General features: G+C 59.2%; 50 protein-coding genes and 1 tRNA gene (2 of these 51 only partly in view). 24 read left to right on the forward strand and 27 right to left on the reverse strand.

Going from position 1 to position 56,836, the window contains the following annotated elements; all coding sequences use genetic code 11:
* Positions 1–811: the 3' portion of a M15 family metallopeptidase gene (locus tag HYE77_RS21190; RefSeq protein WP_134325551.1), read on the forward strand. Its footprint begins 47 nt before the window's first position; the window shows 811 of its 858 coding nt (coding positions 48–858); the start codon falls outside the window, past its left edge; its stop codon occupies positions 809–811.
* Positions 812–871: 60 nt separating this feature from the next.
* On the forward strand, positions 872–1,303 hold the full coding sequence (locus tag HYE77_RS21195; protein ID WP_003213207.1) for a thioesterase family protein: 432 nt from the start codon (positions 872–874) through the stop codon (positions 1,301–1,303).
* A 150-nt stretch (positions 1,304–1,453) separates the two neighbouring features.
* On the opposite strand, the gene HYE77_RS21200 is transcribed toward HYE77_RS21195, so the two are convergent.
* The 4 genes from HYE77_RS21200 to HYE77_RS21215 all read right to left on the reverse strand — a co-directional run bounded on the left by HYE77_RS21200 (position 1,454) and on the right by HYE77_RS21215 (position 6,335).
* Positions 1,454–1,936, reverse strand: a complete 483-nt coding sequence (locus HYE77_RS21200; RefSeq protein WP_008435777.1) for a glycine zipper domain-containing protein — start codon at positions 1,934–1,936, stop codon at positions 1,454–1,456.
* 231 nt (positions 1,937–2,167) lie between these two features.
* Entirely contained in the window at positions 2,168–4,516 is a 2,349-nt protein-coding gene (locus tag HYE77_RS21205) for an FdhF/YdeP family oxidoreductase (protein WP_003213210.1), read from the reverse strand.
* Entirely contained in the window at positions 4,513–5,352 is an 840-nt protein-coding gene (fdhD, locus tag HYE77_RS21210; protein WP_008435774.1) for a formate dehydrogenase accessory sulfurtransferase FdhD, read from the reverse strand. The genes HYE77_RS21205 and fdhD overlap by 4 nt, the downstream gene beginning before the upstream one ends.
* Before the next feature lie 95 nt (positions 5,353–5,447).
* Positions 5,448–6,335 carry a LysR family transcriptional regulator gene (locus tag HYE77_RS21215; RefSeq protein ID WP_003213213.1) on the reverse strand — a complete coding sequence of 296 codons (888 nt, stop codon included), beginning with the start codon at positions 6,333–6,335 and terminating at the stop codon, positions 5,448–5,450.
* Between the two features lie 130 nt (positions 6,336–6,465).
* Here HYE77_RS21215 and lysM point away from each other — a divergent pair, with 130 nt between their 5' ends.
* Entirely contained in the window at positions 6,466–6,906 is a 441-nt protein-coding gene (gene lysM, locus HYE77_RS21220) for a peptidoglycan-binding protein LysM (protein ID WP_177021899.1), read from the forward strand.
* Positions 6,907–7,026: 120 nt separating this feature from the next.
* On the opposite strand, the gene yrfG is transcribed toward lysM, so the two are convergent.
* The gene (yrfG, locus tag HYE77_RS21225; protein ID WP_003213217.1) at positions 7,027–7,689 is read right to left on the reverse strand and encodes a GMP/IMP nucleotidase; all 663 of its coding nucleotides are present in this window, start codon (positions 7,687–7,689) and stop codon (positions 7,027–7,029) included.
* A gap of 87 nt (positions 7,690–7,776) precedes the next feature.
* Between yrfG and nudE the strand changes: the two genes are divergently transcribed.
* Positions 7,777–8,343, forward strand: a complete 567-nt coding sequence (gene nudE / locus HYE77_RS21230) for an ADP compounds hydrolase NudE (RefSeq protein ID WP_003213218.1) — start codon at positions 7,777–7,779, stop codon at positions 8,341–8,343.
* On the forward strand, positions 8,340–9,176 hold the full coding sequence (gene cysQ, locus HYE77_RS21235; RefSeq protein WP_003213220.1) for a 3'(2'),5'-bisphosphate nucleotidase CysQ: 837 nt from the start codon (positions 8,340–8,342) through the stop codon (positions 9,174–9,176). The genes nudE and cysQ overlap by 4 nt, the downstream gene beginning before the upstream one ends.
* A gap of 113 nt (positions 9,177–9,289) precedes the next feature.
* On the opposite strand, the gene HYE77_RS21240 is transcribed toward cysQ, so the two are convergent.
* The 7 genes from HYE77_RS21240 to rfbB are packed head-to-tail and all read right to left on the reverse strand — an operon-like array spanning position 9,290 to position 16,362.
* Positions 9,290–9,745: a YiiD C-terminal domain-containing protein gene (locus tag HYE77_RS21240; RefSeq protein WP_087692720.1), complete on the reverse strand. Its 456-nt coding sequence runs from the start codon at positions 9,743–9,745 to the stop codon at positions 9,290–9,292.
* Positions 9,746–9,772: 27 nt separating this feature from the next.
* The gene (locus HYE77_RS21245; RefSeq protein ID WP_003213224.1) at positions 9,773–11,158 is read right to left on the reverse strand and encodes a sigma-54 dependent transcriptional regulator; all 1,386 of its coding nucleotides are present in this window, start codon (positions 11,156–11,158) and stop codon (positions 9,773–9,775) included.
* The gene (locus tag HYE77_RS21250; protein WP_023659335.1) at positions 11,155–12,963 is read right to left on the reverse strand and encodes an ATP-binding protein; all 1,809 of its coding nucleotides are present in this window, start codon (positions 12,961–12,963) and stop codon (positions 11,155–11,157) included. Before HYE77_RS21250 ends, HYE77_RS21245 begins: the two co-directional genes overlap by 4 nt.
* Before the next feature lie 36 nt (positions 12,964–12,999).
* Positions 13,000–13,869: a dTDP-4-dehydrorhamnose reductase gene (gene rfbD / locus HYE77_RS21255; RefSeq protein ID WP_177021025.1), complete on the reverse strand. Its 870-nt coding sequence runs from the start codon at positions 13,867–13,869 to the stop codon at positions 13,000–13,002.
* Positions 13,866–14,411, reverse strand: a complete 546-nt coding sequence (gene rfbC, locus HYE77_RS21260) for a dTDP-4-dehydrorhamnose 3,5-epimerase (RefSeq protein WP_008435750.1) — start codon at positions 14,409–14,411, stop codon at positions 13,866–13,868. The genes rfbD and rfbC overlap by 4 nt, the downstream gene beginning before the upstream one ends.
* The gene (gene rfbA, locus HYE77_RS21265; protein ID WP_087692716.1) at positions 14,408–15,283 is read right to left on the reverse strand and encodes a glucose-1-phosphate thymidylyltransferase RfbA; all 876 of its coding nucleotides are present in this window, start codon (positions 15,281–15,283) and stop codon (positions 14,408–14,410) included. The genes rfbC and rfbA overlap by 4 nt, the downstream gene beginning before the upstream one ends.
* Positions 15,280–16,362: a dTDP-glucose 4,6-dehydratase gene (gene rfbB, locus HYE77_RS21270; protein WP_177036529.1), complete on the reverse strand. Its 1,083-nt coding sequence runs from the start codon at positions 16,360–16,362 to the stop codon at positions 15,280–15,282. The genes rfbA and rfbB overlap by 4 nt, the downstream gene beginning before the upstream one ends.
* A 177-nt stretch (positions 16,363–16,539) precedes the next feature.
* Here rfbB and HYE77_RS21275 point away from each other — a divergent pair, with 177 nt between their 5' ends.
* The 4 genes from HYE77_RS21275 to HYE77_RS21290 all read left to right on the forward strand — a co-directional run bounded on the left by HYE77_RS21275 (position 16,540) and on the right by HYE77_RS21290 (position 22,022).
* Positions 16,540–19,449 (forward strand): aminotransferase, encoded by a 2,910-nt coding sequence (locus HYE77_RS21275; protein WP_177069278.1) that lies wholly within the window; start codon positions 16,540–16,542, stop codon positions 19,447–19,449.
* A 125-nt stretch (positions 19,450–19,574) separates the two neighbouring features.
* On the forward strand, positions 19,575–20,453 hold the full coding sequence (aguB, locus tag HYE77_RS21280; RefSeq protein ID WP_177069279.1) for an N-carbamoylputrescine amidase: 879 nt from the start codon (positions 19,575–19,577) through the stop codon (positions 20,451–20,453).
* 6 nt (positions 20,454–20,459) lie between these two features.
* Positions 20,460–21,566, forward strand: a complete 1,107-nt coding sequence (gene aguA / locus HYE77_RS21285) for an agmatine deiminase (protein WP_102604451.1) — start codon at positions 20,460–20,462, stop codon at positions 21,564–21,566.
* A gap of 243 nt (positions 21,567–21,809) precedes the next feature.
* Positions 21,810–22,022 carry a hypothetical protein gene (locus HYE77_RS21290; RefSeq protein ID WP_003213240.1) on the forward strand — a complete coding sequence of 71 codons (213 nt, stop codon included), beginning with the start codon at positions 21,810–21,812 and terminating at the stop codon, positions 22,020–22,022.
* A 169-nt stretch (positions 22,023–22,191) separates the two neighbouring features.
* Here the strand turns inward: HYE77_RS21290 and HYE77_RS21295 are convergent, their stop codons facing one another.
* Entirely contained in the window at positions 22,192–24,264 is a 2,073-nt protein-coding gene (locus HYE77_RS21295; RefSeq protein WP_177069280.1) for a TonB-dependent siderophore receptor, read from the reverse strand.
* A 225-nt stretch (positions 24,265–24,489) separates the two neighbouring features.
* Here HYE77_RS21295 and HYE77_RS21300 point away from each other — a divergent pair, with 225 nt between their 5' ends.
* Together HYE77_RS21300 and HYE77_RS21305 are read left to right on the forward strand one after the other, a co-directional pair.
* Positions 24,490–25,197: a DsbA family protein gene (locus HYE77_RS21300; RefSeq protein WP_102367902.1), complete on the forward strand. Its 708-nt coding sequence runs from the start codon at positions 24,490–24,492 to the stop codon at positions 25,195–25,197.
* A gap of 272 nt (positions 25,198–25,469) precedes the next feature.
* Positions 25,470–26,756, forward strand: coding sequence for an OprD family porin (locus tag HYE77_RS21305; protein ID WP_003218115.1), 1,287 nt, complete (start codon positions 25,470–25,472; stop codon positions 26,754–26,756).
* A gap of 72 nt (positions 26,757–26,828) precedes the next feature.
* On the opposite strand, the gene HYE77_RS21310 is transcribed toward HYE77_RS21305, so the two are convergent.
* Positions 26,829–27,602, reverse strand: a complete 774-nt coding sequence (locus HYE77_RS21310) for an alpha/beta fold hydrolase (RefSeq protein WP_177028481.1) — start codon at positions 27,600–27,602, stop codon at positions 26,829–26,831.
* Between the two features lie 259 nt (positions 27,603–27,861).
* Between HYE77_RS21310 and HYE77_RS21315 the strand changes: the two genes are divergently transcribed.
* From HYE77_RS21315 to HYE77_RS21325, 3 genes are read left to right on the forward strand one after another with little or no spacing between them, the layout of a single operon-like run.
* Positions 27,862–28,077, forward strand: a complete 216-nt coding sequence (locus HYE77_RS21315; protein ID WP_003218111.1) for a 4-oxalocrotonate tautomerase family protein — start codon at positions 27,862–27,864, stop codon at positions 28,075–28,077.
* Positions 28,074–28,724 carry a DsbA family oxidoreductase gene (locus HYE77_RS21320; RefSeq protein WP_177069281.1) on the forward strand — a complete coding sequence of 217 codons (651 nt, stop codon included), beginning with the start codon at positions 28,074–28,076 and terminating at the stop codon, positions 28,722–28,724. The genes HYE77_RS21315 and HYE77_RS21320 overlap by 4 nt, the downstream gene beginning before the upstream one ends.
* Before the next feature lie 31 nt (positions 28,725–28,755).
* The gene (locus HYE77_RS21325; protein ID WP_003218108.1) at positions 28,756–29,466 is read left to right on the forward strand and encodes an SDR family NAD(P)-dependent oxidoreductase; all 711 of its coding nucleotides are present in this window, start codon (positions 28,756–28,758) and stop codon (positions 29,464–29,466) included.
* 160 nt (positions 29,467–29,626) lie between these two features.
* On the opposite strand, the gene HYE77_RS21330 is transcribed toward HYE77_RS21325, so the two are convergent.
* Positions 29,627–29,908, reverse strand: coding sequence for a DUF3077 domain-containing protein (locus HYE77_RS21330; protein WP_102370209.1), 282 nt, complete (start codon positions 29,906–29,908; stop codon positions 29,627–29,629).
* Positions 29,909–30,449: 541 nt separating this feature from the next.
* Between HYE77_RS21330 and HYE77_RS21335 the strand changes: the two genes are divergently transcribed.
* Together HYE77_RS21335 and HYE77_RS21340 are read left to right on the forward strand one after the other, a co-directional pair.
* On the forward strand, positions 30,450–31,421 hold the full coding sequence (locus tag HYE77_RS21335; protein ID WP_177069308.1) for a hypothetical protein: 972 nt from the start codon (positions 30,450–30,452) through the stop codon (positions 31,419–31,421).
* A gap of 98 nt (positions 31,422–31,519) precedes the next feature.
* Complete coding sequence (locus tag HYE77_RS21340) at positions 31,520–32,350, forward strand: hypothetical protein (RefSeq protein ID WP_177069282.1); 831 nt, start codon at positions 31,520–31,522, stop codon at positions 32,348–32,350.
* Between the two features lie 50 nt (positions 32,351–32,400).
* On the opposite strand, the gene HYE77_RS21345 is transcribed toward HYE77_RS21340, so the two are convergent.
* From HYE77_RS21345 to HYE77_RS21360, 5 genes are all read right to left on the reverse strand, one after another.
* A complete protein-coding gene (locus tag HYE77_RS21345; RefSeq protein WP_177069283.1) occupies positions 32,401–33,327 on the reverse strand; it encodes a hypothetical protein in 927 nt (308 codons plus the stop codon).
* A 71-nt stretch (positions 33,328–33,398) separates the two neighbouring features.
* Positions 33,399–33,695, reverse strand: a complete 297-nt coding sequence (locus HYE77_RS32645) for a hypothetical protein (protein WP_242487124.1) — start codon at positions 33,693–33,695, stop codon at positions 33,399–33,401.
* Positions 33,696–33,706: 11 nt separating this feature from the next.
* A complete protein-coding gene (locus tag HYE77_RS21350) occupies positions 33,707–33,946 on the reverse strand; it encodes a hypothetical protein (RefSeq protein WP_256347425.1) in 240 nt (79 codons plus the stop codon).
* Positions 33,947–34,449: 503 nt separating this feature from the next.
* On the reverse strand, positions 34,450–34,806 hold the full coding sequence (locus HYE77_RS21355; protein ID WP_177069284.1) for a hypothetical protein: 357 nt from the start codon (positions 34,804–34,806) through the stop codon (positions 34,450–34,452).
* Positions 34,807–35,393: 587 nt separating this feature from the next.
* Positions 35,394–36,197, reverse strand: coding sequence for a hypothetical protein (locus HYE77_RS21360; protein ID WP_177069285.1), 804 nt, complete (start codon positions 36,195–36,197; stop codon positions 35,394–35,396).
* Positions 36,198–37,013: 816 nt separating this feature from the next.
* On the opposite strand from HYE77_RS21360, the gene HYE77_RS21365 reads away from it, so the two are divergent.
* Both HYE77_RS21365 and HYE77_RS21370 read left to right on the forward strand, forming a co-directional pair.
* Complete coding sequence (locus HYE77_RS21365; RefSeq protein WP_177069286.1) at positions 37,014–37,283, forward strand: hypothetical protein; 270 nt, start codon at positions 37,014–37,016, stop codon at positions 37,281–37,283.
* A gap of 37 nt (positions 37,284–37,320) precedes the next feature.
* On the forward strand, positions 37,321–38,202 hold the full coding sequence (locus tag HYE77_RS21370) for a hypothetical protein (RefSeq protein ID WP_177069287.1): 882 nt from the start codon (positions 37,321–37,323) through the stop codon (positions 38,200–38,202).
* 334 nt (positions 38,203–38,536) lie between these two features.
* Here the strand turns inward: HYE77_RS21370 and HYE77_RS21375 are convergent, their stop codons facing one another.
* From HYE77_RS21375 to HYE77_RS21405, 7 genes are all read right to left on the reverse strand, one after another.
* On the reverse strand, positions 38,537–38,950 hold the full coding sequence (locus HYE77_RS21375) for a hypothetical protein (RefSeq protein ID WP_177069288.1): 414 nt from the start codon (positions 38,948–38,950) through the stop codon (positions 38,537–38,539).
* Positions 38,951–39,463: 513 nt separating this feature from the next.
* On the reverse strand, positions 39,464–40,237 hold the full coding sequence (locus HYE77_RS21380) for a hypothetical protein (RefSeq protein ID WP_177069289.1): 774 nt from the start codon (positions 40,235–40,237) through the stop codon (positions 39,464–39,466).
* 331 nt (positions 40,238–40,568) lie between these two features.
* On the reverse strand, positions 40,569–40,844 hold the full coding sequence (locus tag HYE77_RS21385) for a hypothetical protein (RefSeq protein WP_177069290.1): 276 nt from the start codon (positions 40,842–40,844) through the stop codon (positions 40,569–40,571).
* Entirely contained in the window at positions 40,841–41,818 is a 978-nt protein-coding gene (locus HYE77_RS21390; RefSeq protein ID WP_177069291.1) for an integrase domain-containing protein, read from the reverse strand. The genes HYE77_RS21385 and HYE77_RS21390 overlap by 4 nt, the downstream gene beginning before the upstream one ends.
* A 901-nt stretch (positions 41,819–42,719) precedes the next feature.
* Positions 42,720–44,048 carry an integrase arm-type DNA-binding domain-containing protein gene (locus HYE77_RS21395; protein ID WP_177069292.1) on the reverse strand — a complete coding sequence of 443 codons (1,329 nt, stop codon included), beginning with the start codon at positions 44,046–44,048 and terminating at the stop codon, positions 42,720–42,722.
* 164 nt (positions 44,049–44,212) lie between these two features.
* A tRNA-Thr gene (locus HYE77_RS21400) sits at positions 44,213–44,288 on the reverse strand.
* A 462-nt stretch (positions 44,289–44,750) separates the two neighbouring features.
* Positions 44,751–44,981 carry a DUF2790 domain-containing protein gene (locus HYE77_RS21405; protein ID WP_003218078.1) on the reverse strand — a complete coding sequence of 77 codons (231 nt, stop codon included), beginning with the start codon at positions 44,979–44,981 and terminating at the stop codon, positions 44,751–44,753.
* Positions 44,982–45,671: 690 nt separating this feature from the next.
* Between HYE77_RS21405 and bcsQ the strand changes: the two genes are divergently transcribed.
* The 6 genes in view from bcsQ to HYE77_RS21435 are tightly spaced (at most 17 nt apart) and all read left to right on the forward strand, a layout consistent with a single transcriptional unit that may run on beyond the window.
* Complete coding sequence (gene bcsQ / locus HYE77_RS21410; RefSeq protein ID WP_177069293.1) at positions 45,672–46,655, forward strand: cellulose biosynthesis protein BcsQ; 984 nt, start codon at positions 45,672–45,674, stop codon at positions 46,653–46,655.
* Positions 46,652–48,871 (forward strand): UDP-forming cellulose synthase catalytic subunit, encoded by a 2,220-nt coding sequence (gene bcsA / locus HYE77_RS21415; RefSeq protein ID WP_003218076.1) that lies wholly within the window; start codon positions 46,652–46,654, stop codon positions 48,869–48,871. The genes bcsQ and bcsA overlap by 4 nt, the downstream gene beginning before the upstream one ends.
* The gene (gene bcsB / locus HYE77_RS21420) at positions 48,868–51,126 is read left to right on the forward strand and encodes a cellulose biosynthesis cyclic di-GMP-binding regulatory protein BcsB (protein ID WP_008435714.1); all 2,259 of its coding nucleotides are present in this window, start codon (positions 48,868–48,870) and stop codon (positions 51,124–51,126) included. The genes bcsA and bcsB overlap by 4 nt, the downstream gene beginning before the upstream one ends.
* Positions 51,123–52,319 (forward strand): cellulose synthase complex periplasmic endoglucanase BcsZ, encoded by a 1,197-nt coding sequence (bcsZ, locus tag HYE77_RS21425; RefSeq protein ID WP_177069294.1) that lies wholly within the window; start codon positions 51,123–51,125, stop codon positions 52,317–52,319. The genes bcsB and bcsZ overlap by 4 nt, the downstream gene beginning before the upstream one ends.
* Complete coding sequence (locus HYE77_RS21430) at positions 52,301–56,152, forward strand: cellulose biosynthesis protein BcsC (protein WP_177069295.1); 3,852 nt, start codon at positions 52,301–52,303, stop codon at positions 56,150–56,152. Before bcsZ ends, HYE77_RS21430 begins: the two co-directional genes overlap by 19 nt.
* A gap of 17 nt (positions 56,153–56,169) precedes the next feature.
* On the forward strand, positions 56,170–56,836 hold the 5' portion of the coding sequence (locus tag HYE77_RS21435) for an SGNH/GDSL hydrolase family protein (RefSeq protein ID WP_003218072.1). The gene runs 5 nt beyond the window's last position; only the first 667 of its 672 coding nucleotides appear in the window; it begins with the start codon at positions 56,170–56,172; its stop codon lies beyond the right edge, outside the window.

Below are 56,836 nucleotides of genomic sequence, written 5' to 3' on the forward strand. Positions count from 1 at the left end.
CGCCGGGTTGCTGGTCGCACAAGGCACGCTGGCCTCGGTCATCCCGTTGAGCGTGAATGACTGTCGGCAGATGCAGCTTCGCAACACTATCACCGCCGCCAATCCATTGCCCTGCGCACGCCTGGCGCGGGTGACGTTCAGCTATGTGGACTTTGGCGGAGTGCTGCATAACAACGGGCAGCTCGTGGTGCTGGATGCCATCGCACCCCATGTGGAGGAGATCTTCAGGCAGTTGCTGCAACGTCGGTTCCCGGTGCATCAGGCGGTCAGGCTGGAAACCTATCGAGGCAACGACAAGGTCTCGATGGCCCGCAACAATACCAGTGGTTTTAATGGGCGCCAGGTCAGTGGCGCTTCGGGGTGGTCGCTGCACGCCTATGGCGCCGCAATTGACCTTAACCCTCTGCAAAACCCATTCGTTTTGTTCGGGCGTAACCCGCGAGGTGAATTCACCGGCCAGGCCACTGTTGAGCCCAGGGCAAGTACCGCGACTGCCGTTAACCGCCTGGATGCCCGCCCCGGCAAGCCGGCGCGCCCTGGCCGGGCAGAAGAGGTGATTGACCTGTTCGCCGAACACGGCTTTTTGACCTGGGGTGGTTATTGGGATTTTCCGCTGGATTACCAACACTTCCAGATCGGCCGGCGTTCGTTCGTGGAGTATCTGGCGCGGGTCACGCCGCAGCAGGCCAGCGCTGCAGTCGAGACCTATATCACCGCCTATCGCCAGTGCCTGCAGCAATCGGCCGAGACGGATCAAGCGCTCAAGCGTATGGCGTGCGTCCAGCAAACGATTGAGCAAAGCCCAACCTAGGCTTGCGGGTAGTGCTTGAACCCAGTATCAAGAGAGCCTCCTCCTGCCCGGGTTTTACCGATGACCAACGCCATGCCACAACGCGCCGATTACCGCCACTTCCAGCCGATCATCACGCGCTGGCACGACAACGATGTATATGGCCATGTGAATAACGTCACCTACTACAGCTTCTTCGACACCGCGGTGAATACCTACCTGATCGAGCAGGGCGGGTTGGATATTCATGACGGCGAAGTGGTTGGGTTTGTGGTGAGTTCGGCGTGCGACTACTTCGCCTCGATTGCCTTTCCGGACCGCATCGAAATCGGCCTGCGGGTGGGCAAGTTGGGCAACAGTTCGGTGCAGTATGAGTTGGCGGTGTTCAAGGCGGGAGAAGAAGATGCCTGTGCTGCGGGGAGGTTTGTGCATGTGTTTGTGGATCGGGCGTCGAACCAGCCGGTGACGATCCCGGGGATGTTGCGCGAGGCGTTACAGCGATTGGTGATCTGAATACGATCTGCGAAGCAATGAAAGTCAAATGTGGGAGCGGGCTTGCTCGCGAAGGCGGTGGATCAGTCGCCGGATGTATCGGCTGATACAACGCCTTCGCGAGCAAGCCCGCTCCCACATTAAATCCGCGTTGTTCTTTCGATTCGCGCGTTACCGGTGGTGGCGATAGTGATGCTTGTTTTTGCGATGCCCATAAGCATGGCCGCGCCCGCGATGGTCATCGCGGTCATAACGGCGGTTATCGCGCCCACGGTAACGACGATCATCGTCATCGCTCTTGTTGCCCATGTAGTTGCCCAGTGCACCACCGGCGCCACCGCCGGCTGCTGCGCCGATCAGGCTGCCGGTGCTGCCGCCGACACTGCGACCCACCACGTTGCCGCCGGCCGCGCCCAATGCGCCGCCAATGGCTGCTTCACCGCGGCTGCGCTTGTCTGCGCCCACCGCACTGCCGCCTGCGCCACCAAGAGCCGCACCGATGGCTGAACCAGTATTACCGCCCAACTGCTGACCTACGACAGAACCTAGAACCCCGCCCAATGCGCCGCCCACACCGGCTTCGGTGGTGCCACCGGCCATGGCTGCGCCACTGACCAGGCCAAGGGACAACAAGAGAATCGAGGAGAACTTCATAGAGGAACCTCAAGAGGATGACGGCGCGATCCTGAGGTTGTATCGAGACGGTGACAATCGAAACCCGACCAGTGGTATGGGTTGTATACAATTCTCTAAGTTACTGTTTTGTATGAGGAACTTAAGTGAGTTTTGCGAGTCTTTAGTTACTTCGGAACGGCCGCTTTTATGCAAAAGCGGCCTTTTTTGTGCCCGTAAGAAACTCGGGTGCTGTCTGTGGCGAGGTGTCGCTTAGGCCGACTTCGCCATGATCAAGCCGGTTGCACTCGCTGCTTCCAGGCGGATCGCTACAAACTTCGACGTTGGCGTATGGCTGCCATCCCCCGTGCTTTCCAAGGGCACCAGCGGATTCACTTCCGGATAATAAGCTGCAGCCTGCCCCGCCGGAATATCAAATGCCAGCAAGGTAAAGCCCTTCACCCGACGCTCACGGCCGTCGTCCCAGATCGACACGATGTCAGCCTTCTGCCCCGGCTTGAAGCCCAGGCGGATGATGTCGGCTTCGTTGACGAACAACACATCCCGCTGGCCCTTGACCCCACGATAGCGGTCGTCCAGGCCATAGATGGTGGTGTTGTACTGATCGTGGGAGCGCATCGACTGCATGATCAGGTCCGGCAATTGCCCGGTGTTGCGGGTGCGTTCGTGCACCAGGTCCTTGGGCAGGATGTTCGGGCGGAAGTTGGCGCGGCCCGACGGGGTGTTCCAGCGACGGGCGCCAGCCGAGTTGCCCAGGTAGAAACCGCCCGGGTTTTTCAGGCGCTCGTTGAAGTCCTTGAAGCCCGGAATGGTGTCGGCGATCAGGTCGCGAATACGGTCGTAATCGGCCACCAGCCAGTTCCAGTCCACCGGCTTGCTGCCCAGGGTGGCGGCGGCAATGCCCGCGAGAATCGCAGGCTCGGATTTCATCTGTTTTGACAACGGCTGCAGTTGGCCGTTGGAAGCGTGGACCATGCTGAACGAGTCTTCAACGGTCACGGCTTGCGGGCCTTCGGCCTGGATGTCGATGTCGGTGCGGCCCAGGCATGGCAGGATCAGCGCGTCCTTGCCATGCATCAGGTGGCTGCGGTTGAGCTTGGTGCTGATCTGTACGGTCAGGTCGCAATTGCGCAGTGCTTCAAAGGTGCGTGGGCTGTCCGGGGTGGCTTGGGCGAAGTTGCCGCCCAGGCCGATAAATACCTTGGAGCGGCCTTCGAGCATGGCGTGAATCGCTTCCACCACGTTGTGGCCGTTATCGCGCGGCACCTGGAACTGGAAACGACGCTCCAGGGCATCGAGGAACGCCACCGGCGGCCGTTCGTTGATGCCCATGGTACGGTCGCCCTGCACGTTACTGTGGCCACGCACCGGGCACAGGCCCGCGCCCGGGCGGCCGATGTTGCCGCGCAGCAGCATCAGGTTGGCGATTTCCTGGATGGTCGGCACCGAGTGGCGATGCTGGGTGATGCCCATCGCCCAGCACATGATCACGTTCTTGCCTTTGGCGTACATGCGCGCCGCTTGCTCGATCTCCACCAGGGTCAGGCCGGACTGCTCGACGATTTCATCCCATGAGGTGTCGTCGATCTTGCCCAGGTAATCCAGCACGTTGGCGGTGTGTTCGTTGAGGAAGTCGTGGTCGAACACGGCCTCCTTGCCTTCGGCCTGGGCCTGGCGTTCCCACAGCAGCAGGAACTTGGCCATGCCCCGCAGGATGGCCATGTCGCCTCCCAGCGCCGGGCGGAAGTAGGCGGTGTTGGTTGGCTTGTCGCCGTTGGTGAGCATTTCCAGCGGGTGTTGCGGGTGCTGGAAGCGTTCCAGGCCACGCTCTTTCAGCGGGTTGATGCACACCACCTGGGCGCCGCGTTTTACCGCTTCGCGCAGTGGCTCCAGCATGCGTGGGTGGTTGGTGCCGGGGTTCTGGCCCCAGACGAAAATCGCGTCCGCATGCTCGAAGTCATCGAAGGTCACGGTGCCTTTGCCCACGCCCACGCTTTGCGCCAGGGCGACGCCGCTGGCTTCGTGGCACATGTTCGAGCAGTCCGGGAAGTTGTTGGTGCCGTAGGCGCGCACAAACAGTTGATACAGGTAGGCCGCTTCGTTGCTGGCCCGGCCCGAGGTATAGAACTCGGCCATGTCCGGGTTTGGCAGCGCATTGAGGTGCTTGCCGATCAAGTCGAAAGCCGATTCCCAGCTGATGGGTTTGTAACGGTCGGTTTCGGCGTCGTAGCTCATCGGCTCGGTCAGGCGGCCCTGGTACTCAAGCCAGTAGTCGCTCTGCTCCAGCAGCGCGCTGACGCTGTGCTTGGCGAAGAATGCCGCGTCGACCCGGCGCTTGGTGGCTTCCCAGTTGACCGCCTTGGCGCCGTTCTCGCAGAACTTGACCATGCCGCTTTCCGGCGAGTCGCCCCAGGCGCAGCCCGGGCAGTCGAAGCCGCCGTTCTGGTTGGTCTTGAGCATCATGCGGATGTTTTTCAGCGCGTTGTCGCTGGTCAGCCAGGCTTGCGCCACGCTGATCAGTGCGCCCCAACCACCCGCCGGGCCTTTATAGGGCTTGTAGCGCGGGGTGGGTTTGTCGTCGGCTTGATGATGATTACTCACGCTTGATTCTCCATCGCAGGGCTATAGACCCGCGGCGCACTTTTCTGCGGCAGGTGGATGAGATTGAGGTTGTGCCGGCGAGCCCATTGCAGGGCCAGGCCGGTGGGCGACGACAGGCTGACCAGGGTCTGGATGCCTGCACGCAGGACTTTCTGGATCAGTTCGAGGCTGCAGCGACTGGTAACAATCGCCAGGCCGCCGTCGGTCGGAATCTTTTGGCGGATCAGCGCACCGATCAGCTTGTCGAGGGCGTTATGCCGGCCGATGTCTTCACGGCCCAGCAGCAATTCGCCCTGGTTGTTCATGAACACCGCCGCATGCACCGCGCCGCTGTACTGGCCCAGCGGTTGGAACGCGCTGATGCGCTGGCGCAGGCCATCCAGCCATTCGGCAGGCGGCAACGGCGCGCCGGGCAACACCTTGAGGTTGGGCAGCGCCTGCTCCACGGCTTCTACGCCGCACAGCCCACAGCCACTGGTGCCGGCAAGTTGCCGGCGCTGCTGCTTCATATTCCAGAACGCGCGGCTGGAAATCTGCACCTGAGCGTATTGGGTCGAGCCCGAACCGCTGATTTTCAGGTCATAAATGTCGCTAACGTCTTCGATAATGCCGCTACCGATGCTGAATCCGACAATAAAGTCTTCAAGGTCGGTCGGCGTCACCAGCATCACCGCCTGGCTGATGTCGTTATAGGCAATCGCCAACGCGACTTCCTCGGCAAGCGCGGTGCTGGCCGATTCGGTGTGTTCGAGATTACAAAACTGGTAGCTCTGGCTGGCGGCGGGCGCGGGCGTTTCGAGGGCGGGCGCCGCGCAGACTGGGCGCTGGGCGTTCATTGGGCATTACCACCGGGAGTATTCAGCTGTAAGACTAGGCGCGACAAAGGGTCGCGTCTAATCGTCAGTACTGATCTACCGATAGATGCCGTCGATCAAGTCTCGATCAGCGATTTCTGGTACAGCGCAAAACACGCTTCCGCCAAGGCCGAACGGGGTGCACTGCGGCGCATGATCAACCCCAGGCGAGCCAAAGTGTGAGCGTCTTCAATGGGTTGCAGGCGCAGGTGCTCGGTGAGGGCGTCGAGGCCGCCGTCCAGTGGCATCACCGCGCAACACAGGCCGCCGTGCACCGCTTGTAACAATTGATGGACGGCATCGGTCTGCAACAGTGGCTGCGGGTTGAGGCCACGGCTGTGGAAATTGTGGTCGATGGACTGGCGAAAGTGCATGCCGCTGGTGAGCATGCCCAAGGGCAGTTCGATCAGCGCCTCCCAACTCAGGGGCTTGTCGCCGAAGCTGAAGAACCGTTGGTCGTACAGCAGGCCCATGCGGGTTTCGCCCAGGGCCAGGGAGTCGAAACGTTCGGCGTCCAGGCGCTCGAGGTACGACACACCGAGGTCCAGGCGGTTGCTGGCAAGTTGTTCAAGTATTTGCTCGGAGCTTAACGCGGACAACTCAAAGCGCAGGCTGGGGTGTTCCTTGTGCAGCTTCTGCATCAACGCCAGCGGATCGAAGCTCGACAACGGCACCACCCCCAGGCGCAACGTGCCTACCAGGTTGCCGCGACACGCAGCGGCCTCGGCCTGCAAGCCGTCATAGGCCGCCAGCACCGTGCGTGCCCAGGCCAGCACGCGTTCGCCGGGGGCGGTAAAGCCTTCGAAGCGCTGCCCGCGATTGACCAGCGGCAACTGCAGCTCTTCCTCCAGGCTGCGCAGGCGCATCGACAGGGTCGGCTGGGTGATATGGCAGCGCGCCGCCGCCTGGCCGAAGTGACGGGTTTCGTCGAGGGCGATGAGGAATTTCAGCTGTTTGATGTCCATCTTCGCTCCGGGCTTATTCCAATGCGGTGGGATTCTAGCGTGTTTGGGTCTTTGGTCAGGCTGGAACCCAATTCTGTAGGACTGGTCTAGTCTTTGGCATCTGGAAATTAAATCCCAAGGAGAGCGCACCATGAGTCTTTTAAGCTTTGTTAAGGAAGCAGGCGAGAAGTTGATTGACCTGTTGACACCGGGTAATGCCAACGCGAGCGAGCAGTTAAAAGAGCACGTGGCCAAGGTTGGATTGGGTAACCCCAATGTGCAAACCACCGTCGACGGTGACAAGGTGACCGTGACAGGTGAAGTCGCCAGCCAGGAAGAGAAAGAGAAGATATTGCTGGCGCTGGGCAACATCGCCGGCGTTGCGAGTGTTGATGACCAGATCACTGTTTCCGGTCCAGTTGTCGCTGCCGCCCGCTTTGTCGTGGTGAAAAAGGGCGACACCCTGAGCGCTATTTCGCTGGCGGTGTATGGCAACGCCAACCAGTACAACAAAATCTTCGAGGCCAACAAGCCGCTGCTGTCCCATCCGGACAAAATCTACCCAGGGCAGACGCTGCGTATTCCTGAGTAATCCGCGGACCCAATGTGGGAGCGGGCTTGCTCGCGAATGCGGTGTGTCAGTCAATATATTCAGTGGCTGACACACCGTATTCGCGAGCAAGCCCGCTCCCACATTGGACCTTCAGCGTTGTTACAAACCTACGATCAAGTCCCGGTAATCCCCAACCGCTGCAAACTCCGCCGTGTCCTTGGGCCCCTTCCGGCTGTCCGGTTCCTTCACCGCCAGCAAGTGCCCCACGCCAAAATCCCGGGCGCTGCGCAGGATCGGCAAGGTATCGTCGATAAACAGGCTGCGGGCCGGGTCGAAGGCGATGTCGGCGTGCAGGGCGTCCCAGAACTGCGGGTTTTCCTTGGCAAAACCATAGTCATGGGAGCTGATCAGTCGCTCGAAATAAGGCGCCAACTCGATGCGTTCCAGCTTCAACGACAGCGAATCCCGATGGGCGTTGGTGATCAGGATCACCCGCTTGCCCGCCTGTTTGATCGCCGCCAGGAAGGTGTCGGCATCCGGGCGCAAGGCAATCAGGTGTGCGGTTTCAAGCTTGAGCTCGCGCACCGGGATCTTGAGTTCGGCGCTCCAGAAATCCAGGCAATACCATTGCAACTGTCCGGCGTTACGCTCGAACAGCGGCTGCAGCTCCATCTCGGCCATGGCCCGGCTCACACCATGCAACTCGGCATAGCGCTGGGGCAGGTGCTCCATCCAGAAATGGTTGTCGAAGTGCAGGTCGAGCAAGGTGCCGTCCATGTCCAGCAGGACGGTGTCGATGGCGTGCCAGGGCAATGGAGGCATAAAGAACACTCATGTAAGAAAAGATATCCGACACAGACAATCGGAAAAGCCACGGTATAGTAACCCGATCACGCCAAGGAGCCGCTCATGCGCCAGAAACCCACCGTCCTCGCCCGCGAAATAGTCGCCAGTAGCCGTTTGTTCCGCGTGGAGGAAGTGCAATTGCGCTTTTCCAATGGCGTGGAGCGGACCTACGAGCGCCTGGTGGGCAGGGGGGCCGGATATGGCGCGGTGATGATCGTGGCGATGATCGACTCGGACCATGCGTTGCTGATCGAAGAATATTGCGGCGGCACCGACGAGTATGAACTGTCACTGCCCAAGGGCCTGATCGAACCGGGCGAAGACGTGTTGGCGGCAGCCGACCGTGAGCTCAAGGAAGAAGCCGGTTTCGGCGCCCGCCAGTTGGAGCACATCACCGAGCTGTCGCTGTCCCCCGGCTACATGAGCCAGAAAATCCAGGTGGTGCTGGCCACCGAACTGTATGAAGAGCGCCTGGAAGGCGACGAGCCCGAGCCGATGCGCGTCGACCGGGTCAACCTGAGGGAGCTCTCGCAGTTGGCGCAGAACGAGCAGTTCAGCGAGGGCCGCGCGTTGGCCGCGCTGTACCTGGTACGCGACCTGTTGACTCAACGTGGAGCGTTCCAGCCATGAGCGAACTGTTCCTGGGTCACCCGTTTATTGCCCCCGCGATCGAATTGGCCCGCCAGGCTGGCGAGGTCATCCTGCCGTATTGGCGCGCCGATGTTGCCGTCACCACCAAGACCGATGATTCACCGGTCACTGCCGCCGACTTGGCTGCCCATCACTTGATCCTCGCCGGGCTGACTGCCCTGGACCCGAGCATTCCGGTGCTCTCGGAGGAAGACGCGGACATTGACCAGAGCGTGCGCGCCGGTTGGCAGCGCTGGTGGCTGGTGGACCCGCTGGATGGCACCAAGGAATTCATCTCCGGCAGCGAGGAGTTCACCGTCAACATCGCGCTGATCGAAAAAGGCCGCGTGGTGTTCGGTGTGGTGTCGATGCCTACCAGCGGTCGGTGCTACTTCGGGGGTGCCGGGCTGGGTGCCTGGCGTTCCGATGTAGGTGCTGCGCCCAAGCAAATCCAGGTGCGCCAGACCCCGGCGAGCGGTGAAGCATTTACTGTGGTTGCCAGTCGTCGCCATACGAGCCCTGAACAGGATCGCTTGCTCGCTGGCTTGAGTGCCGGATTGGGCGAGCTGAAGCTGGCCAATATCGGCAGTTCTTTGAAGTTTTGCCTGTTGGCTGAGGGCAGCGCCGATTGCTACCCGCGCCTGGCGCCCACCTCGCAGTGGGACACGGCGGCGGCACAGGGTGTGCTGGAAGGAGCGGGCGGTGAAGTGCTGGAATTGAATGGGCAGCCGTTCAGTTACCCGGCGCGGGAATCGCTGTTGAATCCGTTCTTTTTGGCACTGCCGGCCAAGGCTGAATGGCGTGAGCGGTTGCTGACTCTGGCCCGTTCTTAAACACAGCGCCGATCAAAAATGTGGGAGCGGGCTTGCTCGCGAAGGCAGTGTGTCAGTCACCAGATGTATTGGCTGATCCACCGCTTTCGCGAGCAAGCCCGCTCCCACATTTGTTATGTGTGCAGGACGTACTGCCCGGTAAAGGCCACGGCCCGCTCTTCACTGCCCTCGTTGACGATCCATGTCTCCAGCGCCAAGCGCGCCCGGCCATACCGTTTATAGGTCGCCAAAAACCGCTTCCACACCTTGTCATCAGGCGCCTGGCAAATCGCCGTCGCATCGGTGGTCACCGGCAGCGGATAACTGATCTGCCCCTCCTGAATCACGATGTGCCCGTCTTCAATCCCTTCCTCGCGCAACTGCAAATGCAGCCAGCCCCAACCTGCCAGCACGGCGCCGCAATACAGGCTGCCGCCAAACATGGTGCTCTTGTGGTTGATGTTGGCGTCGAGAGGCAAGCGCAGTTGCAGCTGCCGGTCCTGCCAGTCGATAACCTTGAGGCCCATTTCCCGGGTCAGGGGAATGTCGTGGTGAAGGATCGATTCCAGGTAACGGCTATCGCGACTCATGGTGGCCTCGTGGCAGGGGGAAAAGGGTCATTCGTCGTCAGCGTGACTGTTGCCGCTGTCAGCGAAGTTCAGCCCGTGCTTGCGCAGTTTGTCGTGCAGGGTTTTACGCGGCACGCCCAATGCCTCGGCGAGGCTGCGCATGGAATTGTGGGTGCGCGCCAGTTCGGCGGCGATCAGGCTTTTTTCAAACTGTTCGACCTGTTCGCTCAAGCCGCCGGGCGTGCTGGTGAGGATGCCCGGCGAAGGGCTGTCCGGGGTGCTGTCCAGCGCCAGTTCAAGGCCCAGGGCGAAACGCTCGGCGGCGTTTTGCAGCTCGCGCACATTGCCCGGCCAGCTGTGACGCAACAACAGCGCGCGCTGGCCCGGTTGCAGCTCTTTCATCGGTAGCCCGTGGCGCGTGCTGGCTTCGTCGGCAAAGTGCTGGAACAGCATCAACGCATCCTCACCCCGTTCGCGCAGCGGTGGAATGCGCAGCGGCGCAACGTTGAGGCGGTAATACAAGTCCGCCCGGAAGCGCCCCTGGTCGGCGGACTGGCGCAGGTCTTCCTTGGTGGCGGCGATGATGCGGATATCCAGCGGGATCAGCTGGTTGCCCCCCAGACGCTCCACCACACGCTCCTGCAACAGCCGCAGCAGCTTGACCTGCACATCCAGGCTCATGCTTTCGATTTCGTCGAGAAACAGCGTGCCGCCGTTGGCGAATTCGAATTTGCCGATGCGCCGCTTCTGGGCGCCGGTAAAGGCCCCTGGCTCATGCCCGAACAACTCGCTTTCCACCACCGACTCGGCCAGGGCGCCGGCGTTGATCGCTACAAACGGGCCGCTGCGGCGGTTCGACAGATCGTGCAGCGCACGCGCTACCACTTCCTTGCCGGCACCGGTTTCACCGAGGATCAGCACATCAGCCTTGGTCGCCGCCAGCGCGCCAATCTGCTCGCGCAGGCGCAGCATTTGCGGGGAGTGGCCCACCAGGCGCGTACTCAATTGCTGACGGTCGCTCAGGGCCAGGCGCAGGCTGCGGTTGTCCAGCACCAGGCGGCGCAGGGCCAGGGCGCGGCGCACGCTGTCGAGCAGGGCGTCGCTGGCGAAGGGTTTTTCCAGGAAGTCATAGGCGCCGGTGCGCATCGCCTGCACCGCCAGTGGCACGTCGCCGTGGCCGGTGATCAGCAGCACCGGCAGCTCCGGGTCCTGGGCGTGGAGTTCCTTCAACAGTTCCAGGCCGTCCATGCCGGGCATGCGGATGTCGCTCACCACAACCCCCGGCCAATCCCGGGACAGGCGCGCGGTCAGGCCCTGGGCTTCGCCGAGGGTCAGGACTTTCAGCCCGGCCAGGTCCAGGGTCTGGCAGAGGGCCTGACGCAGGTGTGGATCATCGTCGATCAACACCACCTGAATCTGGTTATCGATACTCATACACTGCGGTCCTCGGACGGTTGCAGACTGACACCCGGTGCTCCGGCGCGCAGTTTCAAGGTTAACAGTGCGCCGCCTTCCTTGTGGTTGGCGAACAACAGTTCACCGCCAAAGGCGCGCATCAGGGTGTCGCAGATCGCCAGGCCCAACCCCAGGCCCTGGGTGCGGGTCTTGGTGGTGTAGAAGGGCTCGCTGGCGCGGCCCAGGGCTTCCATGCAGAAACCCGGGCCGTTGTCGCGAATGTACAGGTTGACGCCCTGTTCGGTGGTTTGGGCACTCAGCCAGAGTTTGCGCGGCGGGCCTTTTTCGGTCAGGGCGTCCAGAGCGTTGGCCAACAGGTTGCCCAGCACCTGGCGCAGGCGGGTTTCGCCGGCCGCCACCCACAAGGTGGCCTCGGGCAGGTCGCGGATCAGTTCCACTTCCATTGCCCGCCGCCGCTTGGCCAGCAGCGCCAGGGCATCGTCCAGGGCCGGTTGCAGGGCCACGCTTTCCGGCGCATGCCGGTCGCGCCGGGCGAAGGCGCGCAAGTGAGCGATGATCGAGGCCATGCGCCCGGTCAACTCGCTGATCAGCTTGAGGTTGCCACGGGCGTCGTCGGTGCGCTCATGGTCGAGCAAAATCCCGGCGTTTTCCGCGTAGCTGCGAATCGCCGCCAACGGCTGGTTGAGTTCATGGCTGATACTCGCCGACATGGTACCCAGCGCCGACAACTTGCCGGCCTGCACCAGGTCGTCCTGGGCGCGCACCAGTTCCTGCTGGGCATGTTCACGTTCCAGCACTTCCTGTTTCAGGCGCCGGTTGAGGCCTTCCAGGTCGCTGGTCCGCTCGATCACGCGCATCTCCAGTTCGCGACGGGCCTTGGCTTCGAAGGCGATGCGTTCCAGGTAGTGACGACGGCGCTGCATCATCAGGCCGAGCAACAGCATCAGCACCAGCAAGGCGGCGCCACCCACCGCGACCACGGTGCGCACCGGGCGGCTGATCAAGGTGCGCGGCGCGAGAATCTCGACTTTCCAGCCGGTTTCGGCGATGTCGGTGGATTGGCGCACCCACGCCGTCGGGCTGAGGCTCAGCGGCTGCGGGTCCCGGGTCGGATAGGGCTGGATGGCGATGATGGCGCGGCGTTCTTCATCCGTCAGCGGCCGGGTGGCACGGAAGCGCCATTGCGGGCGCGAGGTCAGGATCACCACGCCGTTGTGATCGGTGACCAGCAGTTGTTCGGGGGTGTTGCCCCACAGGCTTTCGGTGTGGTCCAGGTCGACCTTTACCACCAGCACACCGATGATTTTGTCGCCATCGCGTACGGCGGCGGCGAAGAAGTAACCGCGTTTGGCCGAGGTGGTGCCCAGGCCGAAGAAGCGCCCGAGGCGCCCGGCCATGGCTTCGCTGAAGTAGGGGCGAAAGGAAAAATTACGCCCGACGAAGCTGTCCTGCTTGTCCCAGTTGGACGCGGCGAGGGTCTTGCCGGTGGTGTCCATCAGGTACATCACTTCCACCCCGGCCTGCGCGGCAACGTCCTTGAGCAGATGGTTGGCATTGACCAGGTTGGTGCTGACGTGAGGCGCGTCGATGGCGGTGCGCAGGGCCGGCAGGTCACCGAGGATTTGTGGCAACACTTCGTAGCGGTGCAGGGTGCCCAGCAGGTTGGCGACGTACAGGTCCAGCGTCTGGCGGTTCTGGCCGGCCAGTTCGTTGCGGTAATAACGCTCGGCCAAGTGCTCCAGCGGCCACAACAGCGGTGCCAGGCATAGCGCCAGCAATGCCAGGCTGCGCCAGCGGGGTCTTCGCGGAAGGGGTGGAGTCATGGGAGTCATGCGCCTGTGGGTACAGGCGCATTATGCCTAGTGCTGCTCGGCAAGACACTCGCGCAATGCGTCATGCCACTGCGGTTGCGAGACATGCCATTGCTGTTGCAGGCGGCTGCAATCGAGGCGCGAGTTCAGCGGGCGCCTGGCCGGCGTTGGATAGGCGCTGGAGGGAATCGCTTCCAGCTCGGCGCAGGCACGACCGTTGGCCCGTAGTTGCTCGCCGATGGCCTGGGCAAAGCCGAACCACGAGGTCTCGCCCTGGGCCGTCAGGTGGTAGACACCCCAATCCCCGGCCTCGCCCGCCTGCCAGCGCTCGATCAGTGCACGGGTGCTGTTGGCGATGGTCCCGGCCCAGGTTGGCGCGCCGATCTGGTCGGCGACGATGCGCATCTGCGGTTTTTCCTGCAGCAGGCGTTGCATGGTCAGCAGGAAGTTCTTGCCGTGGGTCGAGTAGACCCAGCTGGTGCGCAGGATCAGGTGTTCACCGCCGATGGCCGCGATCGCCTGTTCGCCCGCCAGCTTGCTTGCGCCATAGACGCCCAGCGGGTTGGTTGCGTCGTCCTCGTTGTAGGGCGCGGCCTTGCTGCCGTCGAACACGTAGTCGGTGGAATAGTGAATCAGCGGAATGCCCAGTGCCTTGGCTTCCTCGGCGAAAATCCCGGGCGCGGTGGCGTTGATGGCGAAGGCCACGTCCGGCTCGCTCTCGGCTTGATCGACGGCCGTATGGGCGGCTGCGTTGATGATCAGGCCCGGGCGATGGGCGCGTACCTGGTCGCGGATCTGCTCGGGATGCGCCAGGTCCAGTTGATCGCGGCCCAGCACGATCAACTCGCCCAGGCCCCGGAGGCGCTGTTGCAACTCCCGGGAGACTTGGCCATGTTGGCCGCTGATAAGGATTTTCATGGGAACAGGTCGGCCTCTTGCAGGCTTTTCCCGGCCTGGTCCTTGGCAGACAGTTGCGGCGTCTCCGTCAGTTCCCAGTCGATGGCCAGCGTCGGGTCGTTCCAGAGGATGCAACGCTCGGCGCTCGGCTGGTAGTAATCGGTGGTCTTGTAGAGGAACTCGGCGTAGTCGCTCAGCACCACAAAGCCGTGGGCGAAACCTTCCGGTACCCACAACTGGCGATGGTTATCGGCGCTAAGCCGCACGCCCACCCATTGCCCGAAGTTGGGCGAGCTGCGGCGGATGTCGACGGCCACATCCAGCACTTCGCCGGCGATGACGCGCACCAGTTTGCCCTGGGTATGTTCGAGCTGGTAATGCAGGCCGCGCAGCACGCCTTTTTGCGAGCGCGAGTGGTTGTCCTGCACGAAATCACGCTTGAGCCCGGTGGCCTCTTCGAAGGCGCGGGCGTTGAAGCTTTCGTAGAAAAAGCCGCGCTCGTCACCGAACACTTTCGGTTCGATGATCAATACGCCCGGCAACGACGTGTCGGTGACCTTCATTTTTGCTCCCCGGCCAGTGAATACAGGTATTGGCCGTAGCCGGTCTTGCCGAAGTACTTGGCCCGCTCCAGCAAGTGGTCACGGTCGATCCAGCCGTTCTCGTAGGCGATTTCTTCCAGGCACGCCACTTTCAAACCCTGGCGGTGCTCGATGGTCTGCACGTACGTCGAGGCCTCCAGCAGGCTGTCGTGGGTGCCGGTGTCGAGCCAGGCGAAACCACGGCCGAAGCGCTCCACGTGCAGGTCGCCACGCTTGAGGTAGGCGTTGTTGACGTCGGTGATCTCCAACTCGCCCCGTGGCGATGGCTTGACTGCCTTGGCGATCCTGATCACGTCGTTGTCGTAGAAATACAGGCCGGTCACCGCGTAGCTCGACTTTGGCTTGGCTGGTTTTTCCTCGATGGACAGCGCGCGGCCCTGGCTGTCGAAGTCGATCACGCCGAAACGCTCCGGGTCCTTGACCCAGTAACCGAATACCGTGGCGCCAGATGGGCGTTCGGCAGCAGTGCGCAGTTGTTCGCCGAAGTGCTGGCCGTGGAAGATGTTGTCGCCCAGGATCAGGCATACCGGGTCATCGCCGATAAACTCTTCGCCAATCAAAAACGCCTGGGCCAGGCCGTCCGGGGACGGCTGCTCCGCATAAGTGAACCGCACGCCAAACTGGCTGCCATCGCCCAACAGGTTGCGGTATTGCGGCAGGTCTACCGGGGTGGAGATCACCAGGATTTCCTTGATCCCGGCCAGCATCAGCACCGAGATCGGGTAGTAGATCATCGGCTTGTCATACACCGGCAACAGTTGCTTGGAAACGCCCAGGGTAATGGGGTGCAAACGCGTGCCGGAGCCACCGGCCAGTACGATTCCCTTCATCATGCGATCAGATCCTTAAAGTCGGTGTTGCCCAGTCGTTCGCCTTGATAACTACCGTCCTGGACCCTGCGGCACCATTCCAGGTTATCGAGGTACCACTGCACGGTTTTGCGCAGGCCGGTTTCAAAGGTTTCTTCGGGCACCCAGCCCAATTCGCGCTCGATCTTGCTGGCGTCGATCGCATAGCGCTGGTCGTGGCCCGGGCGATCCTTGACGAAAGTGATCAGGTCAGTGAATTTCTCCACGCCCGCCGGGCGTTGTGGTGCCAGTTCTTCCAGCAGGCCGCAGATGCTGCGCACCACGTCGATATTCTTCTGCTCGTTATGGCCGCCGATGTTGTAGGTCTCGCCTACCACACCTTCAGTCACCACTTTGAACAGCGCGCGGGCGTGGTCTTCGACGAACAGCCAGTCGCGCACTTGCAGGCCGTCGCCGTACACCGGCAATGGTTTACCTGCGAGGGCGTTGAGGATCACCAGCGGAATCAGCTTCTCGGGAAAGTGGAACGGCCCGTAGTTGTTCGAGCAATTGGTCAACAGCACCGGCAGGCCGTAAGTACGCTGCCAGGCGCGTACCAGGTGATCGGACGCGGCCTTGCTGGCCGAGTACGGCGAGCTTGGGGCGTAGGGCGTGGTTTCGGTGAACAGGTCATCGACGCCGTGCAGGTCGCCATACACTTCATCGGTGGAGATGTGGTGGAAGCGGAAGGCACTCTTGGCCGGTTCTTCCAGCTTCTGCCAATAACCGCGTGCGGCCTCCAGCAGGCTGTAGGTGCCGACGATATTGGTCTGGATAAAATCCGACGGGCCGTCGATGGAACGGTCCACATGAGACTCGGCCGCCAGGTGCATGATCGCGTGGGGCTCAAAGCGCGCCAGTACGGCGCTGACGGTGGCCTGGTCGATGATATCGGCCTGGACGAACTCGTAGCGGCTGTTGCTCGCGATGCTGGCCAGCGACTCAAGATTGCCGGCGTAGGTCAATTTGTCCAGGTTGAGCACTTCGTGCCCGGTGTGTTGAATCAGGTGCCGGATCAGAGCGGAGCCGATGAATCCGGCGCCGCCGGTGATGAGAATGCGCATGTCGGAGGCCCTTTTCCTTAGACAGACATTAAGCGAATGGAGCATAGCTTGAGTTGTGGAGCCAGGTGGTGCAAGGGGCCACAGTCAGATTGACGGCACTGCGCGGGACTGGGGGTTGCGTAACCCCCGTCAACAATGGCGATATAAGCGCCTGATAAAAAAGCCAGGGGTCTTCACATGTTGCTCGCCACGTTGATTCATCGCGCCAGCCTGCCTTGCCCGCAAGTCGGACCTGTGCCTGCGACGCAGCTACTTGAGCAGCATTACGGCCTGGGTGGGGCGTTGCAGTCCCTCGGCAGCCAGCAAGACCTCAACTACCGTATCGACAGCGAGCGTGGCCGCTTTGTGCTGAAAATCTGCCGGGGCGACTACGCCGCCGTCGAGCTGCAGGCCCAGCACGCAGCCCTCAAGCATCTGCAGGAACATTCGGATGTACGGGTGCCCAAGGTGATCTCGTCGCTTGCTGGCGAAGAACTGCTGACCGAGACCGTCGCCGGGAAAACCGTGCACCTGCGGTTGCTGGACTACATCGACGGCCAGCCGCTGACCCATCTGCCCCATCTGGGGCGCGAGGTGATCGCAGGCTTCGGCGAACTCTGCGGGCGGATGAGCCAGGCGCTGGCCGACTTCGAGCATCCGGGCCTGGAACGTACCCTGCAATGGGACCCACGCCATGCCCTTGAGCTGATCACTCATTTGCTGTCGACCCTCGAAAACCTCCCGCATCGGGCCGGGCTGGAGCGCGTGGTGGAGCAGGTCGGGCAGCGTCTGCTGCCGTTGGCCGACCGCCTGCCCTGGCAAGCCGTGCACATGGACATCACCGATGACAACGTGGTCTGGCAGCGTGATGCCCAGCGGCATTGGCAGATTGAGGGGGTGATCGATTTTGGCGACCTGGTGCGCACCTGGCGCATTGCCGACCTGTCGGTGACCTGCGCGGCGCTGCTGCATCATGCCGAGGGTGATCCGTTCGCAATCCTGCCGGCGATCCAGGCGTGCCACCGGATCACGCCGTTGCAGCGCGAAGAGTTACAGGTGCTATGGCCGCTGATCGTCGCGCGGGCCGCGGTGTTGGTGCTGAGCAGTGAACAGCAGCAACGCCTGGACCCGGATAACGCGTACCTGTTGAAGAATGCCGAGCATGAGTGGGAAATTTTCCACGTAGCCACCTCGGTGCCCTTTGAATTGATGGAGGCGGCGATCCTGAACTGCGTCGGTGCCGAATTGCCGCCGATTGTCGGTGAAGGCTTCGCGCCTTTGTTGCCGGGGCTCGTTGGGCGTGAATTCGCGTTGATCGATCTGGGCGTGCTCAGCCCGCATTTCGAGGCCGGTAACTGGGAGCAGGAGGGCATTGATCGCCGATTGCTGGAACAAGCGGCCGTGGTCCATGGCCTGGCAGCCAGTCGTTATGGTCAATACCGTCTGTCCCGCACCCAACCCGACAGTGCCGTCGAGCCCGACACCTTCGCGCTTCACGTAGAACTGCACATGCCCTTGGGCGCCACGGTGGAAGCACCGTTCGCCGGCACCTTGCGCCATGGCGCCGACGGCCTGCTGAGCCTGCATAGCGCCCAGTTGAGTGTTCGGTTGTGGGGCGTGAACGCCTTGTTGAAGCACGGCGCCGCAGTGGTAAAAGGCCAGGTAATCGGCGACGTGGTCGCGCCGCTGACAGTACAACTGTGCCGCGCCGAGCTTGAGCCACCGCTGTTCTGCACGCCTTCCCGGGCGGCGGCATGGCAAACGCTCTGCCCATCCCCGGCTACCTTGCTGGGACTGGCCTGCGACGCCGAGCCGGAGCTGGACCCCGAAGCCCTGCTGGCGCGTCGGGACGCCAGCTTCGCCCGCTCGCAGAAGCACTATTACGTCGACCCGCCGCGCATCGAGCGCGGCTGGCGCAACCACCTGATCGACATGCAGGGCCGTTCCTACCTCGACATGCTCAACAACGTCGCCGTCCTCGGCCACGGTCATCCGCGCATGGCCGAGGTGGCAGCGCGGCAATGGTCGCTGCTCAACACCAACTCGCGCTTCCACTATGCGGCGATTGCCGAATTCTCCGAGCGTTTGCTGGCGCTGGCGCCGGACTCCATGGACCGGGTGTTCCTGGTCAACAGCGGTACCGAGGCCAACGACCTGGCGATTCGCCTGGCCTGGGCCTACAGCGGCGGGCGCGACATGCTCAGCGTGCTGGAGGCGTACCACGGCTGGTCGGTGGCGGCGGATGCGGTGTCGACTTCGATTGCCGACAACCCCCAGGCCTTGAGCAGCCGCCCGGACTGGGTGCACCCGGTGACCGCGCCGAATACCTATCGCGGCGAGTTTCGCGGGCAGGACAGCGCCCCCGACTACGTACGCAGCGTGGAACACAACCTGGCGAAAATCGCCGCGCAGAATCGCCAGCTGGCGGGTTTCATTTGCGAGCCGGTGTACGGCAATGCTGGCGGGATTTCTTTGCCGCCGGGATATTTGCAGCAGGTGTACGCGCTGGTTCGTGAGCAGGGCGGCGTGTGCATCGCCGACGAAGTGCAGGTGGGCTACGGCCGCATGGGGCATTTCTTCTGGGGCTTTGAAGAGCAGGGCGTGGTGCCGGACATCATCACCATGGCCAAGGGCATGGGCAATGGCCAGCCGTTGGGCGCGGTGATCACCCGCCGGGAAATCGCCGAGGCGCTGGAGGCCGAGGGTTACTTCTTCTCCTCATCGGGAGGCAGCCCGGTGAGTTGCCGGATCGGCATGGCGGTGCTGGATGTGATGGAGGAAGAAAAGCTGTGGGAAAACGCCCAGGAGGTGGGCGGACACTTCAAGGCGCGGTTGGAGGCGCTGGTCGAGCAGTATCCATTGGTGGGCGCAGTGCATGGTTCCGGGTTTTACCTGGGGCTGGAATTGGTCCGCGATCGACAGACCCTGGAACCGGCCACCGAAGAGACCGCGCTGCTGTGTGACCGGCTGCGGGAGCTGGGGATCTTCATGCAGCCCACCGGAGACCACCTGAACATCCTCAAGATCAAGCCGCCGATGGTCACCTCACGGCACAGTGTGGATTTCTTCGTCGACATGCTGGCGAAGGTTCTGGAGGAAGGCTTGTAACAATAAACTCGATTGTTATCGGTAAAATTTGATCATTTTTCGATGGGTGGATATTTATTAGCTTCAAAAGCCGATTTTTATCCGCTATAAAGGCGTCCACTTGCCCGCCGCCGAGGAGATGATTCATGAGCCGTATCGTTACCGTTGCCGCGACCCAGATGGCCTGTTCCTGGGACCTTGATGCCAATCTCGAAACCGCTGAAAGGCTGGTGCGTGAGGCCGCCGCCAAGGGCGCGCAGATCATCCTGATCCAGGAGCTGTTCGAGGCCCCGTACTTCTGCCAGAAGCCGAACCCGGACTACCTGCAACTGGCGACCACGGTTGAAGATAACGTCGCGATCAAGCACTTCCAGAAGGTCGCCCGGGAACTGCAGGTGGTGTTGCCCATCAGTTTCTATGAACTGGCCGGTCGCGCGCGTTTCAACAGCATTGCGATCATCGACGCAGACGGCTCCAACCTCGGGATTTATCGGAAAAGCCACATCCCGGACGGCCCGGGCTACCATGAAAAGTATTACTTCAACCCCGGCGACACCGGCTTCAAGGTGTGGAACACCCGCTACGCGAAGATCGGCGTGGGCATCTGCTGGGACCAGTGGTTCCCGGAAGCCGCCCGCAGCATGGCGCTGCAAGGCGCGCAAATCCTGTTCTACCCGACCGCCATCGGCAGCGAGCCCCACGACAAGACAATTTCGTCCCGTGACCACTGGCAGCGGGTACAGCAAGGCCATGCCGGCGCCAACCTGATGCCGGTGATCGCCAGCAACCGCATCGGTAACGAGGAGCAAGACGGCTACGACATCACCTTCTACGGCTCGTCCTTCATTGCCAATCAGTTCGGCGAGAAAGTAGAAGAACTCAACGAAACCGAAGAAGGCATCCTGGTGCACCGCTTCGATCTCGATGAACTTGAACACATTCGCAGCGCCTGGGGTTCGTTCCGCGATCGCCGTCCGAACCTGTATGGTGCGCTTAAAACCCTCGACGGTTCCCTGGAGTCCTGAATCGCCATGACCACTTTGCACAGCACCCCCCGCGCCGACGGCTTCTACATGCCTGCCGAATGGGCGCCACAGACCCAGACCTGGATGATCTGGCCCGAACGCCCGGACAACTGGCGCCTGGGCGGCAAGCCGGCGCAGGCCGCCCATGTGGCGGTGGCCAAGGCCATCGCACGTTTTGAACCGGTGACCGTGGCGGTCTCGGCCGGCCAGTACGAAAACGCCCGGGCGCGCCTGGACGTGCCGAATATTCGCCTGGTGGAAATGTCCAGCGACGACGCCTGGGTCCGCGATACCGGGCCGACCTTCGTGATCAACAACAGCGGTGAAGTGCGCGGTGTGAACTGGGACTTCAACGCCTGGGGCGGTTTTGATGGTGGCTTGTACTCGCCGTGGAACCGCGACTCCCAGGTGGGCGGCAAGATCCTCGAGATCGAGCGCAGCCCGCGTTATCGCACCGAAGGGTTTGTGCTGGAAGGCGGTTCGATCCACGTCGACGGCGAAGGCACCCTGATCACCACCGAAGAATGCCTGCTTAACCGCAATCGCAACCCGCACCTGCAGCGTGAGGAAATCGAAGCGGTGCTCAGCGCCAACCTGGCGGTGGATAAGATCATCTGGCTGCCGGATGGCCTGTTCAACGACGAAACCGATGGGCATGTGGATAACTTCTGCTGCTACGTACGCCCGGGCGAAGTGTTGCTGGCCTGGACCGACGACCCGCAAGACCCGAACTATGCGCGCTGCCATGCCGCCATGGACGTACTGCAAAGCAGCACCGACGCCCAGGGCCGCTCGTTCACAGTGCATAAAATGCCGATCCCGGGGCCGCTGTACGCCACCGAGGAAGAATGCGCAGGCGTGGACCCGGTAGACGGCACCCAGGAGCGCAATCCCACCGTGCGGTTGGCCGGTTCCTACGTCAACTTCCTTATCGTCAACGGTGGCATCATCGCGCCGAGCTTCGACGACCCGCTGGACAGCCGCGCCAAGGAGATTCTGCAGAGCCTGTTCCCGCAGCATGAAGTGGTGATGGTGCCTGGCCGCGAACTGTTACTGGGGGGCGGCAACATCCACTGTCTGACCCAGCAACAGCCGGCCCCGCACAAAAACTGAGTGCAGTTGTAACAGCCTGGTGCCGGGTTTACCGGCATTCGAGTGCGCCATGTTTTGCGCGCTCACGGAAAGCCCGCGGCCCGTCAGGTTCGCGGGCTTTTTTGTGTGCAAGTGCCGACAAACCGGGCACATTGGCATAGCTCTTGTATCGCTGTTGCGACACACAGCACGGTGTATGACTAAGCGGTTCTGTCATAAACCTTGAGTAAGTTAGCCGCTCATGCCGTCGGAGAGAGCGCTGAAATGAATGCCGATATCAACCTGATGTACACGCGCACGTTCCACCCTTTGCGGGTGAACGGTGACGCGATCCACGCGCTGGCGCTCTGGTTGAAGGCAAACGGTTCGCGGCAGATCAGGACGCCCGACCCGCGCCGGGTGATGAGCGAACGGTACCCGGCGGGGCTGTTCAGCGAGGACGAGGTGCAGGCGTTGTGTGAATTGATGCAAGGCTGACGGTTGTTTTCAATGTTGTACTGGACCTTGTGGTGAGGGAGCTTGCTCCCGCTGGGCTGCGCAGCAGCCCCAAAACAGATCATCGAGTTCTATCTGAAAAAACACAGTCGCCTATTTTGGGGGCGCTTCGCACCCCAGCGGGAGCAAGCTCCCTCGCCACGCAAGCCTGTTAGAAACTGTAGGTTCCGGTCACCATCAGACTGCGCGGGTCGCCGAACTGAATCTGCGCCGCACTCGTCGCTGACGCGTAGTATGTCTTGTCGCTGATATTGTTCAGCGCCGCCCGCACATCCCATTCCTTCTGCCGGAACCCGGCCAGTGCGTCCCAACGCCCATAGCCCGGCAACAATACCGTGTTGGCGTTATCCGCATAGCGCTCACCCACCAGCGTCAGCCCGGTTTCCGCGTACCAGCCCATCTCCGGTTTCCAGGTGACGAACAGGCTCGCGTTGCGCTTGGCCACGTCGCTGATGCGCTTGCCTTCAAAGCCATTGTTGTCTTTCACCACCGTGGCGTCCTGCAGGCCGACGCCACCGCGCATGTACCAGTTGCCGATGATCTTGCCGGTAGCGGTCAACTCCACGCCACGGGAACGCTGCTCGCCGCTGAGCAGGGTGATGGTCGGGTCCAGCGGGTCGCGGGTGCGGCGGTTGTAGAGCTCCAGTTCATACACCGCCAGGGTGGTGCTCAGGCGGTCGTCGAGCCAGTCGCTCTTGACCCCGATTTCCTTCTGTTTGGTCAGCTCCGGGCTCAGGTCGTTGGCGTTGCCCGTGGCATTGGGCGTGATGCCGATCAGGCCGCCGCCGGTCGGCGAGAACGTCTTGCTCCACGAGGCATAGAACGAATGGTGTTCCAGCGGCGTCCAGACCAGGCCCACGCGCGGGCTGGTGCTGTGGCTCACGACCTGTTCCGAGGCGTTGATCAGTTTGTTGGTGGACTCCACATCAAAGCGGTCATAGCGCAAACCGGCGAGCAGTTGCCATTGATCGTTCAGGCGCAGTTGGTCCTGCACATACACGCCCTGGCTTTGCGCTTCGGTGTGACTGCTGCTGAATGCCGGCAGGCGACCGTAGTGGCGCAGGTCCGGGTTGGGGTTGTAAACATCCACGCTCGGCACAGCGGCGAGCGGCGCTCGATAGAGTTTCGGGTCACGGCGCTGGTTGCCCAATTCCACTCCGGTGAGCAAGCGATGCTCCAGGCCAAAGGTGGTGAAGCCGCCTTCCAGTTCGACGTTGTTGAGGATGTTGCGGGTGGTCAAGTCCTGCTGCCAGCGCTGGCGCCCGACCTTGCCGGTTTTTGGGTCGTAGCTGACGGCGTAGGTGTTATCGAAGTCGCTGTCTAGGGTAAACACGCCCAACGTATGGCGCAGTTGCCAACTGTCGTTCAGCTCATAGGCAAGCCGCGAACGCAGGGATTGGGACGTGTCGTCGATGTAATCGCGCTTGTCACCATAAGTGGTGCCGCGGCTGACATCTGCCGGCCGCCCATTGACCCCGGGAATGCCCCGGTCCGGCGTGCGGTTGTAGCGGCTGTATTCGTACTGCACCAGCCAGTTCAGGTCGGGGCTCAGTTGCCAGCTCATGGACGGCGCAAACAGTTGGCGATTGCCGCTGACGCCGTCGCGGAAACTGTTGTTGTCCTGGTTGCCCATGTTCAGGCGCAGGCTGATGGTGTCGGTGGGGTCGGTGCTGAGGTCGGCGTACAGGCTGCGCAAATCATTGCTGCCGCCCTGGGCCTCGATGCTGGAGGCGCGACCGGCCTGGGGCAGCTTGCTCACACGGTTGACGATGCCGCCCTGGCCGCCGCGGCCGTACAACACGGCTGCCGGGCCCTTGAGTACTTCGATGCGTTCGATGTTGTGCAGGTCGCGCACGTATTGGCTGTCGTCGCGAACACCGTCCAGGTAGAAGTCGTTGCTGGCGTCGAAGCCGCGGATGCGCAGGCTGTCGAACCGTGTGTCGGCGCCGCTGCTGACGTTGGGTATACCGCTCAAGGCCTGGCCCAGGTCATTGGTGCCGTAGGAACGCAGGTTGTCGGTTTTTACCGAGTCGATGGCCTGGGGCACATAACGCACGGGTGTGGCCGTGCGAGTGGCGGTGCTGGTTTCCTTGACGCGCGGGTCGTCCTCGTCAGCTTCGGCGCTCACGGAGGTTTCCGGCAGGACAGTGGCAGCGCAGGTAAATCCGGCAGACAGCAGGACAGAGAGCCCAAGGGTCATGGGCGTCAGGCGAAGGGCAGGCATCGGGGTGTGTCCAAAAAGGTTGGCAGAATAAAAGCGCGTTAATGGTAATGCTTACTATTTGCGCAGGTTATCTATTCCTAGGCGGACCTTTCTGAAAAATGTTACGGCGTATGTTTTTCAAGGGTATTCGACCGATTCTCGAAACAGTCTGAAAGCCGATCCGGGGTTTTTCCCAATTGTGCGTAAGACTAATCTGCCGGTCATCAACATCCATCGGAGCCCGTCATGTCGGCAGCCACACTTCACTACATTTACGACCCGCTGTGCGGCTGGTGTTACGGCGCCGAGCCGCTGCTGAGCGCCGCCCGGAGCGTGTTATCGATCCAGTTGCACGGCGGCGGCATGATGACCGGCGCGAATCGCCAATCCGTATCGCCGCAGTTGCGTGACTACGTAATGCCCCACGACCGGCGCATCGCCGAGTACACCGGGCAACCGTTTGGCGAAGCGTATTTCGAAGGTTTGTTGCGGGACCACGGTGCGGTGTTCGATTCAGCCCCGCCGACCAGCGCCGTGCTGGCGGCAGAAAAAATCGCCGGTCGAGGCCTGGAACTGCTGGCGCGTTTGCAAACGGCGCACTACGTCGAAGGTCGCCGAATTGCCGATAAGGACGTGCTGCTGACCCTGGCCGAATCCATTGGTTTGGATCCCCAAGCCTTCACCGCCGCTTTCAGTGAAATCCTTGGCGCAGCAACCCAAGCGCACATCAATGACAGCCGCCAATGGCTGGCAAAAGTCGGCGGCCAGGGCTTCCCCACGCTGGCCCTGGAGCAGAATGGGCAACTGCAATTGCTCGATATCAGCCCCTGGTTGGGCAAGCCAGAAGCCTTCGTTGAGTGGCTGAGACAAAGAGTCGCAATTTCGATTCAACCCACCCAATCGAGTGCACCAATGTGTGGCCTGCAAGGGTGTGCAGATCCAGGAAGCGCTTGATAGAGCCTTGCGCAATGATGGCTATTTAATGTTTCTTAGACTTTTTTAGCCTAAATACAGAAGATTCACGAAATTGACACACAGTAAAGGGCGCGGATAGGATTCGCCCCAACGCCTGTGGCTAACCGCCATGACTTCCCCAATAAAAAAAGGCCCGCGGCATTTCACGTCGTCCGCGGGCCTTTTTTTATCTGGGAAAGTCGACACCAGAAAAGCAACACGGAGCCTGGTGTCACAGCGCGTACTCAACCAGTAATAAGGAATATAAGAAAATGTTGAAGCAACGGATGGGGCTGATCGCTCTGGGGATTTTGAGCGCTACGCAAGCAATGGCTGACGACCAATCCCAATCGAAGGGTTTTGTTGAAGACAGCCACCTGAACATCGCGGCACGCAACGCGTACATCAGCCGCGACTACAAAAACGGCAAGCAAGACAAAGCCGAATGGGGCCAGGGCTTCATCGGCAAGTTCGAATCCGGTTTCACCCAAGGCACCGTTGGTGTGGGTGTGGACGTGATCGGCCAATACGCCATTCGCCTGGATGGTGGTAAAGGTCGCAGCGGCGCTGGCGGTATCGACTTCTTCAAGCAAGGCGACAGCGGCGAAGCGGCCAACGACCTGGCCAAGGGCGGCGCTGCCGTCAAGGCACGCATCTCCAACACCGTGATCAAGTACGGTGATCAGATGCCAGCCGTGCCGGTCCTGGAATACGACAACTCCCGCCTGTTGTCCGAAACCTATACCGGTACCTCGATCGTCTCCAAGGAAATCGCCGGCCTGCAACTGGACGCTGGTCACTTCACCAAGGAAGCTCGCAAGAGCGCCGAGGGTTCCGACAGTGGCGCGCTGAAAAGCATCGACTACATCGGCGGTAGCTACAAATTCACCGAAAGCCTGTCGGCAGCGCTCTACGCTTCCAACATGCAGGACGTGCTGAAGAAGCAATACGTCAACGTCAACTACGTGCTGGCCCTGCCAGAGAAGCAATCGTTGACCTTCGACTTCAACGGCTACAAGACCAAGCTCGACCGTAGCTTCGCCCTGGAAAACCAAGGTGACGCCGACGCTCGCGACAACAAAATCTGGAGCCTGGGCGCCACGTGGGCCGTTGGCCCGCACAGCTTCACCGTGGCTCACCAGCGCAGCACCGGTGACACCGGTTACCTGTACGGCGGCTACCGCAACGCAGGCGGCATCGGCGACGGTGGCAACACCATCCTGCTGGCCAACTCCTACTGGTCTGACTTCAACGGCAAGGACGAGCGCTCCTGGCAAGCAGGCTACGGCCTGGACTTCAGCGCCTTCGGCGTGCCTGGCCTGACCTACAACATCGCCTACGTGCGCGGCACCAACATTGACGACGGTTCCAACCGCGGCAGTGGCACCGAGCGTGAAATCTTCAACCAGTTCAAATACGTAGTACAGAGCGGCCCGGCCAAAGACCTGAGCCTGCGTGCCCGTGCGTCGTGGTTGCGCGTTTCCAACAACGCCAGCAACTACAACGTGGGTGGTAACGAGATCCGCCTGTTTGCCGACTACCCAATCAATGTTTTCTAATTGATTCGGCGTCGCGCCTGATTCAAGGCGATAAAAAACCCCGACTGGTTCGGGGTTTTTTTATGCCTGCGATCAGCGCTTGCTGGCGGCTGCGATGATCACATCTGCGACCTTTTGCGGCTGCGACAGCATCGGCACATGGCTGGTTTGCACCACGGTGGTGGTGGCATTGATTTTCTTCGCGTAGGCCTGCTCCAGGCCCGGGTCGATCATGCGGTCCTTGGCGGCGACGATGTAATAGTTGGGTTTGGTTTTCCAGGCGGCGACCGTGATTTTATCGTCGAACGCCTTGCCCAGAATCGGCCCCTGGGTCACGGCAATCAGGTTGGCCTGGTCGGCAGGCAAGTCCTGGGCGAAGTTTTTCGCCACGGACGCGGCGGGCAAATACAGGTAGCCGGAAGCGTCGGCACTAATGGTCTCGATACCCGGCGGGGTTGGGTAGCCTTTCTCGGACTCGGCAGAGCTCTGGCCCTCGGACGGCGCGAACGCGGCCACATAAACCAGTGCCTTGACCTTGTCGCTGGTGCCGCCCTGTGTGATCACACTGCCGGCCCACGAATGGCCCACCAGAACCACTCGCCCACTCTGGGCATCAATCACCCGCTGGGCGGCGGCCACATCATCGGCCAGGGACGTCAGCGGGTTTTGCACCGCCACCACCTTCAAGCCTTTGGCCTGCAACAGCGGAATCACCTTGTTCCAGCTGGAGCCATCGGCAAAGGCGCCGTGCACCAACACCACGGTGGTGTCCGACAGCGCCGGGGTGGCGGCATAGGCCTGGCCGGTGAGCATCGCGGCGGCCATCAGTGTAGGCAGCAACAGGGTTTTGAATGTGGATTTAAGCATGTGGGGCACGTCCGTAAGTGAGGGGTTATCGGCCAGCACTCAAGGCGTTTGCAGCCTGCCTTAAGCATGTAGGCAAGACGCGCGGGGAGGGCGGTTATTCCAGGGAGCAGTAAAAAAAACGCAGCGCCGGACGTCTCGATTGATTACATAGCATCACTAATGAAGTACTCCGCCCCACCTTTATCCACCTCAGGCAACCTCTTAAATTGGCCTCACTGCCTGCCCACCATGTCGATGGGCAAGTCACTGGAGCCTTGTCATGCCATTTGTCAGCGTACGTATCACCCGCGACGGCGTTACCTCGGAGCAGAAAGCCCAGGTCATTGCCGAAATCACCGAAACCCTCGAACGCGTCCTCAACAAACGCCCGGACCTGACCCACATCGTCATCGAAGAAGTCGACACCGATAACTGGGGCTACGCCGGCATCACCACCACCCAGTACCGCAAACAGCTCGCGGAAAATCCGTCATGAGCACGCCTGTCACCATCGACTTCATCTCCGACGTGGTGTGCCCGTGGTGCGCCCTCGGCGCCACCGCCCTGGAGCAAGCCATCGACAACCTGGCGGGCGAAGTGAAGGTTGAACTGACCTACAAACCCTTCGAACTCAACCCTGACATGCCGGCCGAAGGCGAAAACGCCGTTGCCCACATGATGCGCAAATACGGGCGCAGCGCTGAAGAAGTTGCCAGCGGCAAAAGGATGTTGATGGAGCGGGGTGCGGCCATCGGCTTCACCTTCGACCTGGAAAAGCGCAGCCACTTCTACAACACCTTCGACGCCCATCGGTTGCTGTTTTGGGCGTTGCAGCAAGGGCGCCAGCTCGAGCTGAAAAAGGCGCTGTTGCGCGGGTATTTCAGCGATGGCCAGAACGTCAGCGACCACGAAACCCTGGCGCGTCTGGCCGCCGAGGGCGGGCTGGACATTGAAGGCGCACGACGGGTGCTGGGCTCTACCGCCTACGCCAATGAAGTGCGCGAGCTGGAAGCGTTCTACCGCGAGCACGGCATCAACTCCGTACCGGCCATGGTCCTCAATGGCCGCCAGCTGGTCTCCGGGTCGCAATCAGTCAGTTACTACGAACAGATGCTGCGGGAAATATCCGCTGCGGCTGCTTGAACCATCCCATTTTCCATATAGAGGTTTCATCATGAGCAATTCGAAAAAAGTCGTTGTGATTACCGGTGCATCCCAAGGCCTGGGCGCTGCTGCAGTGAAGGCTTACCGCGAGCTGGATTACCGCGTGGTTGCCACTTCCCGGTCGATCAAACCGTCGACGGATCCGGACATCCTCACCGTGGCCGGCGACATCGCCGACCCGGCCACCGCCGAGCGCGTCATCCGCGAAGGCGTAGCGCGTTTTGGCCGCATCGACAGCCTGATCAACAACGCCGGGATCTTCGTTGCCAAACCGTTCACCAGCTACACCCACGAAGACTACGTAAACGTGTTGGCGGTGAACCTGAACGGGTTCTTCTACATCACCCAACTGGCGATTACCGAGATGCTGAAACAGGGCGCCGGGCACATCGTCAACATCACCACCAGCCTGGTGGACCACGCGATTGATGGCGTGCCTTCGGTGCTGGCCTCGCTGACCAAAGGCGGGCTGAACTCGGCGACCAAATCGCTGGCGATTGAATACGCCAAGCGCGGGATTCGCGTGAACGCGGTGAGCCCAGGGATTATCAAGACGCCGATGCATGGGGAAGAGACGCATGCGGCGTTGGGCAGCCTGCATCCGGTGGGGCATATGGGTGAAGCGCGGGATATTGCGCAGGCGATTGTGTACCTGGAATCGGCTGGGTTTGTGACCGGGGAAATTCTGCATGTGGACGGTGGGCAGAGTGCTGGGCACTAAGCGATACGGCTGAATAAAAAACGCCCCGGACCGTGATGGTTCGGGGCGTTTTTTGTGTGGCGGCTTCTAGCCAGACACTCTAAAACAAACAACAAAGAACAAATGTGGGAGCCGGGCTTGCCCGCGATGGCCCAGCCAACACACTCACAACCTGACACACCTACAGATTATTGCCCGGCGACTCCAACACCTTCACCACATCATCAATCACCGCCTTGCTCATCTCCTGCAGATAGTGCGAAGCCCAGGCGTACCGGTCCGTATCCCGAATCATCGCCGCATCCTCCGCCAGCAGCTTGGCCACATGCAGCAAATCGGAAACGTGAGACAGCGCTTCGCTCAGGGAAACCCCGCTATTAACGCGGAACAGAGGCTGGTCGGAATGAAATGAAAAAGGGGTAACGCCGAGGGTAGTGAAGCCAGACGGATTTGGAGCGCTCATCGGTAAAACTCCCATATCAAGTGAGAGCTACCACGTTCGTTATCAGGCGAATGGGTGGCAGCTGTGCGCAGGCTGATAAACCGGAGATACAGGAACCCGGCAGACCCGAAGGTCTCCCACGCACAGCCGCCATTGCACGAAATGGTGGGCGTAAAAAAACGCCTGCACATCGTGGTTGTGGGGCGCTGTTGCGCCTGCATCTTGCCGGGTTATCAGGCCCGGTCGCTGAATTGGCAGCGACAGGGGAGGGTAGCGTGGTGGTGGGGTGGGTGCAACTGGGGAAATAGTTGTTTCGTTTTGCTGCTGCCGGGCTTGGTTCTGGCGGCCTGAATATGAGTCTGTCGCGTCATCTCAGAACGCTGAGCTTGAAGGGCAGGGTTGCCATTCCTGCAGCCAGCTCAGGATGAAAAATCGTGCGGCTCGTGCAGTTATGCCGTTTTATGGATACGTCATAATTATTGGCTACCCATAATTTGGCATAAAAGTCGGAAGGGCGAACGCATCACTAGCGTGGTGCTCATCGACAATCAGATGTCATCCGATAGACGACGCAATCCGCCGCAGCGTAGAACGACAATTCCCCGAACTCACCGGCGGTTACCACCTGCCACGCTTTACCCGGGTTGTCGCCGTGGCTGACGCGCCCGCCGGCGCCGGGATCTGCGACGACTTCCGGCCGCGCTACGCTGTCGACATCGAGGTCATGGGGCCGGATGGCGAGCCAGATACCAAGCTGCCGATCCTGGCCGGTGTGCCGTTGCCGCTGCCCACTGGTGGCGAGGAAATGGGCATCTATGCGTTCCCTGAGGAAGGCACCCAAGTGGTGGTGTGCTTTGCCTACGGCCTGCCACACAAGCCCTATATCCAAACCATTTTGCCCCACGGCCTGAGCATGCCCAGCGTGCCGAAGGGTGACCAAGTGTGGCAGCACAGCGAGGCCTGCCAGCAGCGTGTCGACGCGGACGGCAACTGGCTGCGCCAGACTGACGGCAAGATCCTGGACAAGGCGATCGAGCGGGAAGTGGAAGCGATGGGCAACACCGAGCGGTACCAAAGCCACACCAGGACCGTGGACGATCATTCAACCGAGTCGGTAGGGGGTATCAAGACTCTTGAAGCCCTGGGCGCGCTGAAGCTGCTGTCGGGCGGATCTGCGAGCCTGGCGGCGGTGGATGATCTACACCAGGCGACCGGGCGGGACTTGAACCTGGTGGTGGGGCAGAAGCACAACGCCACGGTGGGCGGCGACATGGAGGAAAGGATTCAGGGACTGCGTAAGAGCGTAGCGGCGGTCAGCCAGCGACTAGTGGCGCCCAAGACCTGGTTGGGGTCCGAGGGGGTGAACGTGCTGCAGGTGCTGTGTGATTTGCTCGATCTGGTGCAGCAGATGAACATCCAACTGGCGAGTCATACTCATGGGCCTACACCGGCACCTGGTAACGCTGCTGCGTTTACGGATAATTCGGGTAAAGCGATGATTTTGTCCAGTCGAACTAAGTCGATCACTCTCTGACGCTACTCCGAGGAGATGAGTCGGTGGTAAGTGGAGGGGCGCGTACCGTACGATGTTGAAAGCGGATCCAAAACACATGGTCAAAATTAGGGACAATCATGAGCAGCACAGTCAGCATATTCGAATCTATTCCTGGACCGGTGTGGGGGGTTATTGGTGCTGTAGCGGGTGCTACGCTTACATCGATTACTAACTTGGTCGCTAACTTTGGCAATAACAAACGGCTATCTCTTCAGCTTGCGCATGATGCGAAAGAAAAAAATATTGACCGGATGAATAATCTTCGCCGAGAGATCTATCTGTCGGCTGTCGCAGAAATGACTAAGGCCAGTAGTTATTTTGGAAAGCTTCCGCACGAAGACCCTAGCAATCAGAATGTTGCTGCTGGACTGGAGGGCTTATATGTTGCAGCGGCCAAGCTGTCGTTGGTTGCCCCGCCAGGGACACAAGAAGCAGTTGACAGCCTCGGCGTGGAATATTGGAAGCTCACACATAAGGTGATAGTTGCGCTTTCGCCAATGCAAACGTTAAAAGCAGAAATGAATCTCTATGGAGGTATGTACGACCAAGCAATGATTGACGTCAAACGAGTAATCGGAGCGATGAATAATCTACGGGAGGGTGGCTGTCCAGATGAAAATGCTATGTTTGGACTGAAGGAGAGTTTTGATTTTTTGAGTGGTCAGGCCGCTGAATTCTCCCAAAATAGGCAAGTGGCAACTAGTGAGTTTTATGAGCTGTGTGCAAAATACAATCACGAACTTATGGTAGATATGAAGCCGCTAGCAATACTTCAAGCAAAAGTGGTGATTGCTATACGGCAGGACTTTGGGATTGAAACGGACGAGGCTCGCATGATGGCTCATATGGAACGGCAGTGGAGTACGGTGTCTGAAGCGGTCGATCAAGCAAGTTCACAAGTCGTTTAAGTGGGTATGTAATTGAGCCGGCTTAATTGCCGGCTCAGTTTGGAGGAGATTTATTTCGTTACTAAGGCACTACTGATATGTCGTCGGGTCATATTGGATATAGATAAATTCTTTTTGGATAGCCCAACCCTCACGTTATCCCAGTCCAGAATGATCATTGTCGGTGTTTCGACTGGAGTATTGGGCCTTTCTATGAAAGCGCCAATAGGGAATGATGCTCCGTCGTTTAGGTCACTATGCTTTTTTAAATATTCTTCTATTGTGTTTCTTGCGCCGTCTACATTTTCGCGTATGGTTTTTCGTACCTCTTCATGTACGTGACTAATGGCGCCAATGTATGATCGTGCACCTTTTTTTAGGTCGAATTTTTCGGGAAGTTCGTTAAGTACAGCTTTTTTGAATTTAGGGTTCTCCGCTAAAATTTTCTTTTCTGCATATATTTCTAGATTGAAAACTAGCTGATCTACTTTTTTATTGTCGTCTATGGTCCAGCTGCTAGGTGCACTAACGGTGTGTACAGCTAAGCCACTATGGTTGACATGGTTTCTGAGAATTTCCATAGCTCGATAGTCTAAGCATTCATCATAATGCTTACTTAGCAGCGCGCCAATTGAAGCCTCTGTCTCAGAGCTATTGCTGGAACACTTCGCCGCGAGGCCAGCTACTAGTTCGGTATATTTTCTTCCGGTTGATAAAAAATTCACCAGTCTGCGATTTAGAGTTGATAGGACCTCATAGGTGCGATTGTAGTCATAGTGAATGCTATTAACTAAGTTGTCTAATGTTATTGTTAATTGTTCTTTTTCGAACTCCATGTAATTGCATAGTGCGACATCGTACTTTTCTTCTATATTTAGTGCGTCGCTTAATATGCGCCGGGCTTTAATTAGAAGTGCGTACTCGCTCCACTCAAGAGCTAACGTTTTATTTTTGTCGAGAGTTACAGATCCAAGATAATACTTTGCTTCAACGTCCATGCTGGATACTCAGAATTTTAGTCAGTTGATTCTCAAGAATTGAAACAGAAATTCAGGGTGCACGGTGATTTTTATGCCAAGCGGCACCACCAGGACTGTGCGTACGCACATCCATCTATGTACTCAATACCGCTCAACACAAAACCGGTCGGCGCCATTCCCGACAGTGTCGCGTCCTGCAGTAAAGGGAGGGGGTCTGGTTCGAGCGGCATTCCTTTGGACACTCTCGCTACGTTTGAGCTACGTCCCAGCTCTGGCGATAGTTGTGCGTTAACAAGAACGTTTCCCCTAATCGCTGGGTAGCGCCTTCTTTCTAGCGGGCTCAGAGCCACGCCTTTGCTCCGCATGGGTGTGATCAGCATATGCATAAGAAGTCCGCCTATTCCTCGCCTGGTTCATCCAGAAGCGCTTCCACGGCATAAGCCAAAGCACAATCCGCTTGCTCAAGAAGATCGCTTAGCCCATCTCGGTCGATCAGATTTGCTCTGTGTAGCGCGTGAGCCTCATCCACCAGCACCTTATGGTGGGCACCTGGATGCCTGATTAGTGCTTGCTTGTCCCGCAGGAATGACATCCAGGTCTGAATCGTCCACGCCTCAACAGGGTTACTTGGGCTCATTACCGATACCTGCACTATGTACTGTATATGTGAACAGTATATTGGCGTGCTATCGCGCAGGGGAGGGATCCGACGAAGTGCTGGTCGGCCTGTCGGGTGAAACTCTGGCGTGAAGAAAAAATCGGCTGAAAAAGCACTTATCCCCCTCCCGCCGACGGGGTTTGCGTCCTTTTTTTGTGCAATCCAGGATGTAGTGCAAACGAACCTGCAGCCCAGAAGGGCCAAGGCGCTCCGCGGGCGATCGGCAGTTTCACAGATTGTAAATTTTTGAAGAAAAGTACGGTGCGGTTGCACAGGGGGGCTGCAGGCGATCACGAACGGGGCAGAGCTGGAGGCCCGGGTTTCATTGAGTCGAAAATATAAAAACATTCGAACTAGGGAGTTTTCAGAATCGCAACCGGTAGAAAGTGCACGTCATTGCAGTTAAAAGGCGTGTCTCAGCCTATGCAGGGAGTCGCCCGCCGGCTGGGCCTGGCAGGCTGATTAAGTTCGGGAGAGGGGTTTCAAGCTTTTGCAGCGGCGCCGCGTACATGAGGAAGGGCAGCGAGGCGTTCCAGGCGGGCGAATTCCGCTTCTACCAACGGGACCAGCAACTGGTTCAATGCGCCTTCAAGTATCTCGGCCTGATGTTGAGTCAGTCGTTTTACTGTGCCGGTCACGCCGCTTGCGTAGCACACGCAATCGGGATCAATCCCAAGGATGTCCAGCGCACCATCTATATAGCCCCGTAGGTAGTCAGCGCGGTTGAACAGAATCAGGCTGGCCGGCCCTTCCTGGTAGTCCCAATGGACCTCCCATAGGGCGCCTTTCTTGATGACTTCAATTTTTGGAATGGGAGCGACGGAGCTAGGCTTTTTCATGGTGTTCTCCGGATTAAAGTCACGAGGCGAGAGCAGTCTGGGGTGGCGGGCCTGAAGGGCTGCTGAAAACTTTTTCCAGGTACACCCCCTCCTGACACGTAAGTGGCGTCAGCGGGGCGAAAAACGCCTGAAAAGCCCCGGATTCATTGGGGGGCGCCACTTACAGTCACGTCGTCAAAAAGTGTAAGCTAGGAGCGCATCTGAAAAAAACCCTTTAAAAACAGTAGGTTGAGAACGTCCTCACTTACAGTCACGAACTGTTCGGCGCCGACACTGATCTGACAGTCTACTTACGGTTTAGAAATGGTTCTAAGCTATTGAAATATAAGGGATAGAGATAGATAAAAAATCTGACTTACACTTCTTACGCACTTTTGATGTGCACACCGGAAAAATTTTCTCGTATGTAGAGAGGGTGACGCTCGACGTGTTCAGACAGTACCGTGGCACTAGATTTGCGGGGCCATTGATTAACCCGCCTGTCGATCGATGTCTGCTTCCAGGCTCTGGGTAACACTTCCGAATATGGTTGTTCGCTTGGTCGCAGATCTGTGTAGCACCACGTGCAAGTGAATGAATATTTGGGTTTACTCAAGAGCCTCTGTAACGAGGCTCTTCGGATATCTGCGCCTTGTAAAGAACCTGCTGGTGATCCACATGCCTGAAACGGCACCCGCGAAGGAGTAGAAGATAAGCCCGGTATCTGCTGTCTGAGAAAAGAATGAAGGTCGCGGGGCATAGATAGCAGAGAGGTAGATCGACACGAACACGATGAACGGGACTACATCTGAGGCAATGGCGCCTAGTTTTCCGGTTTTTTTCTTTTGGGGCTTGGGGCGAGTGAATTGACCAAAGTTCCGGATGCCCGCTGGAAGACCTTTCAAGGTGCCCTTAATAAGAGGGTGCCGATCAGTACTGGTATGCAGAATCTCCACCACAACCCCATCGTTTGCATCGAGGAAATTGAAAGTGAATCCCATCTCATTAAAAATGTGATCTGGAAGTTCGCGGAATGAGAAATCGTTTACCGCACGACTGGACCTCACTATCGAGATGGATAGGATTTTGCCGTCGTCTCCTACGCGGAACCGGAGGGGGTCCTTATCAACAATGTCTGCACCACTAACGGTGTTCTCGCCGCTGTTCCAGAAAATCAGTGTGGATTTGGTTAGACGGGGAATGCTCATGCCGTCGTATTGAACGACTATCTCTGGTGGCAGCGCGTCTGAGGCGCTCCCCAGGAGATGCTCTCCCAGGTAGACATAGGCCAAGCTGGTTCGTCTGCGAGTCCATAGATATGTAAGGACCGCGAATGTGATGCCTGCAATCCCAAGCAACGTGCCAAGCCAGCTTTTGTCCAGGAGGCCCTGTGCATAGTCGATCCACGACATTACCGTATCCCTACAGACGATGAGGAAGCGAAAACTGGTTGCTTGTTACGTGCCTTGTTACGTATGACACAAAAAACAAAGGCCTGCATCGCTGCAAGCCTTTGTTTTTAAATGGTGCCGGCACCAGACGAACGGTATGTTTCAGCGAGACTAGGTTTTCCGGGCGTCTGGAGTTCGCTGGAAAATTCGGCGTACCCCAACTAGTAACTATAAACAAATCAGCTAGTTATGGCTTTCAGTGGAATCGAACCAGGGATTTTTTAGATGTCAGCACATTGTCGGTCTGTAAGTAGTTCAGAGCCGCATACGAATGGTAAACCTCCTGAATCTGAACGTTGTCGATCACCCCTTCCGTAGAGGATAGGCAGGAATCCGCCAAAAGCTGCCGTAGCGACTGGCAGCAGACGTCCGATTTTGGCTACCGTTGATACGCGATTTTGAGTTCCAAGCAAGAAACCCAAGATCCAGGCTGCTTTTCAGGTCGGTGACCATTAACTCGGAACTTGTTATTTTGCTCAAGTGTGCGAGACATCCGATTAACAATCGCTTAAGGCCCAACCGCCCGATCATTACCACTCCTTGTTGCCATTTGCTCGCCTATCATAAAGAAGTTGTTAGCATCGTCCGTCAAGGGGCCCAATGCCATGAATGATCCATGAAGAAAGTGAGCAAAGATGCCCACTACAACTGACTGGCCACTCGATGATCTAAGTATCTGTTTAACAAGGCGTTTTATAGATATGCAGGAGCCTTCCCCGATAAAATCCGGGCATGCTATACTAGGGTTTACCCATTTCCATTTTTTATGGAGTTTACATGAAAATCATACATAAACAAAACCTTCCCCGACTTCCAAGCAACGTTAAAGAGCTAGTCTCGGACGGTGTATATGGGCTATTCACTGTAGAGGGTGAAGACAATGAGTACGCGCTTATTCTAGGACAAGAATCTACAGCATACCTTTTGGATTCAGATGGCAATGTTAATGAAGTTGTTATGGGTGAGCAGTACTCTAACCTTGACCTAGCAGAAGCCGTAACGTTTTACGATGAAGAAAGCCGCGCCATCAGAATAAATGCAGCCTAAACTTAATATAACACGCTACTAATCAGGATGCATTTAGATGCACGCAGTGGACAGCGGCAACACGTGCTGGGTTTTTGTTTCTGATTCAACTGAATCTCGGCACATTTATGATGTGATTCACGCAATATCTGTGCTTAGAGACTTGGGCGTCCGTAATGATGCCATTCGCTTTTTCACAGATGACCCTCAAGCTATCAAGTACACCGTGGCCTATAACTGCCCAGCTCCCCTCCCCATCAGTACTTTTGACCAGGAGCTGGCGAACATAGCGGCTTTTGACTACCTGTTCATAACGCTCGCTGGCCATGGCGGTATCGAGGGGATTGGGCATCCGGTGAAAATTTCGTCTCATTCACTGGTTACTGCTGCCCGCAGCTCTGCCGACACCAAGCTGGTGGTCATCGCCGCTACTCAGTGCTTTGCTGGCACGTTCAACTACATTGATGCCAGGACAGAGCCACGGATCATTATGTTCGGTGCAGCCAACCTCAGCACGAGCTTGAGCACCCAAACGTCGATCCCCCAGCCAATCCCATCGCAAGTACAAGGCATGAGCCTCCAGCACTGGCAGGCCAACTCCTTCATGCTTCATCTGTTTAGATGGATCGCCAACCCCAAAGACATCGACGGCGATGGTCAAATGACACTGCTGGATGCCTATAAGTATTCTGGTGCCACAGCCTCTGGCACAATCATAGACGTAAAACCCGTGCTCTTCATGCATGCCCAGACACTGGCCCAGAAATCCCGCCAGCTGGACGAAGATATCCAAAATGGCGTAATCCCAAATGATGCGCAGACCATGCTGCAAGCCAAGACGCTCCGCATCCAATTGCACCAAATGGCATCGCTCCTCCACACAGGGCAGGAGCCATGGCTGCTTCATGCTGATCTCGCCAGACAGCTTGTGATGTTCTGACGCTGTGCCATGGCAAAGATTAAGGCGCTTTGCATAAGCGCCTTGCCAAGAGCCTTTCCCTTGGTGCTGACATCAACGCAATCCCATCCCCGCACACCTGATGATGCGAATGTCAGCTCTGGGTCGATAGCTAACAATCGTCAATGCACTACTCGCTTCGTGATAGGCCTCACTGCATTTAGCGGATGACGGGAAAGCTCTGGTTGGCCTTTAATTAATCAAGGCCAGAAACTGCACACATAAAAAGGCGAGCGCTCCGTGAGGTCCGCTCGCCTTTCTTAATGGCTTCGTATGCACACTATGCAAGTCTAGGTTGGCGTAATATGTATCTTACTCACAAAAAGGTGCTAAGCACTGCTATCACCAGACCCAACCCGCCTACCGCTCTACCGCGGCCTAATCTGTTGAGGGTTATGAGGGCAGTATGGAGCGGCCTGAGAATAAGAAAGTTCACCGCTGTGACGCAGTAGAACCAAAGATATGACCGAATATTCAGTAACGACGTTACGGTGTTGGCCTTGAACTCCTCGGGAGTAACAAATTGAGGGCCATTTTCGACCTCTTTGAAAGCACCGAGCGCCAGCTTTGATATAGTTTCAAGATCCTTGAAGTACTGGGTTTGGATCGCCTTCACTTCTTCAATTTGCACGATAATGGTCACTTCTAGGGCAGCTGACAGGCGAGGCCGCCAAATCTCAACTGCCGCCAAAATGATACCAAGTACGCCGAAAAACATGCTTGCAGACATTTCTGTAACACTCCTATTTTTATGGTTATTTTCGTGTCTTGCATTAATGCTATCGCAGCAAATTTGCAGATGTAAAGAAAAAACATGCTTGACGTTTTTTGGAAGTTTGGCATACAGAGTTGGCAGATAATCTTTTTAGCCTTATGTTTTATAGAAAAATCAGCCTTTTTGGCTGATTAATTATCCTGAGTATGCACGGCAAAAAATTTCGAAAATCTGGTCCTGGATGCTGCAGGATCGAGTGGAGTGAATCGCCTGGGTCCACCTAAGCCCTGCGGCGAGTCATTCGCGGCCGCTTGGGGTAAATGCCAATGATTGTTCTATAGCATTGTTGGATTGGTTTCACCCAACTCTGCAAGACTCTCGAAGCCCGCTTCTGGCAGACATTAGCCGATTCCCACGGGGCGAAGTCGACCTATATCAGCAGGGCGCCAATGACAAAATAGGCAAAACCAGCCGCTTCCGATGTGCAGCCCAACTTGGTGCAGAATAGCGTCTATATAGATTTTTCTATTATCGACCTGAATCCTCAAGGTGCCCGCTCGACGTAATCCACATCCCATCTCCGAGATATGCAGCAGCCCCGCTCCCATCCGAGCATGCATCATAAATATCTTGCATTTCACTACGCTGAGATTTTCTAGCCCTCGTCATCTGCTTCAACTCTTCTGTCCGCTTATCAGAAGACCCTACGGCAATAAAGTAGCGATCTAGATTTTTTTCGTTTGCATCGAAGCTTCTACAAAATCGCAACAATCCCTCGAAGAGGTTGAAGCTAGTTAGCGCTAAGCTATGGCGTACTACTCGGCCCTCTGACAGAGAGCACTGTAACAACCCATATGGCTTAAGCTCTTCACCCCAAATTCGCTCTAATACTTTAATATCGATGCCATTGCGCCTAACGAAAATATAGGCTGTGCTCGTATCATTTACTCGCGCAAGAACATTTTTGTACATGCGCTGAGATGGCCTTAAAGGAATCCATCCTAAACTACGAACTGCTGACACAAATCCTGATGGGGTAGCGATGCCAAAAATTACTGGACAACCACGAGGCAGAACAATTTCGCCCATATTGCTTTCGCTTGCCTCAGACGCTTTACATTCGATTCTGCCCTTGCAGTCCCAATTGAGATATTTCCTCTGAATAAGCGAAGCATATCTTAACTCGCCACTTCCCAGCCTGACCACAACTTGATCATTTAAAGCTAAGTCCGTCCGAAAGCATTCAACGGGAAAGATTTTTGCCGAATCTAAAAACTTCACGAATGCAATTATGTAACTCATTGTGCACCCTCCATTGCGTATGCCAACTTATGCTCCTAAGTAATATCTAGCTTTCAATCATTTACCATTCAGCGGCTTTCAGCACGCCTTTGCCGGTACCGCCGTTGTGGAAAGTTATTCACGAAGCTTATGCAGTTCATTTCAGCGAAAGCTAGCAGCTTAGTCCAATCCATTGTGATCCTCTCTGGCACTGAGGGGAATAAGCGTAGGCCTGTGCTCGCGCGCGCTACAACCTCGATGTCATAAATCGTTCTGTGGAGGATCAACAGGGTTCAAAACGCCATTTTGAAGCAGCCAGGACTGGCCGCTATTGGCCGTTTTCTGAGCTTGTTTAGCGGTTGAACTGCCAGGATTTTCCTAAGCGATGAGTGAGTAATTGCATGGTCAGCAAATAGTAATAGCGCGTCGATTCAGTGTGCTGGTTTAGCTGGTGATTCAAAAACCACGCAAGGTGTTTTCTCTGCCAAGTCCATGGATTGTCGCGTTGCCAACGCTCAGCGATTGCTGTTTGGATAGCCTTCGCCTGACGCAGGTGGCGTTGGCGTGTGGTATGCGACCCGGTCAGGACGCCTGACAGGAACAGCTCCATATCGAATGGCTTGCTCATGCCTGACCGCCGATGTAGGCCGATACCACGTCGATTCGGCCATGCCCCAACTCGTAGCTGATTTGTGAGCGCGCCTCTCGATCAAGGTGTGGATCGAGCCGGCTGCATCTGCCGCCGTTTATTGGCGCGAGGTGATTGGTGATTTGCTCATAGCGTTCGCTGGCATACGCCGCCCGCAGCTCGTGGAATCCTTTGAGATCGTTCGTGTGGAGGAGGCCCCGTGCGGGGCGGACGATTTCTCGTTGAAAATTGAGGTAGCTCTCGTTCGGCGTAAGCAGGTTATGACTCCCGTCGGGAGATGCCTGTTCGAGATATCTGAGTGCTTCGCAAATATAATCATCCACTCTGATCCAGCGAGGTGCTGTTGCACCGCTGCGGCCACCTTTGGTGCCTTCCTGGATGTTGATCTTGCCGTAGCGTTCGGCTTCACGATGTAGGCGGGGAATATCGGCCAATATGACTTCACGCAAACGCATGCCGGTGGCTCGCGCCAACTGCGCGATGGCGGCAGCACGGGGATGCTGTTCGCGGAGCGCCTCGACGATACGCATCACGTGCTCACGATCTTGGCCCTGTGGAGCTGTCGTGCGAACACTGGTGCGCCGCATTCCCAACGCCTTGCTCGGACTCGGCACTTTCACATATTGATCACCGCGAAGCGCGGCCATGGTCCGATTCACACTTGATAACCGGTTTTGCGCGGTGGCGATGGCGAGCTCACCTTGTTCAACTTGCTGACGCAGATGTCCGGCGTAGTCCAGCAAGGTCTGCCGATCAATTTGTCGCGCATCGTTAAAACCAGGCCCATTCTCGGAGCGACACCAGCGTACAAACGCCTGCCAGCGATCACTGTGCGCCTTGACCGTGCCGTAATGCCCACCGCCAAACAGATCGCGCAGCGCCTGCGGTCCGGCATAGCTCAATTGCCGGCCGTAGCCAAAGTTGCGCCCGTCACGTTTACCTACCAATGCCATGATCAAAATCCTCTCAAAGCCAAAACCTTTGAAACTTCCCCCACTTCATCCCGCCATGGATGTTGAGTGTTATCAGGGATCAAGGCCCCTGCGACCTGTGAGGGTTGTCCTCTAACGCGGGACTGGCGGCTCTTTACAACCGGGAGCCTGGGTATCTCATGATCTAGCCTCCTGAACACCGATACCGGTGGGCGGGTGGAGGCTGCACTGGCTGACGAGACCAACGCCGCGAGATCCTGAGTCGGGTGAAGGCAGTGATGCAATGATCGGGGCACGCCTGACTGTCAGTCAGGTGCAGTCCATTCCGTGGGCTGCGGCACCATCATCTGCATCGCTGTTGCTGGTGACTTCGGTGTTTGTCACGCCGATTGTCACGAGGAGGAATGCCGCAATGCCTTGTACGAGTTGGGCTGCAGCAGTGGTAGGAGCGCCCGTCTCTTTCCAGAAGAAAGAGACGGGCGCAGGTTGGCGCAGTGAAATGGCCAAGCAGATAGGTTGCTGCAGGGCAGCTAGGTAGGGGGATGTATTTGCCGCAATGGCAATGATCTGAAGTGGGCATCCATCACTCGGTGAGTGACCGTGCGAGCCGCCGGACGCTAATCGCACTTTGGGAGAACCACCACGGTGTGGCGTAGCCTTAAAGGTTCTGGCTACCTGGGTTGCTGTCAACGACAGCGCTTGCCCGATCTTTTCTACGCCTGTGGATAATTTGGGTCAAGGCTCGAATTTTCGGGAATTCTGCGGCTGTGGATGAAATTATCCACCGGTGGAAATCCGTGGTTTTCCACAGATAATTGCGTGGGCTTTAGATTTTTCAATGAGGTCCATCCAAGCAGGGCGGCTTTGCAGCCCCGCTTGGATGGACCCGCGTAGAAGGGCGGACTGCGGTGATCTCATTGGCTTACCCACGTTTGGATGCGCCACGGCTATTTTGTAGGGCGGTAATGTTGTCGCCGACCGGATGAGCGAATTCGTGGGGCGTCACATGCCCATGGCGGTTGGCGTCGATGTAGTTGCTCCACCACGCCATGATTAGCCTACGCTGTTCGAGGAATTCAGCCTTGTGGATATAAGCGGCGCGTACGCGGTTGCGTTCCTTGTGGCTCATTTGTCTTTCGATGGCTGCGTCGGTCCATAACCCTGATTCCAGCAGGGCGCTACAGGCCATGGTCCTGAAGCCGTGACCGCACACGTCCTTGCTGGTGTCATAGCCGACGTTACGGAGCATGGTGTTCACGGTGTTCTCGGACATGGGCTTCCAGTACTTGTGGTCGCCCGGTAGTACTAACTCTGAAAAGCGACTGAGGCTGCGCAGGCGCTCCAGTATTTCGATGACTTGCGGCGACAGCGGGACCATTTGAATGTCGCCGTTCATCTTGGTCCCTCGTGTGGAGTTGCGTACCCCTTCAATCGGTGCGCGTGTATCGGGGATTTCCCACATGGCGCGTTGGAGGTCGAACTCACTCCATCGCGCGAAGCGCAGTTCGCTGGAGCGGACGAATACATGCAGCGTGAGTAGGACGGCAAGGCGTGTCAGCTCGCGACCGTTGTAGTTGTCGATACGGTGTAGCAGTTCGGGTAGGCGGTTGAGGGATAGGGCCGGGCGATGGACTGTGCGCGGCGCGTGAATCGAGCCTGCCAGATCCAGTGCAGGATTCATGGTGATCTGCCGAGCCCTTTTGGCCCCGCGCATGATGGTGGATAAGTAGTTCTGTACCCTTAACGCCACATCCATGGTGCCGCGTTCCTTGATGCGCTGGGTAATCTCTAGCAGGTCGTGGGTATCGAGTTCAGCGATGGGTCGTTGGCCGATCAGCGGGAAGACGTGGGTGCGCAGTCGGCTCATTACGGTTTTTGCGTGGCCTTCGGTCCAGCGGCGGGACATATCGGCGTGCCACTCCAGGGCAACGGTTTCGAAAAGCAGTGCCGCCCGCTGGGCTACGATTTTGGCCTTCTTCTTTTCTTCCATTGGGTCGAGGTTGTCGAGCAGCAACGCTTTGGCCTCGTCTCGCTTACGTCGTGCGATTGAAAGGGTAACGATGGGGTAATTGCCGATGATGAGCGTCCCTTCCTTGCCGCTCGGCTTGGTGTACTTCAAGCGCCAGGTCTTCACGCCATTGGTTTTGACGAAAAGGTACATGCCGCCGCCGTCGAACAGTTTGTAGGCGCGTTCGCGGGTTTTGGCCGTGCGGCATTGCAGGTCGCTGAGAGGGATCGCTAGACGTGGCATAGGGGTACGCGCTCCTGACCGGAAAATCGCAGTACCCCTAACATACCCTCGGGGAAGGGGGATTTTATTGGATCCCGACAGAGGGTCCTGGAACGAAAAAACCCGCCAAAGGGCGGGTTTTCGGGGCTTCCAGAGCATTTGGTGGAATGCAATGGAACCTAATGTGGTGCCGGCACCAGGAGTCGAACCCGGGACCTACTGATTACAAGTCAGTTGCTCTACCAACTGAGCTATACCGGCGTGCTAGGGCGACGATTATAGCGATTGGCAAGCATCTGTAAACCCCTGAATTCTGACTATTTTTGCAACCGACCGGGTTTTCTCTGCGCGGCCTCGTTTCAGCCACCCCAGCCCCGCCAATCCCATGCGCTGGATCACTGGAAAGGCCTGCGTGCAGAAAGCGGCAAGTGCCAATCCTGTCGTGGAACAACAACCTCCAGCCCGACGGCCGCCTCACCATCACGTTTTTCCGCGATGCGCAGCAAACCCAGCCGATTCAAACCGAGAACGGCTGGTGTGGCGACGGACCCGACTGGCGATTGCCAGGAGGATTATGAGTTCACCGAGCACCGTATTCGTGGTTAACGCGATTTAGCTTCAGATGAAATTTTGTGGCGAGGGAGCTTGCTCCCGCTGGGCTGCGCAGCAGGCCCAAAACAGCGGGAGCAAGCTCCCTCGCCACAGGTTTTGTCGTTCAGCTTTTTAGCTGCCTTCGTTACACGAATCGGCAAATTTCTTGTACTCAAACACCCGCTTCTGCCCATGGGAATCCAGGTAGGTCATCCGCGCATTCACCACGCCACACGCCGCGCCTCCATCGTCCACGGTCGACAGTACTTGCTGTACATCCAGCTTGGGGCTGGCCTGGGCCGAAAAGGCGGCAACGTTGAGCAAGGCAAACAGGCTGCTGGCGATGAGGGTGTTGCGGTTCATGGTGATGTCCTCTGAGGTTCAATAGGGTGTGTGTTGCGTTGGAGCCTATTGAGCGCCCGGGAGGTATCCGGCCTGTGTCATGCACCCGGCGTTTTGCCTCGGCATGTGTTGAGAAGGGGATTGCATACAACTTGATACAGAAACATATCCATTAGAGGTATTAGTGCCTCAGGGTCTTTCTCTTAGATGTTTTCGACATAACGGTCATCGTTTTTCCCTTGAATAAGGTGAGTCTTACCGTATTCTGTTTCGAAATATTAAACGTCATATAAATAGCGGAATCGTTTAACCCGGTTTACGGAATGTTGGCGGTTAATTACTAAGTTGTAATTTGATTCGTCAGCTAAGCAATTTTTCCTGACCAGGCGGCCAGAAAAATTGTTAGAAGCCGCCGCAAGCTTCTGATCTGAAAGAAAATGATAAAAATTCGCCAAATAAGTCAAAAATACGGCGCTCAGCCGCTCGTCGGAAAGAATTCATCAAAAAGCATCAAAATACTGACACCATCAATCTGATATCACAGAATGCCGCCAGCCAACACATAACTAGAAAAACCAAGGTCAGCTCAACGGGCTGACCTTTTTAACGCCTTTAAAGCGTAATAACCGGGGAGGGCAGTGGGTGAGTCGCGCAGACGATATTTCAAAACTATTCAATAAGCTGGGCGCCAATCCAAATGGCTACCGGGAGATGTACGCCGTCCATGATTATCTTGAGGATGACGTGGTGGTCGAGCCTTTCGACGCCGTGCCCATCCCGGCCCAAACCGCTTGCACCGTCGCGCTGGATGAGCCGCCGTCGGCGCCATTGCTGCGCTTGCTCGAAGAGCTGACCCAGGGCGAAGCCGATCACCTGCAACCTCCCGAAGTGGTCGAAGGGCCGACCGGTGAGGTGTACTCGGATCAATCCTCACCCAAGGTGATCGTGGTGGTCTCGCTCAAGGGCGGTGTCGGTCGCAGCACGCTGACCGCGGCCATTGCCAGCGGCTTGCAGCGTCAAGGCCACCCGGCCGTGGCGCTGGACCTGGACCCGCAAAATGCCCTGCGTCATCACTTGTGCCTGGGCCTGAATTTGCCCGGCATCGGCGCGACGAGCTTGAGCAATGAGTCCTGGGAAGGCCTGGCCGAGCGCGGCTTTGCCGGTTGCCGCCTCGTGGCCTTCGGTGAGACCAACAACGACCAGCAAAAAAACCTCAATCGCTGGCTCGGCGAAGACGCCCAATGGCTGCCCCGGCACCTGGCCGGCTTGCAGTTGAATGGCCAGGACACGGTGGTGATCGACGTGCCCGCCGGCAACACGGTGTACCTGCACCAGGCCATGGCCCTGGCAGACGTGGTGTTGGTGGCGGTGCAGGCGGATGTTTCCTCATTCAGCACCCTGGCCCAGATGGACAGTGTGCTGGCGCCGTACCTTGAGCGCGAAAAACCACCACAGCGTTACTACGTGATCAACCAACTCGACGGCGCCCACCGCTTCAGCCTGGACATGGCCGAAGTGTTCAAGGCCCGCCTCGGCGATGCACTGCTCGGCACGGTCCACCGTGACCCGGTGTTCAGTGAAGCCCAGGCCTGCGGCCGCGATCCCCTCGACCCTACCGTCAACAGTCTCGGCTGCCAGGACATTCATGCCCTGTGCCGCACGCTGCTCGAACGAATCGATTCGGACCTTCCATGACCGACACTACGTCCTCTACGCCCCACACTCCGGGGCGCGCCGAGCAGCGGCTGGACGCCGCGATTTCGCGCTTCAATCGCTGGCCCGATACGCTGCGCAAAGTGCTGGTGGTGATCAGTTGTGTGGTCGGCACCTTGCTGTTGGTGAGCATTGTCAGCGCCCCGCTGGACCTCTACAGCCAATGCCTGTTTGCCGCCGTGTGCTTCCTTGCGGTGCTGCTGCTGCGCAAGATTCCCGGGCGCATGGCGATCCTCGCGCTGGTGGTGTTGTCGCTGGTGGCGTCGCTGCGCTACATGTACTGGCGGCTGACTTCCACCCTGGGTTTTGAAACCTGGCTCGACATGCTGTTCGGCTACGGCCTGGTGCTCGCCGAGCTGTACGCGCTGGTGGTGCTGATCTTCGGCTACGTGCAAACCGCCTGGCCGCTGCGCCGCGAGCCGGTGTGGCTCAAGACCGAACCGTCGGAGTGGCCCACGGTCGACGTGTTCATCCCGACCTACAACGAGGCGTTGAGCATCGTCAAACTGACCATCTTCGCCGCCCAGGCGATGGACTGGCCCAAGGACAAGTTGCGCGTCCACGTGCTCGACGATGGCCGTCGCGACGACTTCCGCGATTTCTGCCGCAAGATCGGCGTGAACTACATCCGCCGCGACAACAATTTCCACGCCAAGGCCGGCAACCTCAATGAAGCGTTGAAGGTCACCGACGGCGAGTACATCGCGCTGTTCGACGCCGACCACGTGCCGACCCGTTCCTTCCTGCAAGTCAGCCTCGGCTGGTTCCTCAAGGACCCCAAGCTGGCGATGCTGCAAACGCCGCACTTCTTCTTTTCACCCGACCCGTTTGAAAAGAACCTCGACACCTTCCGCGCCGTGCCCAACGAGGGCGAGTTGTTCTACGGCCTGGTGCAGGACGGCAACGACCTGTGGAACGCGACGTTCTTCTGCGGCTCGTGTGCGGTGATCCGCCGCAAGCCCTTGCTGGAAATCGGCGGCGTGGCCGTCGAGACCGTCACTGAAGACGCCCACACCGCGCTCAAGCTCAACCGCCTGGGCTACAACACCGCTTACCTGGCGATCCCGCAAGCCGCGGGCCTGGCCACCGAAAGCCTGTCACGCCACATCAACCAGCGCATCCGTTGGGCGCGGGGCATGGCGCAGATTTTCCGCACCGACAATCCGCTGCTGGGCAAAGGCCTGAAGTGGGGCCAGCGCATCTGCTACGCCAACGCCATGCTGCACTTCTTCTATGGCTTGCCGCGGCTGGTGTTCCTCACCGCGCCGCTGGCCTACCTGATTTTCGGCGCGCAGATTTTCCACGCCTCGGCGCTGATGATTGTCGCCTATGTGTTGCCCCACCTCGTGCATTCGAGCCTGACCAACTCGCGGATCCAGGGGCGCTTCCGCCACTCGTTCTGGAACGAGGTCTACGAGACCGTACTGGCCTGGTACATCCTGCCGCCGGTATTGGTTGCGCTGGTCAACCCCAAGGCGGGCGGCTTCAACGTCACCGACAAGGGCGGGATCATCGACAAGCAATTCTTCGACTGGAAACTCGCCCGGCCGTACCTCGTACTGCTGGCGGTGAACCTGGTCGGGCTTTGCTTCGGTCTGTATCAATTGATCTGGGGCGACGAGTCCACCGCGGTCACCGTGGCGATCAACCTGACCTGGACCCTCTACAACCTGATCATCACCAGCGCTGCAGTGGCGGTGGCTTCCGAAGCGCGGCAAGTGCGCTCCGAGCCGCGGGTCAGCGCGAAATTGCCGGTCAGTGTGATCTGCGCCGACGGTCGTGTGCTCAAAGGCACGACCCAGGATTTCTCGCAGAACGGCTTCGGCCTGATCCTCGCCGACGGGCACCAGATTGCCCGGGGCGAACAGTTGCAGTTGGTGCTGTCGCGCAACGGACAAGACAGCCTGTTCCAGGCGCGGGTGGTGTTCAGCAAGGGCGCGCAGATTGGCGCGCAATTCGATGCACTGTCCCTGCGCCAACAAAGCGAACTGGTACGCCTGACGTTTTCCCGCGCCGACACCTGGGCCGCGAGTTGGGGCGCCGGCCAGCCCGATACACCGTTGTCAGCCCTGCGTGAAGTCGGTGCCATCGGCATCGGCGGCCTGTTTACCCTGGGTCGCGCCACGCTGCATGAATTGCGTCTGGCCCTGCGCCGCACTCCCTCACAACCGCTCGATACGCTGATGGACAAGCCATGACTTCCACACTATTTGCCCGCCCGCAGTCGCGCGGCGTGCTCGCGCTGATGATCGCTTCGCTGCTGGGCCTGGGCTCGCAGGCACAGGCCGCTGCACCCGCTGTTGCGGTGCAGAGCACTGACGACGGCTACAGCCTGACCCTCAAGCAACTGGGCCGTCGCGACACCATGAACCTGCAAGGCGTGGAAGCGTCCGACAGCGTCAACTTCGACATCCGTGCCGATGAAGTGGTGAAGGGCGCGCAACTGTTGCTCAAGTACAGCTACTCGCCGGCGCTGCTGGCGGACCTGTCGCAGATCAACGTGCTGGTCAACGACGAAGTCGCCGCCAGCCTGCCGCTGCCCAAAGAGGGCGCAGGTATCCAGCAGGAAAAACTGGTGCAGATTCCGGCGCACCTGATCACCGAATTCAACCGCTTGAGCCTGCAGTTCATCGGCCACTACACCATGTCCTGTGAAGACCCGCTGCACAGCAGCCTGTGGGCCAAGATCAGCAACAGCAGTGAGCTGAAAGTGCAGGTGCAGCCGATCGTCTTGAAAGACGACCTGTCGGTGCTGCCGCTGCCGTTCTTCGACAAGCGTGATGCGCGCCAGGTCAGCCTGCCGTTCGTGTTTGCCAGCGCGCCGGACAACGCCGCGCTGGAAGCTGCCGGAGCGCTGTCGTCGTGGGTAGGCGGCTTGGCCAGCTACCGGGGTGCGACGTTCCCGACCACCCTTGGCGAGATTCCGGCCAAGGGCAACGCCATCGTGCTGGTGCAAAGTACCCAGGCTGTGGATGTACACGGTGTGGCGGTCCCTGAGCCTAAAGGGCCGACCCTGACCCTGATCACCAACCCCAACGATCCGAATGGCAAGCTGCTGATCGTCTCCGGCCGTGATGGCGCTGAACTCAAGCGTGCCGCCACCGCCGTGGTGCTGGGCAACCCGGTGTTGACCGGCAACAGCGTGGTCATCACCAGGCTCGACACCCTGGCCCCGCGCAGCCCTTACGACGCGCCGAACTGGCTGCCCAGCAACCGTCCGGTACGCCTTGGCGAGCTGGTAGAACTGAAAAAACTCAACGTCTCCGGCTACAACCCGGGCCCGATCAGCGTCGACCTGCGCCTGCCGCCCGACCTGTTCAACTGGCGCGAAGAGGGCGTGCCGCTCAACGTCAAATACCGCTACACGCCGCAGCAGGTGTCCACCAACTCCTCCTTGCTGATCGGTCTGAACGACCAGTTCATGAAGTCCGTCGCGTTGCCGTCGGTGAGCAACCTGGGCGGCGGGCAGAGCCTGCTGGACCAGCTGAAGAAAGACGAAACCCTGCCCCGTGAAGTGACGACCCTGTTGCCGATCAGCTCGGCTTCGCCCAAGTCCAAGCTGCAACTGCGCTTCATGTACGACTACATCAAGGAAGGCGAATGCCGGGACATCATCGTCGACAACATGCGCGGTGCGATTGACCCGGACTCGAGCCTGGACCTGAGCAGCTACCAGCACTTTATCGCCATGCCGAACCTGGGCGTGTTCAACGATTCCGGCTTCCCGTTCACCCGCCTGGCTGACCTTTCGGAGTCGGCGGTGGTGATGCCGGACAACGTCGGCACCGATGAATTGAGCGCTTACCTGACTGTGATGGGCCGCTTCGGCGAGTCCACCGGCTACCCGGCCACCGCCGTCAAAGTGGTGCAGGCCAAAGACGTGCAAAGCGTTGCCGACAAAGACCTGCTGGTGCTCGCCACCGGCGGCAACCAGCCGCTGCTGCAGCAATGGCAGCAATACCTGCCGGCCACCAGTGACGGCCTGCAGCACCACTTCCTGTTGTCTGACCTGCCACGTTATGTGCGCAGCTGGATCAGCCCGGACGCCGCGGCCAACCAGCATACGGCCAATGCCGGCATCACCTTCAGCGGCCTGAGCAACAGCACCTGGTTCGCCGGCTTCCAATCGCCGCTCAAGGCCGGGCGCAGCGTGGTGCTGATTGCCAGCAACCAGCCTCAGGGCCTGCTTGAAGCGACCTCGGCGCTGATTGGCGGTGACGACTACAAAGACTCGATCCAGGGCAGCCTGGCGGTGGTGCAGGGCACGCAGATCAGCTCGTTGGTCGCGGACCAGCAGTACTACGTCGGCGACCTGAACTACTTCAAATTCATGCAATGGCAGCTGTCCCAGAACCTGGGCTGGATGCTGGCGATTACCTTCCTGGGGCTGCTGGTGCTGACCTGCCTGATCTACCTGGCACTGCGTGCCCGTGCAAAACGGCGGTTGGCATGAACCCTTTGCGTAGCGCGATCCTGGCGGTGATTAGCAGCACATTGCTTGCCGGTGCCGCCCAGGCACAGACCTGCGATTGGCCGCTGTGGCAGAACTATGCCAAGCGCTTTATCCAGGACGATGGCCGGGTGTTGAACTCGTCCATGAAGCCGACGGAAAGCAGCTCGGAAGGGCAGTCGTACGCGATGTTCTTTGCCCTGGTGGGCAACGACCGGGCGACCTTCGACAAGCTCTGGACCTGGACCAAGTCCAACATGGCGGGCGCCGACATCGGCCAGAACCTGCCGGCCTGGCTGTGGGGCAAGCGTGACGATGGCAAGTGGGGCGCGATCGACAGCAACTCCGCCAGCGACGCCGATTTGTGGATGGCCTATGCGTTGCTTGAAGCCGCGCGCGTGTGGAACGCACCGCAGTACCGCAGCGACGCGCAACTGGTGTTGGCCAACGTTGAACGCAACCTGATCGTGCGCGTACCGGGCCTGGGCAAGATGCTGTTGCCGGGGCCGGTGGGCTATGCACACGCGGGAGGCCTGTGGCGCTTCAACCCCAGCTATCAAGTACTGCCGCAACTGCGCCGCTTTGCAAAAGAGCGCCCGAACGCCGGCTGGAACGAAGTGGCCGAGAGCAACGCGAAGATGCTCGCCGACCTGCCGAGCAATCCCCATGGCCTGGCGGCCAACTGGGTCGGTTACCGCGCCACCAGCGCAAACACCGGGCTGTTTATCGTCGACCCGTTTTCCGATGACCTGGGCAGCTACGACGCGATCCGCACTTACCTCTGGGCCGGCATGACCGCCAAGAGCGACCCGCTGGCCGCGCCGATGCTCAAGGCCTTGGGCGGGATTTCCCGTGCCACCGCTGCGTCGGTCAACGGTTTGCCGCCGGAGAAAGTCCACGTGCTGACCGGTGAAGTCGAGAAAAACAACGGCTACACGCCGACGGGGTTCTCGGCCTCCACCATGGCCTTCTTCCAGGCCCGGGGCGAAACCGCCCTGGCGCAATTGCAAAAGCAGAAAGTCGACGACGCCCTTGCCAAGGCGCTCGCGCCTTCGGCCCCGGACAGCGCCCAGCCGATTTACTACGACTACATGCTCAGCCTGTTCGGCCAGGGCTTCGCTGATCAAAAGTACCGTTTCGAACAAGACGGCACGGTGAAATTATCCTGGGAGTCTGCATGCGCCGTCACACGCTAGCCATTGCGATTCTGGCGGCCCTGGCTTCCAGCGCCAGCTTTGCCGGAACCACTGACCCGCAAAGCCTGCTGATCGAGCAGGGCTATTACTGGCAGTCGAAAAAGAACCCGGAACGCGCCCTCGAGACCTGGCAGAAACTGCTGCGCCTGAGCCCCGAACAGCCGGATGCGCTGTACGGCATCGGCTTGATCCAGGTGCAACAACAGCGTCCGGCCGAAGCGCAAAAGTACCTGGCCCGCCTGCAGGCGCTGAGCCCGGTACCGCGCCAGGCCTTGCTGCTGGAGCAGGACATCACCGTCAACATCCCGGCCAACGCCAAGTTGCTGGAACAGGCCCGTGAACTCGGCGAGCCTGAAGAAGAGCGCGAACAAGCGGTGGCGCTGTATCGCCAGATCTTCCAGGGGCGCCAGCCTCAGGGCCTGCTTGCCCGCGAGTATTACAACACCCTGGGCTTCACGCCCAAGGGCACGAACGAGGCCATCGCCGGCTTGCAGCGTTTGTCTCGCGAGCGGCCGAACGACCCGATTGTGGCGCTGTTCCTGGCCAAGCATCTGGCGCGTAACCCGGCCACCCGCGCCGACGGCATCCGCGCCCTGGCCAAGCTGGCCCCGAACAACGACGTGGGCGGCAACGCCGATGAAACCTGGCGCTTTGCGCTGATCTGGCTCGGCCCGCCGAAGAGCGACCAGGTGCCGTTGTTCCAGCAGTTTCTGGCGGCGCATCCGGACGACAGCGAAATCCGTGCGCTGATGAACAAGGGCATTGCCCAAGGCAAGACCGGCGCCGGTTGGCAGCGTGATCCGCAGATGACCAAGGCGTTCAAGGCGCTGGATGATGGCGACCTGAAAACCGCCGAGCCGCTATTGGCGGCGCGCCTCAATGAAAAATCCAATGACGTCGATGCCCTCGGCGGCATGGGCGTGCTGCGTCAACAGCAGCAGCGCTTCAGCGAGGCTGAAAGCTACCTGGTTCAGGCCACCCGTTTGCCGGGTGGCGCGGCATGGCAGTCGGCGCTCAATGATGTGCGCTACTGGAACCTGCTCAACCAGGCCCGTGACGCCCAGCGTGGCGGGCGCGGCAGCCAGGCCCGCGACCTGGTGGCCCAGGCCGAACGCTTGAACCCTGGCCAGCCCGGCGCTGCCGTGGCACTGGCGGGTTTCCAGGCCCAGGACAATCAGTTCGACACCGCCGAAGCCGGCTACCGCAAAGTGCTCGCCCGTCATCCTGGCGACCCGGACGCGCTGAGCGGCTTGATCAACGTGCTGTCCCAATCCGGGCAGCCGGAAGAAGCCTTGAAGCTGATCGACTCGGTGTCGCCCGCCGAGCGCGCGAAGTTCGCGCCGAGTGTGAAAATCACCGCGTTGCGCGCTACCCAGGTGGGCAAGCTGGCCGAGCAGCGGGGCGATTTGAAAGCCGCGCAAGCCGCCTACAAACAAGCCCTTGATGCCGACCCGGAAAACCCGTGGACACGCTTCGCCCTGGCGCGCATTTACCTGCGCGACGGCCAGATTCGCAACGCCCGTGCCTTGATCGACGGCTTGCTGGCCAAGCAGCCGAACCAGCCGGACGCGCTGTACACCAGCACGCTGCTGTCGGCGGAGCTGGGTGAGTGGAAAAAGGCTGAAGAGACCCTGGCGCGTATCCCTGCGGGGCAACGTACCGCTGACATGAACGAGCTGGGTATCGATATCGCGCTGCACAAGCAGACCGACATCGCCATCGAGACCGCCCGCCGTGGCCAGCGCCCGGAAGCCCTCGCGCTGCTGGGCCGCAGTGAAGCCATGACCCGGCAGAAGCCTGAGCGCCTGGCGGTGCTGGCGGCCGCTTATGTGGAAGTCGGCGCGACGCAGCAGGGCCTGGATATCATGCAGAAGGTTCTGGATAACAATCCGAACCCGACCGTCGACCAGAAACTGCTGTACGCCAATGTGCTGCTCAAGGCCAACCACTACACCGAGGCGGGCGACATCCTGCGTGAAGTGCAGGGCAAGCCGCTGAGTGAAACCGGTCGCCAGCGTTACGACGATTTGATCTACCTGTACCGGGTCAAACAGGCTGATGCCCTGCGTGAGAAAAACGACCTGGTCGCGGCCTACGACATGCTGTCGCCGGCCCTTGCCCAGCGTCCCAACGACGCAATGGCGGTAGGTGCCCTGGCGCGGATGTACGCGGCCAGCGGCAATAGCAAAAAGGCCATGGAGCTTTATGCGCCGCTGATTCAGCAGAACCCGAACAACGCTCGCCTGCAACTGGGCCTGGCGGATATCGCGCTGCAAGGCCGTGATCGTGGCCTGGCGGAAAGCGCCAGTGAAAAGGCGCTGTCCCTGGAACCGGGCAACCCCGAGATCCTCACCTCGGCTGCGCGCATCTATCAGGGGCTGGGCAAGAACAACGAAGCCGCTGCACTGCTGCGCAAGGCGTTGGCGATTGAGAACAGCCAGAAGAGCCAGACGCAATTGGCTCAGGCCGGCTCCCAGGGCGTGCCTTACAACCCCTTCGTCGGCTTGCCGGGCCAGCGTCGCCAGGTCACCGACCTGACCGTTGCCGGCGCCGTGCCGCCGCCGATTGATGCACCGACCAATGTCGTGCCGGACAATGCCCTGGCAGCCTCCGCGCGTCCGGCGTCGAACAACTGGAACGAGCCGTTCGAGCCACCGTCGAGCATTGCTGCACTCGACACCGCCAACCTCAGCCCGGCACGTCGTGCGCTGGATACGATCCTGCGGGATCGCACCGGTTACCTGGTGCAGGGCTTGAGCGTTCGCAGCAACAATGGCGAAAGCGGCTTGAGCAAAATCACTGACGTCGAGGCGCCATTCGAAGCGCGGATGCCGGTGGGTGATCTGAACGTTGCGCTGCGCGTGACGCCGGTGCATGTGAGTTCCGGCAGCGTGAAGAGCGACTCTGCCACACGCTTTGGCGGCGGCACGGCCAACCCGGCGGGCTCCCAGAGCGACACGGGCGTTGGTCTGGCCGTTGCCGTGGAGAACCCGGATGAAGGCCTCAAGGCCGACATCGGTGTGAGCCCGCTGGGCTTTCTGTACGACACCATCGTCGGTGGCGCCAGCGTCTCGCGGCCGTTCTCCCAGGGCTCCAACTTCCGTTACGGGGTCAACGCTTCGCGGCGCCCGGTCACCGACAGTGTGACCTCCTTTGCCGGTTCCGAAGACAAGCGTACCGGCGAGAAATGGGGCGGCGTGACCGCCAACGGCGGGCGTGGCGACCTGAGCTACGACAACCAGAAGCTCGGTGTGTATGGCTACGCCTCGTTGCACGAGCTGTTGGGCAACAACGTCGAAGACAACACCCGGCTGGAACTGGGCAGCGGCATCTACTGGTACCTGCGCAATACCCCGACCGACACCCTGACCCTCGGCATCAGCGGTTCGGTCATGGGCTTCAAGGAAAACCAGGGTTACTACACCTACGGCCAGGGCGGTTACTTCAGCCCGCAGCGCTTCTTCTCCCTGGGTGTGCCGGTGCGCTGGGCGCAGAGTTTTGATCGGTTCAGCTACCAGATAAAAAGTTCGGTGGGCATCCAGCATATCGAGCAAGATGCGGTCGATTATTTCCCGGGGCATGACCAGCTCCAGAGTGACCGGGGCGATCCGAAATACGCCAAGGACAGCAAGACCGGCATCGGCTACAGCTTCAATGCCGCAGCCGAATACCGCCTCAGCTCGCGCTTTTACCTGGGTGGCGAAGTCGGTCTCGACAACGCTCAGGACTATCGCCAGTACGTCGGTAACGCCTACCTGCGCTACTTGTTTGAAGACCTGAGCGGGCCTATGCCCTTGCCGGTCAGTCCGTACCGTTCCCCTTATTCGAATTGATTTGATAGGAGTCATCCATGCCTGTTTCCGCTTCTGCTATTGCCGGCCTGACCCTGCTGGTATTGGGCGAAAGTCACATGAGCTTTCCTGATTCACTGCTCAACCCGCTGCAGGACAACCTCACCGCCCAGGGCGCCAAGGTTCACTCCATCGGCGCGTGCGGCGCCGGTGCAGCCGACTGGATCGTGCCGAAGAAAGTCGAGTGCGGTGCCGAGCGCCTGCCGGTTGGCAAGGCCGAGATTTTCGGCAAGAACGCCATGAGCACCACCCCGATCAAAGACCTGATCGCCAAGGACAAGCCGGACCTGGTGGTGATCATCATCGCCGACACCATGGCCTCGTACCCGGAGCCGCAGTTCCCGAAAGTCTGGGCCTGGAAAAGCGTGACTTCCCTGACCAAGGCCATCACCGAAACCGGCACCAAGTGCGTGTGGGTCGGGCCGGCGTGGGGCAAGGTCGGTTCGCAGTACAAGAAGGATGATGCGCGCACCAAGGTGATGTCGCAGTTCCTCGCCACCAACGTGGCGCCGTGCACCTACGTTGACTCGCTGACCTTCTCCAAGCCGGGCCAGTGGATCACCACCGACGGCCAACACTTCACCATCGACGGCTACCAGAAGTGGGCCAAGGCGATCGGCGACTCCCTGGCGAAGTTGCCACCGGCCGCCGTGGGCAAAGGAGCGC

Origin of the sequence: Pseudomonas sp. IPO3774 (assembly GCF_013386835.1) — a bacterium.
GTDB lineage: Bacteria > Pseudomonadota > Gammaproteobacteria > Pseudomonadales > Pseudomonadaceae > Aquipseudomonas.

Coding starts and splice junctions, on each gene's coding strand:
- HYE77_RS21295 (WP_177069280.1), bottom strand. CDS start 24,264: ATGCCTGCCCTTCGCCTGACGCCCATGACCCTTGGGCTCTCTGTCCTG.
- HYE77_RS21325 (WP_003218108.1), top strand. CDS start 28,756: ATGAGCAATTCGAAAAAAGTCGTTGTGATTACCGGTGCATCCCAAGGC.
- bcsB (WP_008435714.1), top strand. CDS start 48,868: ATGACTTCCACACTATTTGCCCGCCCGCAGTCGCGCGGCGTGCTCGCG.
- HYE77_RS21340 (WP_177069282.1), top strand. CDS start 31,520: ATGAGCAGCACAGTCAGCATATTCGAATCTATTCCTGGACCGGTGTGG.
- nudE (WP_003213218.1), top strand. CDS start 7,777: ATGCGCCAGAAACCCACCGTCCTCGCCCGCGAAATAGTCGCCAGTAGC.
- HYE77_RS21350 (WP_256347425.1), bottom strand. CDS start 33,946: ATGAGCCCAAGTAACCCTGTTGAGGCGTGGACGATTCAGACCTGGATG.
- HYE77_RS21330 (WP_102370209.1), bottom strand. CDS start 29,908: ATGAGCGCTCCAAATCCGTCTGGCTTCACTACCCTCGGCGTTACCCCT.
- HYE77_RS21355 (WP_177069284.1), bottom strand. CDS start 34,806: ATGAAAAAGCCTAGCTCCGTCGCTCCCATTCCAAAAATTGAAGTCATC.
- bcsZ (WP_177069294.1), top strand. CDS start 51,123: ATGAACCCTTTGCGTAGCGCGATCCTGGCGGTGATTAGCAGCACATTG.
- HYE77_RS21345 (WP_177069283.1), bottom strand. CDS start 33,327: ATGGACGTTGAAGCAAAGTATTATCTTGGATCTGTAACTCTCGACAAA.
- aguA (WP_102604451.1), top strand. CDS start 20,460: ATGACCACTTTGCACAGCACCCCCCGCGCCGACGGCTTCTACATGCCT.
- HYE77_RS21365 (WP_177069286.1), top strand. CDS start 37,014: ATGAAAATCATACATAAACAAAACCTTCCCCGACTTCCAAGCAACGTT.
- lysM (WP_177021899.1), top strand. CDS start 6,466: ATGAGTCTTTTAAGCTTTGTTAAGGAAGCAGGCGAGAAGTTGATTGAC.
- HYE77_RS21305 (WP_003218115.1), top strand. CDS start 25,470: ATGTTGAAGCAACGGATGGGGCTGATCGCTCTGGGGATTTTGAGCGCT.
- HYE77_RS21320 (WP_177069281.1), top strand. CDS start 28,074: ATGAGCACGCCTGTCACCATCGACTTCATCTCCGACGTGGTGTGCCCG.
- HYE77_RS21245 (WP_003213224.1), bottom strand. CDS start 11,158: ATGAGTATCGATAACCAGATTCAGGTGGTGTTGATCGACGATGATCCA.
- HYE77_RS21240 (WP_087692720.1), bottom strand. CDS start 9,745: ATGAGTCGCGATAGCCGTTACCTGGAATCGATCCTTCACCACGACATT.
- rfbA (WP_087692716.1), bottom strand. CDS start 15,283: ATGATGAAGGGAATCGTACTGGCCGGTGGCTCCGGCACGCGTTTGCAC.
- yrfG (WP_003213217.1), bottom strand. CDS start 7,689: ATGCCTCCATTGCCCTGGCACGCCATCGACACCGTCCTGCTGGACATG.
- HYE77_RS21215 (WP_003213213.1), bottom strand. CDS start 6,335: ATGGACATCAAACAGCTGAAATTCCTCATCGCCCTCGACGAAACCCGT.
- rfbC (WP_008435750.1), bottom strand. CDS start 14,411: ATGAAGGTCACCGACACGTCGTTGCCGGGCGTATTGATCATCGAACCG.
- fdhD (WP_008435774.1), bottom strand. CDS start 5,352: ATGAACGCCCAGCGCCCAGTCTGCGCGGCGCCCGCCCTCGAAACGCCC.
- HYE77_RS21405 (WP_003218078.1), bottom strand. CDS start 44,981: ATGAACCGCAACACCCTCATCGCCAGCAGCCTGTTTGCCTTGCTCAAC.
- rfbB (WP_177036529.1), bottom strand. CDS start 16,362: ATGCGCATTCTCATCACCGGCGGCGCCGGATTCATCGGCTCCGCTCTG.
- HYE77_RS21250 (WP_023659335.1), bottom strand. CDS start 12,963: ATGACTCCACCCCTTCCGCGAAGACCCCGCTGGCGCAGCCTGGCATTG.
- HYE77_RS21275 (WP_177069278.1), top strand. CDS start 16,540: ATGTTGCTCGCCACGTTGATTCATCGCGCCAGCCTGCCTTGCCCGCAA.
- rfbD (WP_177021025.1), bottom strand. CDS start 13,869: ATGAAAATCCTTATCAGCGGCCAACATGGCCAAGTCTCCCGGGAGTTG.
- HYE77_RS21290 (WP_003213240.1), top strand. CDS start 21,810: ATGAATGCCGATATCAACCTGATGTACACGCGCACGTTCCACCCTTTG.
- HYE77_RS21310 (WP_177028481.1), bottom strand. CDS start 27,602: ATGCTTAAATCCACATTCAAAACCCTGTTGCTGCCTACACTGATGGCC.
- HYE77_RS21390 (WP_177069291.1), bottom strand. CDS start 41,818: ATGGCATTGGTAGGTAAACGTGACGGGCGCAACTTTGGCTACGGCCGG.
- HYE77_RS21430 (WP_177069295.1), top strand. CDS start 52,301: ATGCGCCGTCACACGCTAGCCATTGCGATTCTGGCGGCCCTGGCTTCC.
- HYE77_RS21380 (WP_177069289.1), bottom strand. CDS start 40,237: ATGAGTTACATAATTGCATTCGTGAAGTTTTTAGATTCGGCAAAAATC.
- HYE77_RS21370 (WP_177069287.1), top strand. CDS start 37,321: ATGCACGCAGTGGACAGCGGCAACACGTGCTGGGTTTTTGTTTCTGAT.
- aguB (WP_177069279.1), top strand. CDS start 19,575: ATGAGCCGTATCGTTACCGTTGCCGCGACCCAGATGGCCTGTTCCTGG.
- HYE77_RS21385 (WP_177069290.1), bottom strand. CDS start 40,844: ATGAGCAAGCCATTCGATATGGAGCTGTTCCTGTCAGGCGTCCTGACC.
- HYE77_RS21395 (WP_177069292.1), bottom strand. CDS start 44,048: ATGCCACGTCTAGCGATCCCTCTCAGCGACCTGCAATGCCGCACGGCC.
- bcsA (WP_003218076.1), top strand. CDS start 46,652: ATGACCGACACTACGTCCTCTACGCCCCACACTCCGGGGCGCGCCGAG.
- HYE77_RS32645 (WP_242487124.1), bottom strand. CDS start 33,695: ATGCATATGCTGATCACACCCATGCGGAGCAAAGGCGTGGCTCTGAGC.
- HYE77_RS21360 (WP_177069285.1), bottom strand. CDS start 36,197: ATGTCGTGGATCGACTATGCACAGGGCCTCCTGGACAAAAGCTGGCTT.
- HYE77_RS21300 (WP_102367902.1), top strand. CDS start 24,490: ATGTCGGCAGCCACACTTCACTACATTTACGACCCGCTGTGCGGCTGG.
- HYE77_RS21200 (WP_008435777.1), bottom strand. CDS start 1,936: ATGAAGTTCTCCTCGATTCTCTTGTTGTCCCTTGGCCTGGTCAGTGGC.
- HYE77_RS21315 (WP_003218111.1), top strand. CDS start 27,862: ATGCCATTTGTCAGCGTACGTATCACCCGCGACGGCGTTACCTCGGAG.
- HYE77_RS21375 (WP_177069288.1), bottom strand. CDS start 38,950: ATGTCTGCAAGCATGTTTTTCGGCGTACTTGGTATCATTTTGGCGGCA.
- cysQ (WP_003213220.1), top strand. CDS start 8,340: ATGAGCGAACTGTTCCTGGGTCACCCGTTTATTGCCCCCGCGATCGAA.
- HYE77_RS21195 (WP_003213207.1), top strand. CDS start 872: ATGACCAACGCCATGCCACAACGCGCCGATTACCGCCACTTCCAGCCG.
- bcsQ (WP_177069293.1), top strand. CDS start 45,672: ATGTACGCCGTCCATGATTATCTTGAGGATGACGTGGTGGTCGAGCCT.